A 56970-nucleotide genomic window follows, 5' to 3' on the forward strand; every position below is an offset into this window, starting at 1 on the left:
ACTAGGTGGCAGTTTCCTGCCAAATGTCCGTTTACACAAAATTCAGTACACGCCCTTTGGCACACACCATGCAGCTGGCCCCGTCCGGCCCGCTAGTGCAGGTACCTGTTCCCTTGCAATGCGCGCAGGCGTGCAAGGTGTAGTGGCTGCGGTCCAGTTCGTCCATTTTCATCCACATGGTCTGTTCAGGCTTTTTCAGTTGATGGCAATGTTATTGCAGTTCTTTCGCGGCTGCCAGAAGTACCTGACCGGAATCAGCTTGCTTCTATCCTATCCAGATGGTGATGCTGATGTTTTTGATAAATGCCAATGTCACCTCATTGCGATATGGTGATACTGTTTGCTTTTGCAGCGCCACCGCATGGTGGCTTCCTACCCTGAGACCGGACAACCAAATCATGACTACTTATACGGTCGAGCAGCTATCCGAGGAAGGCCCTCAGTACGCCATGGCTTTGCTGTTACAGGCACTATCCCGGCATGAACCTTTCGTCACCTATGGAGCGATCGGGCGTGAGCTGGAGTTCCAGCTGGGTGTGAAAAAGATCTTTCCGACGCAGATCGGTCATGTGGCGGGCAGCCTGATGAATCGTATCCTGGAGCTGGACTCGGATGCGCCATTGATCAACGTCATGATTACCCAGCCGAGCGGAATTCCTGGTTCTGGTGCTGGCGGGTACCTTGCGAACCGCTACAAGAAAAGAAAATACCGCGATTGGGAAAAGCTGACGCGTGAACAGAAGCTGGAGGCGGTAGCGCAGGAGCGTGCGCTGATCTATGCCTATCAGGCCGAGGGGCGTTGGGAAAAGATCAATGGGCTCCTGTTTGGGACCGATGTGCTGGTGCGCCTGAAGAAAGAGCAGAACCCGGACGACTATCCGGGGGGCTATGGTGGCGTTGCCGAAAGTGAAGAGCATCGCCGTCTGAAGCTGTGGGTTGCCGAAAATCCGGCGGCCATCGGTTTGCCGAAGCGCTTTATCCAGGGAGAGACAGAACATCTTTTGCTTTCGGGCGATGAGGTGGATGTGATGTTTTCCTGTGGCAACGAACATTACGCGGTGGAAGTGAAATCGCGCCGATCGAACGAGGCGGATTTACAGCGTGGCATTTATCAATGCGTGAAATACCGGGCCGTAAAAGAGGCGGAAAACCTACCTTACGAAACCAATGTGAAATGTATCCTGGTAACGGAGACGCCGCTGCCGCCGGAGCTGGCACAGCGTGCCAAAGAGCTGGGGGTGAGGTGTAAGGTAACTCAAGTGCAGTAATTTTTATCTATTGATATCAAAGGGACTTTCATATCTGCTTGTGTTCGTTATTGGCATGTTGAGCGACGCAGGGTTTTCCGTGGAGCTGTGATTGAATATTGAGTAAACCAGGGCGTTTCTGTCAGATTTTGTCGCGGGTAACCAGGCATTGTTTGGCGGCACACTGGCGCTGACGTTTGCCGATCCTTTGCGGGCGGCCAGTTTTCCGGATGAGCTGCACTGGCAGGGTGACCAGTGCAGCAGCCTGTATTGGTATGCCTTGATCTTCAACGCGATGGCACAATCGGATCTTCAGTAAGGGGGTATTCGCAATGGATGTTGATGTCGATTTCTACCGAGAAAATGCCGTCTACCGGAGTTGGGCCGATGGCAGGTTGAACTTCGCGGTCGAGAGTAATTTCAACAACTTCACAGGATTTCGAAAACCGCAGCGGGCAGCAGCATTTGCGGTATTCTCTCACCTCGATTCCGATCCCGCAGTCCCGGCAACAGTGGTCATGCCGACAGGTACCGGGAAAACGGATACTATCTTTTCGATCATCATTGCGGGCCTTTTTCCCCGCACTTTGCTGATTGTCCCCTCCGATGCACTGCGCACACAGATTGGCGACCGCCTTGCCACGCTAGCGCGACTTCGCGCGATAAACGCAATTTCCCCGGATATTCTCTCCCCTATTGTTCATCGCATCGATGGCCGTAATGCCACGCTGAACCTCGGTGCGATCGTTGGAGCTAACGTAACGATCGCAACGCCTGCTGCGCTCGCGCAGTTGAGCGATGATGAACTGAATGCATTCGCTGCTAACTACACGCATTTGATATTTGACGAGGCACATCATGTAGCGGCAGTGACTTGGGGCCGAATTCGTAAAGCGTTTGAGCCAAAGCCGACGGTGTGTTTCACTGCTACTCCCTTCCGGCTCGACCAGCAGCGTCTCAACGGCAAAATCATCTTCAACTACTCTTTGAGTCAGGCGCAACGAGACAACTACTTTCAGAGAATCGACTTTTTCCCTGTCCGAGAATATGTGACTAGCGAAATCGACCGAACGATCGCCGCCAAGGCAATCGAGCTCCTAGTCGCCGACGTCGAGGCAGGCTTCGACCACATCCTTATGGCCCGGTGTGCCAAGATCGCCAAGGCGAACCAGATTTTTAGGCTCTACTCCGAACTAGGTGCCGAGTTCGAACCGGTGGTCATCCACAGTAAAAGTAAGCACAAAGAGCGCGATTTCGAGCAAATCAGGGCGAGGAAAAGTCGGATTGTCGTTTGTGTCGACATGTTCGGAGAAGGATTCGATCTGCCTGAGCTCAAGATCGCCGCGATCCATGACCAACATCAGAGCCCAGCCGTCACTTTGCAGTTCATCGGTCGCCTCACTCGCACTGACTCTCGTCTGGGAACCGCGAAGTTTGTGGCAAACATTGCCAACCAGCGCGCTGACAGCCCGATGAAACGTCTATACGAGGAAAGTGCAGATTGGAGCCTGATAATTCGCGAAGTTAGTACTGATCGTATCAGTCGCGAGCTACAACGGCAGGAGTTTGAGGCGAGGTTCGAAGGCGACACGGATAGCGCCAAAATCGCGGCTCTCAACCCAGCCCCTAATATCAGTACTCTCGCGTACCGGCTTACCTCAGCAAATTGGCACCCCCAATCGGTCCGGCATCTGGGTAGTCCCAAAGAGGAGCTGGCGCTTCATTCAGTTAGCGATGATGGCACCATTGTCATGGCGGTCACCAACGAAGTTGCCCCTGTAGCGTGGGCGAAGAGCGACTCAATCTATGGCTCGACGTGGCACCTGTATCTCGCCTATTACCGTCAGAGTGATTCAACACTCTTTATCTCGTGTACGGGTGATGAGCGCCAAGCTGCGCGTTTTCAATCTCTTGTGGCCAAGACAGCGCGGCGAATTAACGGCGACGACGTTTTCAGAGTCATGCATGGCATCAACCGACTCAAGCTCCAAAACGTTGGGCTAAGTCGGTCCGGTCGAGATGTTCGCTTTACCATGCACGTCGGACAAGATGTTAACCGTGTCATGGATGACTTAGAGAATGGTCGCTCAATCAAGTCGAATATCTTTGGCGTTGGTCACGCAGCTGGCGAGAGTACAACGGCGGGGTGTTCGGCCAAGGGCAAGCTATGGAAGATGGACACTGGAGCCGTCAACGAGTGGGTGGAGTGGTGCGACATGGTTGCTTCGAAGATCAACGACTCCTCTATCGACACTGCGGCGATCCTTCGTAACGTCATGCGTGCAGAGAAATTGCAGGGGCACTGGCCAGATGGGATATTTTTTGCAGATTGGCCAGACTCACTGGGTGTCGAGACTGAGAGCCGATGCACGATCTCCGTCGGAGGAACATCCTACTCGCTGTTAGATACCAAGCTTGGCCTGCCCGTGAAGGAGAGCGCAAATACGCTTGCCATTCCACTTTCCGCAGTGACGCCTGCCGGCGAAGAGCTTGATTTACTGACAATCCGCGCCAGCCTTGAAGATGACGGATATCGGTACTCAACGGGGCAGGCAAGTATTCGCATCGGTAGCAAACAACACGACCTTCACGAGTACCTTGATCGCGAGCGTCTGCGCCTACTTCAAGCCGATGGCTCAATCGTCATCGGAAATTATCGCTATTACACCCACGCGTCACTGAATGTGACTCTGCCGAGCAGCCTGCTTTCTAGCTGGGACTGGGGTACGACGAACATCCACAAAGAGTCCATGACGCATGCCGCAGATTTTGACTCTGTGCAGGGCTTTACCTATCAGAAGATCTCTGAAGGCTACGACATTGTCTTCAACGATGACGGTGCCGGAGAAGTTGCTGACCTGGTTGCGGTTCGACATGCTGCAGATCACATCGTGGTGGATCTTTACCACTGCAAGTACTGTAGTAGCGGCCACCAGCCAGGTGCGCGTGTAAATGATGCATATGTCGTTGCAGGACAAGCAAGCCGCTCTGCGAAATGGCTACACAAGGGGCCTGAGCTCTTCCAACGCCTGCTCAATCGGTATAGCAATGGTCAAGAGGGAGGTATGCAACGCTTGCTTAAAGGCACACCCCAGCAAATTGACTTGCTGAGGCTTAAGTCGCGCGATGTGGAAATGCGCATGGGCTTTTTCATTGTGCAGCCGGCCATCTCTGTTCGCGAGGTTACCGATAGAGTGATGACAGTTCTTGGTACCAGCTATATGTATCTGAGGGACATTGCGAACGTGGACATTCGTGTGATTGCAAGCCCATGATTCGCCCCGAGATACCACACAGCATGCCCGCCTCCCGAAGGGCTGCTTTCCTGGAAATTGCTGACATCGCGGTCAAAAAACTGAGCGACCGCTCTGGCCGGCTTGCAGCCGAGCAGGCGGGAATGGAGGCAGATCGGCCTTAGTGGTCCTACACCCAGCCTGCCCTGAGCGTCCGTTCAGGGCACATACCGGCCAACTGCTGCCGGTCGCCATTTCCGCAGACCTGCCATTTGAGTAGCCGCTTCGATTGGTTACCTGACGGACAGCCTGAACGTACAACTCGGCCAAAGCTGGCTGTCGATAACATCGATGTCATTGGCAGCTAGTGGCAGTAAAGCCGACATTAGAACGACTGGCAGATGCCTGGACGGTTTGGCCAGAACAACTTCATCTAGCCAGGGCAAGCTCAGCATTAGTACATCACGATAAAGGAACAGAAGCGCAGACAATGCTTGATTTTGCGTGGATGCCGGCACCTGACCTTCAACGGCCAGATGGGTGAGAAAGCTACTGACCTCTGCCGCCCCCATCTCGCGAGGGTGCCGATGATGGTGAAAGCGCAAAAAGCGCCATCCCCAATTGACGTATTGCTGCTCGGTGCGCAGGCGGTAGTGCCTGACTCGCAGCGTCTGGCGCAACACATCGAGCAAGCGTGGCGCAGCAGTTCCATCTGGCTGTGTACTTTCAGGCATTGGCAACCCCAATAGCTTGCAAAGCAATGACAAATGCGCATGCCATACCTAGTTATACACTCAGATAAACCAAATACATCTGCATAGGCGTATATTTCACGTTAGAAGGTTGCTGTCAGGTGGGTTTCTTCGACTGGCGGCGACTTGCCAGCTTGGCGCTTCGTCATGCAACTTGGGTTGCCACCCGTAAAACTTGCCGCGTTGGACGCAAACAAGCTGGCTGACGGCATTACAGGTTTATGCGGCCAACTTCTGGCTGCTTCGTTGGTTGCTGTTGCAAGGTTTTTTGGTGGGCTGCGCGGGTGCGATTCTGCTTCGACGCAGCTCTAACATTTCATTCAACCGGACGCGCTGACGCGCGCCAGTTAATTCACACGTTAGGCCGTACACAAAGGAACGACTCAGATGGTCAATCTCTTGAACGATGGCACCGGGCAATTACGTCTAGTTAGTGAATCCTCATTTCCAGTCTGGTCAATCGTTCATTACTTGAATCGCTTGTCCACGACATATTTCAAGCTCCTAACTATTCAAAGGGTTTGTGAGGCATTGGCAGAAGGTTGCGCCGATGATGACCTGATTGTCGCCGAGGAATCGGCAAAGCTTGTCTCAAACGAAGCGTTTACATTTGATTATTCGACGCCCTACAGGACGCTTGCGAACAAAGGTGAAAACTATAAGCAATTCTGGGATGTAATAAAAACACATCATCGCCCCATTGTTTTTCGCCGAAGCCTTGACAGTTTTTCTCCGTTATTTGAAATAAGCCGCGATGATTTAATCATCACTCGCCTCACGGTTACCTCACCACCAGACATCACTGTAACAGGCATCAGCACGACAATAACTGACTTGTATTACGCTGCGGAGAGAGAAGAAAGGCAACGACAGGACCACAGAAATCGTCAAATTGGGCAGACAGCAAGAAACATTCGCGATTTAGCTTCGGCCCAAGCAATGTTGAACAATCCGAATATCTCCCCGGGGGCAAAAGCCTATCTTGAGACTCTCATGCTCGGATTGATCGAGCGTCAAGCCGAACTGACACAAGAAATGGGCATTCGGCCTCAAGGAATAAATACCCGTACCTAACATGGCGCTCAACCCGGACCGCAAAATGCGCAGCACTACAATCCTTCGACGACTCTTTTGCCGCTTAAAAATCTCGCTTGAGTGGACTGCATTCCCACCCAACTGTTTCTACCTTACAGCCTATCTCTGCAAGGTCAAGGTTGGGCACGCTACAGGTGACTTCGTAGCGGGAGGAGTCTTTCGAATTGTGACGATCGACATTTACCAAGGGTACCGATGCCATGGTTACGGTTCGAAAATAATTGATCAACTGATCCATGAAGCAATTCAAAAAAATTGCTCGCAACTCGTATTCGTTGGCGTATCGACATCGAATACAAAAGCAGCAAAGTTGTATAGCACACGCTATGGAGCAACGTTGAAGCATATTCCTAATTGCCCGAACAAAAATGACTATGTCCGAGTCCTACCTTAGCTTCAAAGCAAACCATAATTATCGACTCATTAGTTCTTGCTTTTTGGCGAACAGCCTAACTGGTCGTTCAAGCGGACGCCGATAAAGGCCATGCCTTCGGCATTATCATGGCCTGTATTGGTACCCTGCGCATCCTCGGTGCTCCGGCACCGCTTAACTCAGGCGTTAGGCATCGCTCAACTTTCACGACCATGTTTAGCAAGATTCTCAACATGCTTTCTCCGCCCCCCTTGTCTGACAAATGGCTATCCATTAATGCGACGCCGTATTCTCGCGCTAACTTTGAATCGGATACGAAACAGTCGAGGGCCTTACCGATTTATCATGTGTCTGACCACGAATCTGGCCAATCTATCTATGCCACAGGAAAGATTTTTGGTATTGGCGTTGTAAGTTCTGCACACTTTCATCACACGCCACAGGGTGCAAATCGGCAACCCGCTGCTGACGGAATCCTTCTTGGGTTCACTTGGCGTGGAGCTGTTGCAAACGTCGACTTGTCCAACGACGCTTCCTCCCATCGGGACTGCAGGCCAAACATCCTCTTTGATGTACCCATATTGGAATACAACAATCAAACATGGGAGCTACGGCTGCATCCGGGTACAGCAGGCTTACTACCTGGCTTTCTTGAAATATCCAATACTTGCTACTTGCTTCGAAGCCCAAGAGATATCTAAGTTGTCCCGGGCGGATGACGTGATGCCTAACCCTGCGGTCAACACGGACCTTGCGCATAAAGCCGCGCAAGGCCGGTTACTTCCATGTTATGAGTGTAAGGAGCACACGTGAATATTTCAGAAGAAATAGATAAAATTGCAATGCGTAATCTAGAACACAACAAGTCCAATCTTATTGACTTAAAGATTAAGCTGGAAAATTATTTAAACAATAAAAATACAGACCAATACCTTTACCACCTGTACAGTAGCGATATAGATCAAGACTGGTTTAACGCACAATGCAAATCAGCTTGTAATCAAATTGAGAAAGTTACTAACGAAGAGTCTAAGTTCAACGAATATTATCGAAATTTTCTAACTGAAAACGATTTAGTGTTACTTACCGAAGAATTAATTTGTGATATCTCATTGCTTGATCAAATTTCAGTCGGCAATTTAGCCTTGGAAAATCGAGTCATCCGTGATAACTGTCTATCAAGTCATCAATTCTTTCTACATGCGAAGTTTTCATACTTCACCCACAAAAACATAGCTGAAACAACTTGTAGAAACTTTAATTTCTCTACAATGCCAACCTTAATACGTCAATCTATAGAAATTAGGTTAAAGAACATGATTGGCTTGAAAAAAATCGAAAAAGTTGGTGGTGGGTTTAAGTTTGTTCCAATAAATTCTCTGCTAGACTTTTTTGCTGACAACCCTAATTTTATAAATTTCCCTGTATGTATAGACTTATTGAAATCAATAAATTCATGGACAAATACCTTTATTCACTCTGGTGTCGTTCCTTTTTGCTGGCAGAGCCTAGAAGCGATTGATTTAATAGAAGACTTATTCTCTATAAAGAATGATGTATCAGGTTCCTTGAGTTTGCACGGATTTACATACCTAAAGGGCAACGTAACTATTAATGATATTCAAAAGGCATTAAATGAACATTTTAAAGCTGAATTTACCTTGAATGAAAGGAGTGTAGAGGGCTGTGTAGTACACTCATAACAAGGCAAATGCACTCGGACGCCCAAAAGCGCTGCTTTTTGTCGCCTGTGATTTGCGGCGTTAGGCCGGACGTGTCCGGTATTCTGTGTAAACCTGTCGCTCCACACTTACCTGTTGAGTGACCGCTTAGGTCGAGCAACAGCCGGTGGCGAGGCCTGGTCGGCTGCCATTCGGCCTAAGCTAGCATTCAGCAGAACAGCGGCCAATGGCAGCTTTAAACAAAATTTCGGACACGGCCATGCATGGGCTGTTGTTGTCATGAGTAAATCTCATGGATGGCTTTTGTCTGCGAAATTTGGGAGAAATTTGGGAGAAAACCAGAACGGTTTGTGGCGACGTGAGACAGAAATGAAAAACGGCAGACAACTTGGAAAGTCGCACCACATATGGGTTTTGACTGTCTTTTGTTGTCTGCCGTTGCCTAGAGTTTGGTGGAGGCGGCGGGAATCGAACCCGCGTCCGAAAGTCCTCTACGGTGAGTTCTACATACTTAGCCGTGTCATTTGGATTTAACCAGTATCACGCCGACGGGCAGGCTGGATAATAGCGAGTCACCTTGGATTTAACCTAGAGTCAAGTAACCCGACTTCAGGCGAGCTGATGTAAAGTGACTCTGCGGGAGTTGCCTCCACGGCCCATCAGCGAACCGCTGCAGAGTCTGGCGGCGATTAAGCGGCCAGAGCGTAAGTTTCGTCGTTTGCGACTATATAAATTCAGCGTTTTACGGGGTGACTGAAATCCCGGTATGCCCTCATCCGCTTCGCAACCCCCGTCGAAACCAGGTCGCCCCCAGATAAGAGCTGCGATTGTACTGCAAACGGCGCGTTGTGGCTAGCCGGCGGCTGTGCTGGTTTTCTTCCTGGTTGGTTGGCTGCTGTGCCGCTAGACGCAGTGAAAACAGTCTTGACCCGTGGGCACTGAACGACTGGGCTGCAGGAGTGCTGAAAAGCAGGCGCAGCTTAGCTGGTTGATGTGTTTTCCTGCTGGGCCAGCACGGCCAGTTCGTCTTCGGCAAACAGCCTGGAGTGGGTGATGAAGCGCATGTCTTCCGTGGTTTCCAGGGAGAAGCCGCCGCCTCGGCCCGCTTCGGCGTCCAGCGTCAGTTGGCAGTTTTTCCAGTACTCGAATATTTCCGGGCTCATGTAGAAGGGCGTGCCCGTCATTTCACCAAGCAGGATGTCGTGGTCGCCAATGTGAAATTCATCTCGGCGGTAGCACAGCGGGACGCTGCCGTCGCAGCAGCCGCCTGACTGGATCAGCAGCAAGGGGCCGTGGCGTTGGCTCAGGCGTTGCAGCAAGGCCCTGGCTGCTGGGGTGGCGGTAATGCGGTCTGTCATGTCGGTCTCCGGGGCTTGGGGAGCGAGAGCGCTGCGTCCAAGTATATGATCCGGCTCGGATTTTGGGCGAAATGCTTGGGTGGGTGAATGCCACTGCAAATGAAAAACCCCCACTGGCTTGCCGGTGGGGGTTTTGCTTTGAGCGTCTGGGAAACGGATCAGAACGGAATGTCGTCGTCCATGTCGTCCAGTTTGGGCGCCGGTTTCGGCTCCATGCGGCGGGGGGCGGCGGGAGGGGCGGAGGGGCGGGCGGCGGCCGGGGCTTCATAGCCGTAGGCGTCGCCATTGTCCATGTTGGAGCCGCTGGATTCGTTGCGGCCGCCTTGCATGCTCAGCTCATTGACGCGCACGTCCGGCGACAGGCGCTTGTTGCCTTCCTTGTCTTGCCATTCGCGCAGGGTGAGTTGGCCGTACACGGTAACTTGCTGGCCCTTGGCCAGATAGTTCTTCAGGGATTCGCCGCGCTTGCCCCATACCTGGCAGCTGAACCAGTTGGTGGTTTTGCGCTCGCCGAAGCCGATGTCGCTGGCCACGCGGAAGCTCAGCACCGGTTCGCCGCTCGGGGTGTAGCGCAGTTCGGGGTCCGCCGCCAGGCGACCGTCAAAAGTGATGCTGTTCATGTGTTCTCCGAATCAATGATGCCGGCAGCGCGCTGGCTGCCGGTGTTGCTGTTGCCTGCGCCGCTCAGGCGGCGCTGTGCTGCGTTGTTGCGATCAGGGCTTTTACCTGGTCTTCATGCCACCCTTGCTGGGCCACTTTCAGGTAGGCAACGCGGTCTTCCAGCACCACGATAGCCTCGCTGACGCCGGCGACAGCGGCCAGCTGGCGGGACAGGGTCAGGGCGTCGCCCTGCCAGTGCTCGCCGATGTGGAACATGACGGACTTGACTGCCTTGGGGGCTTCCATGCTGAGCGAGGCGATGAGCCAGGCCAGCATCAGCAAGCTGGTGAAGCTGAACACGCCGGCTGGGCCGAAGTGAGTGTAAATCGAACCGCCAATTGCGGCGCCCAGGAAAAGGCCGAAAGACTGGGCGGTATTATACACACCAATGGCCGTGCCCTTGGCGTCGGCCGGTGCGATTTTGGAGATCAGCGAGGGCAGGGTGGCTTCCAGGATGTTGAAGGCGATGAAGTACAGGCCCAGCCAGATCACGATCTGCCAGAAGCTGTCCAGCGCCAGCGCCATGCCCAGCTGGGCGGCGGTCATCAGGGCGATGGCGCCGATGAATACCTGCTTCAGGCGGGCTTTTTTCTCGCCGTAGATGATGGCCGGCACCATCAGCAAGAAGCCGAGTACGGTCACGGGCAGGTACACCTCCCAGTGGTGGGCCTTGTCGAGTCCGGCGGTTTTGACAAGGGCGAAGGGGATGGTGACAAACATGGCCATCTGCGAGGCGTGCAAGGCGAAGATGCCGAAGTTGAAACGAAGCAGCTGGCTGTTCTTGAGCACGGCCGGCAGGTGCTTGGTTTTGGTGCCGGTGTCGGAGTGCGCCCGGGAGATGATTGGACTGGGAATGATGAATCGGACGCCGAAAATAGCGAGGATGGACAGCGCGCTGATGAGCAGGAAAATGCCATGCAAACCAATGTAGCGGTCAAGGATCGGGCTGATGACCAGACTGGCCGCAAAAGTGGTGCCGATGCTCATGCCGATCATGGCCATCGCCTTGGTGCGGTTTTCTTCTCGGGTCAGGTCCGCGAGAAGGGCCATGGTGGCGGCGGAAATGGCCCCCGCGCCTTGGATGCAGCGGCCTGCCAGCATGGTTTCGTAGTTGGTGGCAATGGCTGAGACGAGGCTGCCTGCCGCAAAAATCAGCAGGCCTGCGTAAATAACTTTCTTTCTGCCGATGCGATCGGAGAGCATGCCCAGTGGAAGCTGAAGAACAGTTTGCACCAGGGCGTAGGCCCCCATGACATAGCCAATCTTGGTGTGATCGCCATCGATGCCCGGCAAGTGCTGCAGGTAGAGCGCAAAGATGGGCATGATCAGGAACATGCCCAGCATGCGCAGGGCGTAAATGCCTGCCAGCCCGAGGCTGGCGCGTAGTTCTAGCGAATTCATCAGGTGGATTCTGGATTGGAAGGCGGAAATAAGCCTAATAACGTCGGGCATGGCTGGCGGTTTACCAGCGAACTTTCGCACGCGCTGGTGGAGCCTGCCTCATCAAGTCGGGTATATTATCAGGTTCCCCGACTGACTGAGTAACTTGGCTCTGGACATGGACACCATACGCATTCGCGGCGCACGGACGCACAACCTGAAAAACGTCAATCTGGACCTTCCGCGCCATCAGCTGATCGTCATCACCGGCTTGTCCGGCTCCGGCAAGTCTTCGCTGGCGTTCGACACCCTGTATGCCGAAGGCCAGCGCCGCTATGTGGAGAGTCTGTCCGCCTACGCCCGCCAGTTTTTGCAGCTGATGGAAAAGCCGGATGTGGATCTGATTGAAGGCCTGTCGCCGGCCATTTCCATCGAGCAGAAGGCCACCAGCCATAACCCGCGCTCCACGGTGGGCACCGTGACGGAAATTCACGACTACCTGCGCTTGCTGTTTGCCCGCGTGGGCGAGCCGCATTGCCCGGACCATCACGTGCCGCTGGCCTCGCAAACGGTTAGCCAGATGGTGGATCGCGTGCTGGCGCTGCCGGAAGAGAGCCGGGTGATGATCCTGGCCCCGGTAATCATGGGGCGCAAGGGCGAGAATCTGGACTTGTTCGATGATCTGCGCGCGCAGGGCTTTGTACGGGTGCGGGTGGATGGCGAGGTATGCGAAATCGACAGCCTGCCCAAGCTCGACAAGAACAAGAAGCACACCATCGAAGTGGTGATAGACCGCCTCAAGGTGCGCGCCGACATGCAGCAAAGGTTGGCCGAAAGCTTCGAAACCGCTTTGCGCCACGCCGATGGCCGCGCCATCGCGGTGGAAATGGATAACGGCCAAGAGCACTGGTTTTCCGCCAAGTTTGCCTGCCCGGTGTGCAGCTACAGCTTGCCGGAGCTGGAGCCGCGCCTGTTCTCGTTCAACAACCCGATGGGGGCTTGCCCCAAGTGCGACGGGCTGGGCGAAATCACCTTCTTCGATCCGCGCCGGGTTGTGGCGCATCCGGAGCTGACCCTTGCCGCGGGCGCCATCAAGGGCTGGGACAAGCGTAACCAGTTTTACTTCCAGATGCTGCAGGCGCTGGGCGAGCACTATGCTTTCTCCGCCGAGGACCTGGCCTTTGAGGACCTGCCGGAAAAAGTGCGCCATGTGGTGCTGTACGGATCTGGCCGCGACCAGATCGAATTCTCTTATCTGTCGGAAAAGGGCACCCGCTTCACGCGTGCTCACCCCTTCGAGGGCATCATTCCCAATCTGGAGCGCCGCTACCGCGAAACGGACTCCATGGCGGTACGCGAAGAGTTGGCCAAGTACCAGAATAATCAGCCATGCCCGCATTGCGCCGGTTCGCGGCTGCGACAGGAGGCCCGTCACGTATTCATCGGCGGCCATACCCTGCATCAAATCAACCAGATGCCGCTGAAAGAGACCGCGGGCTTCTTCGGCCAGCTGACCTTTGACGGTCACAAACAGCAGGTGGCGGAGAAAATCGTCAAGGAAATCAGCGAGCGGGTGTCCTTCCTCAATAATGTAGGTCTGGACTACCTCAATCTGTCCCGCTCCGCCGACACCCTGTCAGGCGGCGAGGCGCAGCGCATCCGTCTTGCCAGCCAGATAGGCTCTGGCCTGACCGGCGTGATGTATGTGCTGGACGAGCCGTCCATCGGCCTGCATCAGCGCGACAATGACCGCTTGCTGTCCACTCTGATGCGACTGCGCGATCTGGGCAACAGCGTCATCGTGGTGGAGCACGATGAAGACGCCATCCGCGCCGCCGATTATCTGGTGGACATGGGGCCGGGCGCGGGCGAGCACGGCGGCGAAGTGCTGGTGGCCGGCACCCCGGAAGAAGTGGCGGCGTGCGATGCCTCCGTCACCGGCGCTTTCCTGTCCGGCCGCCGCCGCATCACCTGGCCCAGCGCGCGGCGCGAGGTCAACGCGGAGCGCCTGCTCAAGCTGGAAGGCGCTACCGGTAACAACCTCAAGGACGTGACGCTGGAATTGCCGCTGGGCATGATGGTGTGCATTACCGGCGTATCCGGTTCAGGCAAGTCCACGCTGATCAACGACACCCTGTACAAGATTGCCGCGCGCGATCTGAACGGCGCCAGCGAAGAGCCGTCGCCGTATCGCCAGATCACCGGGCTGGACCAGCTGGACAAGGTCATCAATGTGGATCAGAGCCCCATTGGCCGCACGCCGCGTTCCAACCCCGCCACCTATACCGGGCTGTTTACGCCCATCCGCGAACTGTTTGCCGGCGTGCCGCTGTCGCGAGAGCGCGGTTACGGGCCGGGCCGTTTCAGTTTCAACGTCAAGGGCGGCCGCTGCGAGGCTTGCCAGGGCGACGGCGTCATCAAGGTGGAGATGCATTTTCTGCCGGACATCTACGTGCCCTGCGACGTTTGCCACGGCAAGCGCTACAACCGCGAAACGCTGGAAGTGCAATACAAGGGCCGCAATGTCTATGAAGTGCTGGACATGACCGTGGAGCAAGCGCTGGAGTTCTTCAGCGTGGTGCCGTCGGTGGCGCGCAAGCTGAAGACGCTGATGGACGTGGGGCTGGGCTACATCCGGCTGGGGCAAAGCGCCACCACGCTGTCTGGCGGCGAGGCGCAGCGGGTCAAACTGGCGCTGGAGCTGTCCAAGCGCGATACCGGCCGCACGCTTTACATTCTGGACGAACCCACCACCGGCCTGCATTTTCACGATATCGACCTCTTGCTGCAGGTGCTGCACAAGTTGCGTGAGAACGGCAATACCGTGGTGGTGATCGAGCACAATCTGGACGTGATCAAAACCGCCGACTGGTTGATCGATCTGGGGCCGGAAGGCGGGGCGGGCGGCGGACAGATCATCGCCAGCGGCACGCCGGAACAGGTGGCGGCCAATCCTGTCAGTCATACCGGCCGTTATCTGCGTCCTTTGCTGGAACGCACTGCGGACTAAGCTGCGGACAAGCCGGCGCCCGGTGCGGTTTGGTCGCTGGCGGCAATACCAGTAGAATGAGCCTCCTTCGGCCAACCTGTCGAACCAACACACGAGGAAGCGATGCTAACGCTTGGCAAGATCGACCACATTCATATCCGCGTCACCGACCTGCTGCAGGCGCAAGCCTGGTACCAACGGGTGCTCAATCTGGCGCCTGATGCGCGCTACAAGCATTTGCAAAGCGGCGACCACGGCGTGGTGATGCTGGCCAATAGCAGCGGCAGTGTGCGGCTGGCCATTTCACAGGAAAGCAAGCTTGTGTGCGAGCCGGGCTCGGTGGCGTTTGGCGTCAGCGGGCAGGATTTTCTCGAGTGGATCGATCAGCTGGCTGGCGAGCGGGTGATTACCCGCGATGGCCAGAGCGTGGCGCGCGACTCCGCCCGCGATCATCAGTTTTTCTTCTCCATCAGCTTTGTCGACCCCTTCGGCAATCCTTTCGAGATTGTCAGCTACGACCACACCTGGCTGGCTGGCAAACTGAAACTCAACGGTCGCCACGGCTGAATGCGCATGGCTTCAGTCAAAACCCGCCCGCCAGGCGGGTTTTTTCATGCCTGAAAGCCTGAGTAGCGCTCGTTCTGGGCAATGCGGCGATGAACCTGTCCCTTCTGCCATCTATGCCAGATTCTTCGTTGCCGGTACTAGGAAACTGCCTTTATTTTCCGATCTCTGGCTCAGATCATCCTGATCAAGTCGGATATGTGCCAAACGGCGGAGGGAGTGAGCGTGAAAGAATTGATTACCCAATTCGGATTCAATGAACTGCATGTGTTCATTCCTCTGTTTCTGATGCAGATGGGTGCCGCGCTGGGCGGCGTCGGCATGGTGCTGATCGTCAAGCAGTACCTTGGCATGCACGCGCGCTGGAATGGCGTGTTGATTCCGCTGGCTTTCGCCGTGGTCTACTTTATCAACTTCCAGTTACTGGTTTCCCTGCTGGAGGGTCTGCATCGTTATAACGAAACGGCCCAGGCTGGCGGGGGCGGGCTGGACCGGCAGTTGGCGCAGGCTGCTTTGCGCGTGAGCTTGGTAACCGATTTCATGGTGCTGGCGGCCTATCTGGGTGGTTGGCGCGGCAGCGCCTTGTTTTTGCTGGCGGTGCTGCCTGTCCGTTATGACTGGGTCAGTACGGAAAATTTCTGGGCTTCCACGGCGGATCTGCTGGTGCAGTGTGCTGCGGGTTTGCTGCTGCGGCGCTACGGCCAACGCCTGCACGAAGTGTTGTCCTTGCAGGTGCTTGCCGTGTGGACTGTGCGCATGCTGGCATCGCTGCTGGGCATCCTGCTGGCAATGCTTCTGCTGCCGGATGCGGCCATTCCCTTCAGCCATGTGGCGGTAGCCAGAGCCTATGTGTTTCCTTTCTCGCTGTTTCTCATCGCCGTCATCCTGGTGATGCTGCGGCTGGATGCCCGGGTATACGATCGGGTGCGGCTGCGCAACGGCGAACTGATGACGGATCTGGATACCGGCATCCCCAATCGGCGCGCGCTCAGTCTGTATCTGCAAAAAAAACAAAGCAGCCGCGACGGCAAGTTGCTGGTGTGGGAAGTAGCCAATACCGCTTACCTGTTGGAGTGCATGGGCGTGGAGGAGCTGAGTGTGTCCTGGAAGCGGGCCGTGCGGCTGATGGCCCGGCGCGCCAAACGGGAGTGGGGCGTCGATATTGCCAAGGTTTTCCTGTTTGGCGATTTCAGTATTGCGCTGTGGGCTTCCGGCGATGCGGGCAACAAGCGCGAGGAGGAGCTGGCTGGCTGGCTCACGCGTTGCGCCGATGAGGTGTTTGCCGGTTTGTACGTGGTGGGCAAGGCCGTGGTGTTCCAGCCGGCGGTGATCGAGCGCTTTTCCACCGGGCAGTTGCCCTACCGCGAGATTGCGCTGGCGCTCAATTCGATTCGCGGCGGGGTGGTGCACCTCGGCATGGACTTCTTCGAAGCGGGCGGCTTGCACCGGAATATCCATCAGCAGATTGAGCGCTGGAAGAGTGGCGAGGCGGTGAAAATGGCTTTCCAGCCCAAAATCCACCTGCGCACAGGCAAAATCATCGGCGCCGAAGCTTTGCTGCGGCCTAGCGATGGCGGCGGGCTGCCGCTTTCGCCGCTGGAAGTGGTGAATCATGCGCGGCGTACTGGTTGGCTGCCGGAGCTGGAGTGGCGCACGATCGAGCATGTGATCCGGTGGATCCAGTCCTGGCCGGATCGCCCCGAGCGCTTTGCCGTGGCGGTGAACCTGTCCGGTGACTCCCTGTGCGAACCGGGTTTCGGCCAACGTTTACTGACGCTGATGCAAAGCGAGCGGATCAGCCCGCAGGCCTTGAAGGTGGAGGTGCTGGAGTGGTCGGACCGGATACTTGAACCCACGGCCAGCGGCAATATCCGGTTGCTGATAGAGCATGGTGTGCGGATGTCGCTGGATGATCTGGGCGCGGGTTACTCCTCCCTGTCTTTATTGTCTCGCTACGACTTTTTCGAAGTGAAGATAGATATGTCGCTGGTAAAGGAAATCAGCAGCAATCGCTCGGCGGCCATTGTGGAAATGGCGGTGAAGGCGGCGCATGAGTGCGGTGCCAGCGTGGTGGCCGAAGGGGTGGAAACGCCGGAAATGGCGCGCCAGTTGCTGGATATGGGCGTGGACTGCGGTCAGGGATGGCTGTTTTCGCGCGCAGTGTCCTTCAGCGAGTTGCGGCAAATGGTATCGACAGAGCGAGTCAGCTTTGCCATGCCGGCGAGTGTCGTTGAGGGGTGACGAAAAAAAGGCTGATATATCAGCGGGTTGACGGTCTTATGCGAATGGTTGTCGCCCTTGGGCGACGGTTTTGGCGTGTTTTGACTAAGGCGATATTGAAAAGTCTTTATTTTTCAGTTGCTTAAAAGGCTGGCACGGTGATTGCAATACAGTCAGCGCTACTTGTTCAACCAAGCTATAAGGATGACTCAACAATGACCCATAACACGATGCTGATCGCTGCTGCTTTTGCCTCCATCACTGCTTTTGCCGCTGTTGCCGCTGAACCCGCTCCGGCCAGCGCGCCGCAGGTTGAAAGCAGTGCCCCGCAAATGGGCCAGGCCGCACAGACTGAAGAGGCCAGCGCGCCGCAGGTAGGTCAGGCCGCTCAGGCTGAGGAAGCCAGCGCGCCGCAGGTAGGTCAGGCTGCTCAGGCTCAGGAAGCCAGCGCGCCGACTACCGAGCAGAAGTAAGCGTGTGATATCAGGCGGGGCCGTCCGGCCTTGCCTGATTGCTGCGCAAAGACTTGCTACCAACCCCCTGATCCTGCGTTGCAACACCTTGTCGTACTCCGTGCGCTGCTTGCGTTTCAGGCTCACCAGGAGGTTTGGCAAGCGGCTCTAGTCAGTCTGTACGCATTCCTCATTCAAATGGCTGAGGAAACCCGCCACCAAGGGCGATATCTCGCCTTCTCGCGTGGCGATGCCCATCGCCAAGTAGGCCCCCTCGTCCATCAGGGGAATATATTTCACCCCCTCGATTTTCACGCACTCCAGCGGAGACGGCAGGATGGCGATGCCCAGTCCGGCCGCCACCAGTCCAATCTGGGTAATGGCCTCTCCCGCTTCCTGATTGATCTTCGGCTCAAAGCCGTTGTCGGCGCACAGCTGACGGATCACGCTGTGCAGCCCGGTGCCGGCGCTGCGCGGATAGCACACCAGACCTTCGTTCTTGAGCTGCCCCAGCGACAAGCTGCGCTCGCCGGCGAGCGGATGGCGCTGGTTGATCACCACTTGCAACGGATCGCGGCGCAATTCGCGCACCAGGATGTGCGCGGCGGGCGACAGGCCGTTGAAGCGCACAAAACCAACGTCGATTTCTTCTTGTTGCAGGGCAAGAAACTGATCGGTGGTGAACATCTCGCGCAGTATCAGCCGCACTGCCGGATAGTGCTGGCGATAGCGGTGCAGGGTACCGGGCAATACCGGGGTAAGCGGCAGGGAGGAGGTGAAACCGATGCGCAGCTCGCCCACTTCGCCGCGAGCGGCGCGGCGGGCCTGCTCCGCGGCCTCTTCGGTATCGGCGAGAATGCGGCGCGCGCGAATCAGAAACTGCTTGCCCGCTTCGGTCAGCAAAACCTTGCGGCGATGGCGCTCGAACAGGCGGACACCCAGCTCCGCCTCCAGCGCCTGTATCTGTTGCGACAGCGGCGGCTGGGCGATGTGCAGCCGCTCCGCCGCGCGGGTGAAGTGCAGTTCTTCGGCGACTGCAACGAAATAACGCAGATGACGCAGTTCCATTTGATATGTTTTTGATATTAATTCTTGCAGAAATATATATTGGACTGCTGTTTAGTCAAGTTCTATTCTCGAGTCCTGAATGATTGATGGACCATGCCATGCCCTCCGACTCCGCCTCAGTCGCCGCCCTGAACAGGCCTGCCGACATCGCTTCCACTGCTGCCCGTCTGGAAAGCGGCACGCCGGCATTCCGCGCTACCGCGCGCGCCATGTTTGTGGGGGGCTTCTCCACATTTGCCATGCTGTACAGCATGCAGCCGTTGATGCCGATGTTTGCGCAGGATTTTCATCTCTCGCCGGCGGCGGCCAGTAGCGTGCTGTCCATTCCTACAACCGGGTTGGCGCTGGCTTTGATTCCGGCCAGTTTTCTTGCCGACAAAGTTGGCCGAAAGCCGGTGATGAACGCCGCCTTGTCGCTGGCGGCGCTGTTGATGCTGCTGGGTGCGTTTGTCTCCAGCTTTGAGCAGTTTCTCTGGTTGCGGGCGGTGTTCGGCATCGTGCTGGCCGGCTTGCCGGCCGTGGCCATGGCCTACCTGAGCGAAGAGGTGGCGCCCTTGTCGCTGGGGCACTCGATTGGCCTCTACATTGCCGGCAACGCGTTGGGCGGGATGAGCGGGCGCTTCATCGCCGCCGTGGTGGCGGATCACTTCGGTTGGCGGGCAGCTGTGCTGACGCTGGGGGTCATCGGCGTGCTTGGCGCTTGGGAATTCTGGCGCAGCCTGCCGGCTTCGCGGCATTTCCGGCCAGTGCCGTTCAACGGCGCTGAGTTGAAACGCGATATCGGTGGCCATTTCGCCGATGGCGGCCTGCCGTGGCTTTATGTCTGCGCCTTCCTGTTCATGGGTTGTTTCGTCAGCTTGTACAACTATCTGGGCTTTCGCCTGCTGGGCGCGCCTTTCCATCTGAGTCACAGCGTGCTGGGTTTTGTGTTCTCGCTTTACATGGTGGGCATCTGGTCGTCGGCCTGGGTGGGCGGCATGGCCGACCGGTTTGGTCGCCGCAACATGCTGTGGTTGATGGTGCTGCTGATGGGGCTGGGGCTGGCATGCACCCTGTCCGATTCACTGTGGCTGATGGTGCCCGGCATCGCGCTGTTCACTTTCGGTTTTTTCGGCGGTCACTCTGTTGCCAGCAGTTGGGTTGGCCGAAGAGCCCAGCGCGGCAAGGCATTGGCGTCGGCTTTTTATCTGGCGGCCTATTATCTGGGCTCCAGCGCGGTGGGTTCTTTCTCCGGCTTGTTATGGGATCACGGGCAGTGGAACGGCGTGGCGGCCATGATCGGCCTTGGGCTGGCGCTGCTGATGGCCATTGCGTTGAAGTTGCGCAAGCTGGAACCGCTGGCGGTGTAGCGCGGCCGCCTGGCAATTGGCATGCCGCCTTTTCGCTTTCTTGTCGGAAAACGCGGCGATCTTGCAGAGCAAGGGCGCAGGTCGGGGAGCGCGCGGAATGGCTGCTGCAGCGATAGGTGAAATCAGGGGCCTGTTCTGTCCTGGCCGATGATTTTGTCGGCAACAACAAGGCCGCGGCGTATGCCGCGGCCTTGTTGTTTGGGGCTGATCCTGCCATCTTGCGTCGCCGGCGCGGCGCAAGGCTGGCTGGGTGGTCGCGATGGCGACTCAGCACTCGACAATGTTGACCGGCACTTCAATCACATTGATGGCCAAGCCGCCGCGCGCGGTTTCCTTGTACTTGGTGCTCATGTCGCGGCCGGTGTCGCGCATGGTCTTGATCACGCGGTCCAGCGACACGCAATGCTGGCCGTCGCCGCGCAGCGCCATGCGGGCGGCGTTGATGGCCTTGATGGAGGCCATGGCGTTGCGTTCGATGCAGGGCACTTGCACCAGGCCGCCCACCGGGTCGCAGGTCAGGCCCAGGTTGTGCTCCATGCCGATTTCCGCCGCGTTTTCCACTTGTTCCGGCGTGCCGCCCATTACCTCGGCCAGCGCGCCGGCCGCCATGGAGCAGGCCGAGCCCACCTCGCCCTGACAACCCACTTCAGCGCCCGAGATTGAGGCATTGAGCTTGAACAGGATGCCGATGGCGCCGGCAGTCAGCAGATAGCGCACGATGCCGTCTTCGTTTGCGCCCGGCACAAAACGGCTGTAGTAGTGCATCACGGCGGGAATGATGCCTGCCGCGCCGTTGGTAGGCGCAGTCACCACGCGGCCGCCGGCGGCGTTTTCTTCGTTGACCGCCAGTGCGTACAGGTTGACCCAGTCCATGACGGTGAGGGGGTCGCGCAGCGAGGCTTCCGGCGTGGCCAGCAGTTTCTTGTGCATGTCCGGCGCGCGGCGTTTTACCTTCATGCCGCCGGGCAGGATACCGTCGCGTTCGCAGCCGCGTTTCACGCAGCCTTGCATCACGTTCCAGATATTGAGCAGTTCACGGCGCACTTCTTCTTCGCTGCGCCAGGCCAGTTCGTTTTCCAGCATGATCTGGCTGATGCTCTTGCCTTGTTCCTTGCACAGGTTCAGCAGTTCGGCCGCGGTGTTGAAGGGGTGGCGCAGTTCGGTGACGCCTGGCGGCGCAAAACCTGCTTCAATGGCGGCTTCGTCCACCACAAAACCACCGCCCACCGAGTAGTAGGCGCGCTTGGACAGGCAGACGCCATTGGCGTCGTAAGCCTCGAAGATCATGCCGTTGGGGTGGTAGGGCAGGGTCTTGCGCTTGTGCAGGATCAGATCATCCGGCTCGTTGAAGGCAATGTCGTGACTGCCCAGCAGCTTGAGCCGGCGTTGCTGGCGGATGGCGTCCAGCAGGCCCGGCACGGCGTCGGTGTCCACCTGGTCGGGCAATTCGCCCGACAGGCCCAGCAGCACGGCCACGTCGGAACCGTGGCCCTTGCCGGTAGCGCCCAGCGAACCGTACATCTCGGAGCGGACGCGGCGGGTGCTGTCCAGCAGGCCGTCTTTTTCCAGGCGAGCGACAAACTGGCGCGCGGCGCGCATCGGGCCCACGGTGTGTGAGCTGGAAGGGCCAATGCCAATCTTGAACAAATCGAAAACGCTGATGGCCATAAGGTGTTGTCTCGTGGTGTGTGTCGTGTTGCAGGCGAGCATTCCATAGCGCGCCTGCGGCAGCTGTTCCCGTTGCGGCCATGACCGGCCACAATCCGTCATCAATCCCAAGGCCCACGCAAGGCTTGCGCCGTGGCGGCAGGCGCTGCCTGGGCGCGGTGCGAAGAATGGATGACGGAGCTGAACGGGCAGTCCGGGCGCCGATCGTCGTCGGCTTGCCCCCTCTGTCCGTTTGCCTGAGAGATTGGGGTGGCGGGGCCACCTTGTTTCCTTCGGCGAGGCCGTGCGGGCGGCGGCAGCGGTGAAGCTGCGTCCTGCCCGGGCCTGCTCTCCAGAGAGCCGTCGATGCACCGTCCTTTTGCCTGAGAGTTTCTGGGGCGATACCCCTTCGGCGCCATCCTTCAGGATAGTCTCTCCGGTGCGATCCCATGCGGCTGGCTGGCAATGTAGATAAGCCTTGCGCGGCTGTCAATGCCGATGCGCAAAGGGCCTTCGATGTGCATTTGCAGCATCGAAGGCCCTTGGTGAAGCAGGGGTTTGGCGGGGCGTCAGTCCACGCTGGCCACCGTGAAGCGGCGGCGCTGATGACGAGCCTGTTCCGCCTCGTCAACGATGGCCACGGCCAGGTCGGCCACGCTGATGCCGGCCGGTTGTTCGCCCGCCATCAGCAGATCATCAGCGCCCAGGCGGTAGCGCCCGCTGCGCTCGCCCGGGGCCAGCATGGCCGGCGGCGATACAAAGGCCCAGTCCAGTGCGGTTTCGCCTTGCAGGCGGCGCAGGGCCTCGCGCGCACCCAGCGCGCCTTCTTTCCATTCGGCCGGAAAGTGCGGCGTGTCGATCAGTTGCATGCCGGGAGCGACAAACAGACTGCCCGCGCCGCCCACCTCGATAAAGCGCGCCACGCCGGCCAGTTTGATGCCCGCGACGATGGCTTCATGACCGCGCAGGAACAAAGCCTGGATGTCGGCCTTGTCCCAGCCCGGGTTGAATGCGCTGATCACCACATCGTGTCCGGCAACGGCGGTGGCCACGCTGTTGGCGTCGTAAGCATCCACCTTGGTCACCGTAAGGCCGCTGGCCGGCGCGATGCGCTCCGGACGGGATACGAGGGCGCTGACGTCATGGCCGCGCGACAGCAGCTCTGCCAGTACTGCCGAACCGACAAAGCCGCTGGCGCCGATGAGTGCGATTTTCATGCTGATCTCCTTGCAATGCGTTAATTAAACAATGTTGGCAGTATATTGGCTTGCCAATCAGCTGATAATCGCTGGAAAATGGCATTGATAATGTAGTGGAGCTTAACTATATGGATGCGCTCAGACGCATGGCCATCTTTGCCATGGTGGTGGAAAAGGGCTCGATGAACGGCGCGGCGCGCGAGTTGGGCATGACGCCCTCGGCGGTAAGCCAGCACATCAGCAAGCTGGAGAAAGAGCATGAGGTGTCGCTGCTGCACCGCACCACGCGCAAGCTCACCCTGACCGAAGCCGGCAGCCTGTTCTATCAGGGCTGCGCCGACATGCTGGCGGCGGCAAGGTTGGCCGAACAGCGGCTGGCCGAACTGCGCGACGCGCCGGTGGGCGAGCTGCGCATCTCTGCGCCCACCGGCTTTGCCGGCCCCATGCTTACCCGTGCGCTGGCTCCCTTGCTTGCCGCTCACCCCAGGCTTAGTCTCAAGCTGTTTTTCCAGGACGAGCTGATTGATCTGGTGGAACATCGTATTGATCTCGCCCTGCGCGCCGGCGAGTTGAAGGATTCCAGCCTGGTGGCGCGGCATCTGGGGGATTGGGACAGCGTGTTGTGCGCCGCGCCGGCCTATCTTGCCCGCCATCCCGCCATTCAGCACCCTTCGCAGCTGCTGGAGCACCAGTGGGTGCTGCTGGGCGGTTCGCGCGGCTTCAATTGGCTGACTTTGACCGGGCCCGCCGGCGAGGTGGTGCAGCCGGAAGTCAGCGCGCGGGTGGTCAGCAATAATATCGTGGCGGCGCGCCAGTTTGTGCTGGCCGGCATGGGCCTTTCGGTGCAACCCTTGCCGGAGGTGCAGGACGATCTGGATCGCGGCCGCTTGTTGCAGGTATTGCCTGAATGGCGTTTGCCGGCCATCGCCGTGCACGCCGTCACCCCCAGGCGCGACGCCCAGCCGGCCAAGGTGCGTTATGCCATCGAAGCCCTGCGTCAGCACATGCGTCCGCGCATGCAGCCCAAAGCCGGCCAACAGGAGAAAAACCATGCCGTTTCATGACCCGCTGAAGGCATTGCTGGCGCGGCAGCCATTTGCATTGCTGGACGGCGCCATGGCCACCGAGCTGGAAAAGCGCGGTTGCAATCTCAACGACCCGCTGTGGTCCGCCAAAGTGCTGCTGGAAGCGCCGGAGCTGATCCGCGACGTGCATCTGGATTACCTGCGCGCTGGCGCGGACATCATCACCACCGCCAGCTATCAGGCCACCTTTGAGGGCTTGGCTGGTCGAGGCCTGGAGCGGAGCGAGGCCGCGGCGTTGATGCGCTTGTCCGTGCAACTGGCGCTGGAGGCGCGCGCGCAATGGTTGGCCGAAGCACCGCAAGCTGCGCCTCCGCTGGTGGCGGCATCGGTGGGTCCTTACGGCGCCATGCTGGCCGATGGCTCGGAATATCGCGGCGGCTATGGTATGAGCGTGGGGCAGTTGATGGACTTTCACCGACCCCGCCTGGCGGTGCTGGCTGCGGCCGGCGCGGATCTGTTGGCCTGCGAAACCCTGCCGTGCCCCGAGGAGGCGGTGGCGCTGGCGCGACTATTGGCCGAAGAGCTGCCGCAGACGGCGGCCTGGCTGGCATTCTCTTGCAAGGATGGCGAGCATGTGTCGCAGGGTGAGCGGCTGGCGGCCTGTCTAGCCTTGCTGGAAGGCACGCCGCAGATTGTCGCGGTCGGCATCAACTGTACCGATCCTGCGCTGTTGCCGGCGCTACTGGCAAGCGTGCGCGGCGCCACCGGTAAGCCCTTGCTGGTGTATCCCAATTCCGGCGAGCACTACGACCCCGCCGGCAAATGCTGGCATGGACAGGCGGATGCGGAGAGGTTTGCCGAAGACGCCGGACGCTGGCGAGAGGGCGGCGCCAGGCTGATAGGCGGCTGCTGCCGCACCGGGCCGGCACAGATAAACGCCTTGCGCGCTCTGAGAGCGGCGGCGCAAGGCGGGTTTGCGTCGGGCGGATGAGCGGAGGAGCGGTCGGGCGGCGACTGTTGCGCCCGCCGGCCCGATCAGTGGTTCAGGCCCGCACCTTGTTGCAAGGCTCTTGTTCCAGGCCGGTAAGCAGGTCCATCACCTGCTCGGAAGCCTCTTCCATGCGTTGCAGCGATTGCCGAGCCCGCTTGAAGTCGCGGGCGTGGAAGGCGTCCAGCGCATCTTTGCCGAAGGCGTGCACATTGGCGTGCGGCCCTTCCAGCAGGGTAAAGTGGCTGTTGCCCTTGCACTCGCGCGCGCCGCGTCCCTCGTAATACCACTTGCCCAGCCGGCAGTGATGATGGTCGGCCAGTTTGTCGGCGGTCAGCTGGTGGTAGCCGATGAAGGTCTTGTACACCTCCAGCTTGAACACAATGTGGTCCAGCTTCACCACTTCCATGAAGCTGGTGTTGGTGCCCTGGGCAATGACATTGGCCATTTGCTGGCTGATGTCCACCATGTCGCGGATGGTGTTGGCGGTTTGCATGCCGGTTTCGCGGTAGCCCGCCACTTGCTCGGCGGCCTCGGTTACCTGCTGTTTGGTGCTTTGCGAGGCGTGTTCCACTTCGCCCACCAGCGTGGCGATTTCGCTGGTGGCGTTGGCCGTGCGTTCGGCCAGCTTGCGCACTTCATCGGCCACCACGGCAAAGCCGCGGCCCTGCTCGCCGGCGCGCGCGGCTTCAATGGCGGCGTTCAAGGCCAGCAGGTTGGTCTGGTCGGCCACGTCCTTGATCAGCTGCACAAACTGGCGAATCTGGCCGGTCTTGCTATTGAGCGAATCCATGGATTCCGCCGTGCGGCCCTGTGCTTCGGCGATCTCGTCAAAACTGTTGGCCAGCTTGTCTACCGCGCCGCGCGTGCCGTGCAGGGTGGTGACCGCATTGGCGGCGGAGTCGAAATTCTGCTCCATCAGCGTGGCTAGTTCGGCGAAAGAAGCGCGAATACCGCCCATGCTGTTGCAGAAGTCGCCAAACGGGGCGGTGTAAGCCTCGTTCAGCAGGTCTTGCGCCTGTTTGCCGCGCAGTTGGTTTTCCAGCTCACTACAGCGGGCGTTGGCGGTGTCCAGTTGTTGCTGAGCGCCTTTGAGTTGGCTCTCCAGCGCCGCAACCTGTTGTTCCAGATCGCGAATCCTTGTCTTGCTTGCTCCAAACATGCATCCGTCTCCATTCTGGTTGTTCTGGCACTGGTGGTGTTTTTAAGTAATTATGCTGAAACGTTAAAGCCTGTCTTTCAAGTGAGTCAAGCAAAAACCGGGGTCTATTTGATGTGAAACACGCATTTTGCAGCGTGGGGCATGGATATGAAAAAAGCCCGGCAGGGCCGGGCCATCCATGCATTTCGCAAAAGGTATATCAGCGTTGCTTGCTTGGCTTGGATGCCAGGCGGCAGCGGCAAGACCCGCACACAAAACCCCTGATCCGGGGTGGTGCTCCGCTGTTGTTCAACGGGTACTGCCTGCGTCGAAGCGCCTTGGCGCAAGGGCCCGCGATGTTTTCTTCGCAGCGCCTAGGCGATTAGGCGCATTTTGAACAGGCGGTTCTTGATGCGGCATTGGCTCAGTTTGGGCAGGGCCGCTTCGGCGATATCGCGCTCCAGCGCCACAAAGCTGGCGAATTCCAGAATGGCGATTTTGCCGATTTGCGCGCCGGCCAGGCCGCCGTCGCCGGTAAGCGCGCCAAGGATGTCGCCCGGGCGCAGCTTGTCGCGCTTGCCGCCGGCAATCTCGAGCGTCACCATCGGCGGCAGCAGCGGGCCGCCCGGCGCCGGCGTCAGGCTGTCCGCCTCTGCCCAGATGATGTCGGCCTGCTGGTATTTCTCGATCATGCCCAAGCGTTTTTCGTCGCGCTCGGTGGCCAGCGTCAGCGCCAGACCGCGCTCGCCGCTGCGGCCGGTACGACCAATGCGGTGAATGTGCACTTCCGGGTCGTGCGTCACATCCACATTGATCACCAGATCCAGATCCTTGATGTCCAGCCCGCGCGCCGCCACATCGGTGGCCACCAGCACGCTGGTGCTCTTGTTGGCGAAGCGCAGCAGAATCTGGTCGCGGTCGCGCTGTTCCAGATCGCCGTACAGCGCCAGCGCCGAGAATCCGCGGTCTTGCAGGTCGCGCGCCAGGTTGCGGCAGGCTTCCTTGGTGTTGCAGAAGGCCAGCGTGGACGACGGTCGCACGTGCTGCAGGATGCGGGTCACCATGTCAGCCTTGTCATCCTGACGGGTTTTGTAGCACCACTGTTCGATGTGGTCCGCGCTGTGCAGCGACTCTACCTTCACCTCTACCGGCTGGCGCAGAAAACGCGCGCTGGCTTCACGGATGGAGTCGGGATACGTGGCGGAGAACATCAGCGTCTGTCTTGAACGGGGGCAGGCGCGCACAATGCCGACAATCTCTTCAATAAAGCCCATGTCTATCATGCGGTCCGCCTCGTCCAGCACCAGCGTTTGCACGCCGGTCAGATTCAGCGTTTCGCGGAACAGATGGTCCTGCAGCCGGCCCGGCGTACCCACCACGATATGCGCGCCATGTTCCAGCGAGGCAATTTGCGGTCCCATCGGCGAACCTCCGGTCAGCGTCACCACCTTGAGGTTGTCGATACAGCGCGCCAGCCGGCGAATCTCCTGCGCCACCTGCTCAGCCAGTTCGCGAGTAGGGCACAGCACCAGCCCCTGCACGCCGAACCAGCGCGGATTCACGGCGGCCAGCATGCCCAGCGCAAAGGCGGCGGTCTTGCCGCTGCCGGTCTTGGCCTGAGCGATCAGATCGCGGCCTTCCAGAATCACGGGCAGGCTGGCCGCCTGGATTGGCGTCATGCTGGTGTAACCTAGGCTGTCCAGGTTGGCGATGAAGGCGTCCGGCAGGGACAAAGAAGAGAAAGCGGCTTTTTTCACAATGACTTGGCGTACGCGGAGGAATCAGGCTGCGAAGTGTACCAGCAGCCCGGCGCAGGACCAAACGCCATGACGGCTTGGGGCTGGATTGTGTGGGGAGCTTGGCTGCAGGGGATGAATCTTGGTGTGATGCGGGTGTGATATGGTGGTGAATCGGTTTGGACTGTAGTCATGCAGCTTTTAACGGAGAGGGCGCTTGTCAGCCAAGAGCTGACTGTTACGATTACGCGCTTGCAAGTGCTATTTAAGTAATGTTATGGAAATAATTCGAAAACAAATTATGAAATGCATTAATAATGAATATTAAAAATTTTTCAATGGTGTTTATTAAAATATGCGCCGGAAGTGCGCTGTTGGGAATTCCGTTTGCATATATTGTGGCTATTGGCTTTGGGGTGGATCCAAGCAACTTGCTTTCCTGCTCAAATCAGGGTCGGGGAATGTTTTTCTGGCAAGTTATTTCTCGATATGCATTAACTGCATTATCTGTTGTGATGTGTGTTTGTTTTTTTATAGACAAGTCAAACATGAGCAGAAGAGCAGTTTTCTTTAAGGCTGGGACGGATTCATTAATTATTGGTTTGTTGGTTTTTTTGGTTGCCTTTGTCTATCTTTTTGATGGTGTTGTACATTATAAATATTTTTGCGGGCATCCTAGGACGGGCTGGGTGGTTGCATACGTGGTCTCATTTGCTGAAGCAGCCATGCTGCACTTTGATTTATTTTTTATAATATTTATTATTATTTCCATAAAGAAAAGAATGGCAGGGCAGTGATGGACATGCTCAAACGCATCCTCTCCGCCCTGAGCGGCAAAAAAAAAACCATCCACATCCTCGTCTCTGGTAGTGCCTATTGCCTCAACTATTGAGACTAACGAGGGGCTCATTACGGTTTATGACGCCTACGGTCGCGAGATCAAGATCACGCGCAACGAGTGGCGCGACAAAGTTTTCCTGCCGAATTTGCAACAGAAGTGGAATGAAGCAGGCGAGCTCTATAACCTCATCATCTCGGGCCTCAACGATGGTTTCGCACCAGACCTGTTGTCAGCGACAGAACGTTTGCTGGAGATCGACGACATCCCCGAGCGTAGTCACACGATCCGTAGCATCGTATTAATGAAAAACGGTCTGTTAGACGCTGCAGAAGATGTGTTGCATGCAGGAATGGTTAAGGCTGGAGAAACAGCTACTCTGCTGACTAATCAGGCCAAAATATTTGCTGAACGTGGCAATCAAGCCCTTGCAGATGAAACTCTCTGGAGAGCGATACAAGCCGATCCGAACATGGACAATGGTCTGCTCTGGTGGGTCGCTATTCAGCGAGAGCGTGGCGGTGAGGCCGGTTATCTGCAAGCACTGCACACTGCAGCAGCACTGCCTGGCAGTTGGCGCGCGAAGCTGTGGTTGGCACGCCATCATATAGAACACAAAGAGGTCGAAGCGGCCCGTGCACTGTATGTTGAGGTGCTGGCAGGTGGCTTATACGACGGCAATTCGCTGATGATGATCTCTGGCGACTTGGGTAACAATGGCCAGGTTCAGCTGATATTGGAGCTGATTGGCCCGATCTTCGATGAGCATAAGCACGATCCGATGGCAGGTCTCAACCTGCTGAGAGCGTGTCAGGAGCTCGGTAATGCGGATGAAGGAGAGGCGCTACTAAATCGCATGTACGCGCTGGGTTTGGTGCCTTTCAAGCAGCACCTCGACCAATTCGCACAAGCCTTTCAAGAAATGCGCAAGCAGGCTGCACAAGGCGTGCCAGTCGATCCGAATAATCTGAAAGTCACCACCCTTGCCCTGAGTCAGCCGATATGGCACTACGGTCTGTGCAATGCGGACTGGCTCTTCGCGCAGAAGCCTGAAAATGCGCCGAAAGTGGGCTTCTTCGCACTTTCAAAAATCATGGATGGCAACGAGCGCGTCGAATCTCAACGCGAAGACGATCTTGGCCGCCTCACCCGGGCCATTCCGCTCTATCTGGCCGAGGCTGCGCATTACTGGAGCGACTACGCGACTAGTTGCTACATCATGATCGTTGAAGGGGGTGGCCCGGTTGTATCGGGAGGTGAAACCGATGGCAATGCACTCTTCGATATAGTGCCGTACGAGATGAAGTATTTCGTAACCGGGGAAATTGGCAGTTACGGTGAGGGCGATGCCATTCAGTGGCAGATTTCCCTGAGCCTCTGGGACTGCAGTACCCACACCAAACAAGCCAGCGAAAGTGGCACCGCAACTCAGGCAGAGTTAGGAGCCATGGTACTCACACTGGAGAAGCGCCTATTGACCCGTATCGGCCTCAGGCGCGAGCAACCATTGGACTCCTTCTATCAGCATCCTACCGCAGGGGTTATGTCGGTTTATCTGACCGAGCTCGGGCAAGCTTTCATGCTGACGTTGCTTGCTAACGAGCACATATCAAAGTCTAGTTTATGGGGAGAGCGAGCCATGCTTGACTGGCCTCTCAATATGACCCTTCATTGGCCCGCAGTAGAAGTACCGAAGTTGATGTATTTTTCCGGGCTGGGTAAAGCATATGATTACAATTCCGATGTTCTTCAGGAATACAAGGAATGCAGCCTGCAGTTGCTACGTGAGGCCGAGCAGTCGAACAGCCCCGCTGCGCGACTAGCGCCTATGGTGTGGAAAGTCTTCGGTATGGCTGAGGAGTTTCAATCCCACATAAAGAGTCAGCCTTCTGATGTAAACCCGGGGTATCAGGCGTGGCTGCGAAGAGTTTCTGAGCGATAGAGTCGCGCTACCGCACAGGGTCGGCCAGCTACGCTTCACGTCGTACTCGGAATGACTGCTTCCCGAAAATCCAACGGTCTTCAGCGGATCGAAAGCCGCTGAAGACGGCTTTTTTCTCTTTAAACCCAGAATCCCATCTCGTAAAGCCATTACGGGTGATGGTCTCATGCACCAAGGGTTGCCGAAGGCTCAGGCTGCTTGGGCACCCATTCAGTCCTCATCGCCGTCACCCCAATCCCAACCCGAAGCCGCAAACAAAACGGCGCGCTGTAGCGCGCCGTTTGATGGCGTGGGCTCACACGCGGAAGCGTGACACGGAATCGTTGAGCTGGCGGGCCAGTTGTTCCAGTTCTTCGGCCGCCTGCACGGTGTGCTGGATGCCCTGGTCGTTGTCGCGCGCCAGCGTGGCGATGCTGTCGATATTGTCGCTGACGGTGAGGCTGGTGCTGCGCTGCTGTTCAGTTACTTGCACGATTTGCTGCAGTCCATCGCGCACAGCTTCGGCGCTGTCGCTGGCGGCTTCCAGTACGTTGGCTACTTGCGCGGCGGACTGATGGCTGGCTTCCAGCGAGCTGAGGCCGGCGGCCACGGCGTTGCGCACGGCTTCGGTCTTGTTGTTGAGCGCGGCGGTAACGGTGTCGATCTGGTGGGCGGAGGCGGCGGATTTTTCCGCCAGTTTGCGTACCTCATCGGCCACCACGGCAAAGCCGCGGCCCATTTCGCCGGCCCGGGCGGCTTCGATGGCGGCATTGAGCGCCAGCAGATTGGTTTGCTCGGCAATGTCGCGCACTTGCTGGGTCATGCCAGTGATGGCGGTGGTGGATTGCACCAGTTCGGTTTCCGCTTCGCTCATCATTTCCACAGCGCTTTGCACCTGATTCACCTGCTGCTGCAGACGGGCCAGGCTTTGCTGGCCTTCCTGCGAGCGTTGCAGGCTTTGGTCGGATAGGTTCAGCACCTTGCCGGTATGGCTGGCGATGTCGGCGATGTGTTCGGCCAGTTGTTCCACGGCGCCGGCGGCGGTTTGCGACTGCCGGGTTTGCAGGCGAGAGCCTTCGGCCAACTTTTCGGCTCCGCCGGCCAGGCTGGCTGAGGAGGATGCCACGGAGCGGGCGGCGGTGCTGACTTGTCGCACCAGGTCTGCTATGGAGCCCAGCATCTGGTTGAACAGGCTGGCTGTCTGGCCGATTTCATCCTGATGGCGCACTTCCAGTCGGCGGGTGAGGTCGCCTTCCCCCTTGGCCAGCTCGGACAGGCCGTGCGACATGCCGCCCAGCGGCCGGGTGACGAAGCGGCGGATGAAGAAGTACACCACGGCCATCAGCGGCAGCGAGGCGATGATGGCGAACAGGATGCTCTGGTTGCGGAAGCTGGCGACGGAGGCGTAGGGCTTTTCCAGTGAGATGCGCATGCTGACCGCGCCCAGCGGGGTGCCCTGGCTGACGATGTGGCAGCTCATGCAGTTTTTGCCAAGGTATTTGGGAGAGGCGAGGGCGGGATAGATCACGCGCAGGTGTTCGCCCAGCTCCGGCGTGCTTTCAATGGCGAGATAGGGCTTGCCGCTGGCCAGCGCGTTTTTTTCCGCGTCGTCGGCGGCGCGAGCCTTGTCGCCTTCGTTGCCGGGGCCGAACTGCTTGCTGACGGCGTCGCCGCGAATCACGCGCAGGTCGCGCACGGAAGAGAGTTCGCGGATTTGGTCAAGAAACACATCGCGCTGACCCACGGTGCCGGTGATCATCATGCCGGTGAGGCCGGCCAGCGTCATTTCATTCATGCTGTGGGCCAGGTCTTGCGCCTGGGAGACGGCGATATCGCGGCTGACGTTGGTTTCCCAGACGATCATGGCGCTCCAGGCTACTACCAGACAGCACCAGATGGCGCTGGTAAGTCGCAGCCAGATCGGCCATTCGGAAAATTTGCGCATGTTGTTACGGGCTTCCCCGCCTCCTGATCATGATGTTTTGTTGTTTGCTTATAGTTATATGCCGCGTGCATTGATAATGCTTGCCGCAGGCGGTCTGGCGTTGCTGCAGCAGGCTAGCGCACGCCAAGATGATGCTGTTTGGCTTATGTCAAAGTTTACCTGTCTTGGCCACTTTGTTTGCAAGCTTTGCTTTAAAAAAGCAATAAATTACGCCAGTGGTGCATGGATTCCGTTTGAAAACCAACAGAGTGCAAAAACCTCGCCGTGGCGGTCGCTCTGCATGAAGCTGGCGCGTGGCGCTTGGGTTGCGCGGGGTTTTCTGCAACAATCCGCCCCCGTGCCGCGCCAGCGGCGCGCCAGTATTGAAACAAAGGAAAGCAGGCATGAGCGGAATCTCACAATGTAGCGTCGCTGTCATCGGCGGCGGCCCGGCGGGCTTGATGGCGGCGGAGCAGCTGTCGCGGCGGGGCGTGGCGGTAACGGTGTTCGATGCCATGCCGTCGGTGGGGCGCAAGTTCTTGCTGGCCGGCGTGGGGGGGATGAACATCACCCATGCGGAAGAAAAAAGCCTGTTCCTGTCGCGTTACGGCGCGCGCGAGGCGCAGCTGGCGCCTTTGCTGAAGGATTTTGCCGCCGACGAGTTGCGGCAGTGGGCGCTGGAACTGGGGGTGGAAACCTTTGTCGGCAGTTCCGGCAAAGTCTTCCCGCGTGAGATGAAGGCTGCGCCCTTGCTGCGCGCCTGGCTGTCACGGCTGCGCGAGGCCGGGGTGTGCTTCATGGTGCGCCACCGTTGGCTGGGTTGGGACGAGCAGGGCGGCTTGCGTTTTGCTACTCCCGAAGGCGAGATGGTATGCCGGGCGGACGCCGTGCTGCTGGCGCTGGGCGGCGGCAGTTGGAAAAAACTGGGTTCCGACGGCGCTTGGCTGCCCTTGTTGGCGCAGCGCGGCGTGGGGACTGCGCCGCTAAAGCCGTCCAATTGCGGTTTTGAGGCCAATTGGAGCCAGCACTTTGTCGACAAGTTTGCCGGCCAGCCTTTGAAGTCGGTCACTCTGGATTTTACCGACTTGCAGGGTAATCGCGTCAGCCGCACCGGCGAGTGCGTGGCTACCGCGTATGGCGTGGAAGGCAATTTGGTTTATGCCTTCTCCGCCGCCTTGCGCGACGTTATCGATGCGCGCGGCTCCGCTACCTTTCATCTGGATTTGATGCCGCAGAAAAGCGCCGAGCAGGTGCTGGCCGAAGTGGCGCACCCGCGCGGCTCGCGCTCGCTCTCCAGCCACTTGCAAAGCCGGCTCAATCTCAAGGGCGTGAAGGCGGGATTGCTGCGTGAATGTTTGCCGAAGGAGGTTTTCGCCGACATGCCGGCTCTGGCTGCCGCCATCAAGCGCTTGCCGGTAACGGTGTATGCCGCGCGCCCTATCGACGAGGCCATCAGTACCGCGGGCGGGGTAGCCTTCGACGCCATGGACGAGCATTTGATGCTGCGGGCCTTGCCTGGCGTGTTCTGCGCGGGAGAGATGCTGGACTGGGAAGCGCCTACCGGGGGGTATTTGCTGACCGCCTGTCTGGCCAGCGGCCGGGCGGCGGGCTTGGGCATGTTGCGCTGGCTTGAAAACCACAAGGGCTGAGTTTTTTGCGGGTGACTGAGGGGTTGATTTGCATCAAGTAGTGCATTTTTTTGGCAAGTAACTATGCTGAAAGGACAGGTAAAACTGCCTGTCTGCATTCAGGGTCTGCAGGCTGCCGCACCCCCGGCGGCCGAGCAAAGTCGATATTGAGCGATGCCGGAGTCTGAGACATGAAAATTGATGATTTCAACCAGGTGGCCGATCTGATCGGCCTGAAAAAACGTTCACGCGAAGCAGTTTGGCTGATGGAAGTCGAGGGCATGACGGGTTATTTCGCCGCCCAGCAGATGGATATCAGCGAGTCCACCGTATCGCGGGCACACACCCGTTTTCGCCGCGCGCTGCGTCAGATCAATTCGCTGGCCACCCACTTGCCGCTGTAGTCCGGCCATCTACTGATTTCCCTCTGTACTTGGCGGTATGTCCACGTTGGCCCGGCGCGAAAGCCCGGGCCTTTTGTCTTTGAGCTCTCCGGCACGGCGGGCGACATCATGCATAGGCGCTTAGTCAGACTGCGACCGGGCTTCGGCCAACAGCCATTCCCGCAGCGCCTGCAAGGCCGGGTTCTCGGCATACTCTTCCGGATAGACCAGGTAGTAGCCGGCCCCGGTGCGCAGCACGTGCTCAAAGGGCTGCACCAGCCGTCCGGCGCGTAATTCTTCCTTGAGGATTTCCATGTCGCCAATGGCGACGCCCAAGCCTTCCGCCGCCGCTGTCCATGCCAGATGGTGCAGATCCACCATCTGGTGCTGATAGGACGCCAGCGAGCGGATGTTCTGCGTGGCCAGCCAGCTGCCCCATTCCTCGTAATCCTTGGTGGTGTGAAACAGGGTGCGGCCTGCCAGATCGTCCAGCGTTTTCAGCGGGCGATCGCCCTTGAGCAGGGCTGGCGCGCATACCGGGCTGAGTTTCTCCGGCACCAGCAGCTCGGACGCCATGTCCGGCCATTGCCCGGCGCCAAACAGGATGTAGGCCTGGTTGGCCGAAGGATCGATGTCTTCCGGCTCGTACACCATGCTTTCCATGCGCAGTTGCGTCAGCGGATTGCGCGCGTAAAAGCCGCCCAGCCTCGGCATCAACCAGCGCACAGCAAAACTCACATACACCTGCAGGGTAAGGATGTCCGACTGGGTTTTCAGCCGCCGTTCCACTTCGCGCAGCCGCTCCACCACGTCTTGCGCCACCGGCAACAGTTGCTTGCCGGCTGGCGTGGTGGTGATCAGCCGGTTCTGCCTTTGCAGCAAGGGCATGCCGTAGTGCTCTTCCAGCAGGCGGATCTGCTTGCTGATGGCGCCCTGCGTCAGGTATAGCCGGCGCGCCGCTTCGGTAAAGCTGCCGGTTTGCGCCACCTGCACGAAGGCGCGCAGCGCGTTGAGTGAGGGTAGGTGATGGCTGATCATGACAATGCGGAATAGGCCCATGCCAATAATTCGTTCGTGAAAAGTAGGTGATTTCTTTACTTTGGTAAAGCAACAACACCCACCACGGAGCAGACATGCACGGCCACTTTGATTCCCAAAGGAAATACACGCTTGCGCACGATCGGCGCTTTGCCGCCTCGGCGGATCATCTGCTGTTCGAAGGGGTGGATCTCACTCTGCTGCCGGCACGGTTCGGCTCGCCGCTCTATGTGTATTCCGCGCCGGAAATCCGTCGCAACATCGCGGAAATCCGCGACGCCTTTGCCGAGCACCCGGCCACCCGTATTTGCTACGCCTCCAAAGCCTGTTCCTTGCTGGCGGTGCTGCAGGTGGTGCGGGAAACCGGCATCAGCATCGAAGCCAACTCCGCCAATGAAATTCGCCGCTGCCTGGCCGCCGGGTTTCGCGGGGACCAGATCGTCTACAACGGCGTGGTGAAGCGCGAGGAAGAGTTGGAGTTCGCCATCGCCCAGCAATTGCACGCCATCAATGTGGACAGCGAAGAGGAACTGGCGGCCATCGATCGCATCAGCCGCCGGCTGGGGCAGACGGCTCGGGTGTGCATCCGTGTGGAGCCCAACGTCAAGGCCGATACCCACGAGGGGCTGATGACGGCCTATCGGGCCAAATCCGGCATCGATCTGGCCGACGCCGAGCGCGTGTGCCGCGCGGTGCTGGATATGCCCAGGGTGACGTTGTGCGGTTTGCACATGCATGTGGGCGATCAGGTGCCGGACGCCCAGCCCTTTGGCTTGGCCACCCGCGTGCTGGTCAATGCCGCGCGCGATCTGGAAACCGCGCTGGGCATCCGTTTCAGCATGATCAACGTGGGCGGCGGCATTCCCACGCCGTATCGCTACGCCACCGATCAGGGCGGCGGCGGGCCGGAGAACATGCAGCCACAGATCGGCGCAGCGGAATTCGCCCGCGCGGTGTTGGCCGAAGTGCGCGCCTGGCGCACCGATATCGAGGTGTGCATCGAACCTGGGCGCAAGGTGGTAGGCAGCGCGGCAGTGCTGCTCACTACGCTGGTCAACGGCAAAAGCAAAACCTTGCACGCAGAAGACGGCTCGGTGGAAGGACAGGTTCTCTGGCGTATGCTGGACGCCGGCTTCAATGCCGTGCCGGATTACAAAGACTGGTATTTCTATGTGTACAACGCCAGCCGCGCCACGCAGGTTCACGATCTGGCGGTGAAGCTGGGCGGCCCCTTGTGTGACGGCGGCGACTGGTTCCGCCATGGCCCGCTGGGCGAGCAATTCTTGTTGCCGGCAGACAGCGCGCCCGGCGATGTGGTCGTCTTCCTCGATGTGGGCGCCTACCAGTTGGAAAACCAGACCAATTACAACGCGCAGCCGCGTTCGGCCGCCGTGCTGATCGACCGTGCCGGGCAGTACCGGCTGGTGCGCCGGCAGGAGCGCTTCGACGACATGCTGAGGCTGGAGCGCGATCTGTCCTGACGCCCTGCGCCGTCAGACAAACCGGCCGGAACGGCCCCGACCGGTCATGGCGCGCGCAGCATGGCGCGCCGCATACCAAGGCCGATTCTGTCACACCGGAGAAATCGAGATGAAGAAAACCCAGACCCTGTTGTCCGTTTTGCTGTCTCTTGCCGCGCTGCAGGCCGGCGCGGTTGATCTGAACAACCTGCGCATCGGCATGGACGCCACCTATCCCCCGTTTGAATCGCTGAACCCCTCCGGTCAGATCGTCGGCTTTGAAGCCGACCTTGCCCAGGCGCTGTGCAAGGAAATGAAGGCCCGCTGCAGCATGATCAATCAGGACTGGGACGGCATCATTCCCGGCCTTGTCGCCAAAAAATACGACTTCATTCTGTCTTCCATGACCATCACCGCCGAGCGCGCCAAGGCGGTCAATTTCACCGAGCGCTATTTTCGCACCCCGCAACGGCTGATCGCGCCGAGGGGCAGCGCGCTCAAGTTCACGGCTGACGGTATGAAAGGCAAGCGGGTGGGCGTGCAGCGCGGCACCACGGCGGACATGTACCTGAGCAAGTTCTGGGCGCCGCGCGGCATGGAGGTTGTGCGCTATGAGGATCAGGACAAGGCCTATGCGGATCTGGTCAACAGCAGGCTGGACGCCACTTTCCAGGATGAGCTGCAGGTAGAGGCCGGTTTTCTCAAGAGCGAGCAGGGCAAGCAGTTTGCGTTTGTCGGCCCGTCCATCAACGGCGACAACGCCGCCGAGCGCGAGGTATTGGGCGCCGGCGCCGGCATGGCAGTGCGCAAGGAGGACAAGGAATTGCTGGTGCGGCTCAACAAGGCCATTGCAGCGGTCCGCGCCAACGGTACTTTCCACAAGCTGAGCCTGCAGTATTTTGGCCGGGATATTTACTGAAGCGATTTGTCAGCCAAGAGTGAGACAGACAACAAAGCCCCGCAAGTCGGGGCTTTGTTGTTGTCGCGCCTGCGCACGCCTGCTGGCGCTGCCAGAGCGAAAGCAGGCCGGCTTCAGCCCAAGCGAGCGGCCCAGGCCCGGAGCGCAGCCAGCTGCTGCGTCAGCATGTCTTGCAGTTTGGGGTCGATCAGATTGCCGTCCGCGTCAAAGCCGCCGGCAAAGGCGTTGGCGAAGAATTCCGGTTTTTGCAGCGGATGCAGGTCCAGATACACGCAGGTTTGCCGCAGATGGTACTGGGCGCGCGAGGTGCCCATGCCGCCGCCGGCGCCGACAATGGCGACTGGTTTGCCGGCCAGCAGATGGTTGTCCGGTTCGCGCGAGGCCCAGTCCAGCGCGTTTTTCAGCGCCGGAGCCATCGAGTAGTTGTATTCCGGACAGGCCAGCAGCAGGGCGTCGGCTTCGGCCAACTGTGCGAACAGTTGCGTGGCCGCGGCCGGCTTGGCGCTGAGGTCGGCATTGAAGAAGGGCAGTGCGCCGATATCGGCGATGGTGATGCTCATGCCTTCCGGCGCATGTGCCTGGGCGTAGCGCAGCAAGCCCATATTGGTGGAAGCGCGGCGCAGGCTGCCGCAAATGGCCAGAACTTTCAGCGTGCTCATCAGAACTCTCCTTGAATGTTGCTAATGGTCGCCCCTGACGGGGCAGCGAACCGTCTGATTGTAGATGGCCTTGGCGCGGCTGTCGGCTTGCGGCGGTGTTTTTGGCAGGCGGAGGCGCGGCGGGTATAATGTGCGGCTGTCTTGATGGGATGAATCTCACGTGTCCGAACGATTTTCCGTAATGCTGCAATACCTGCTGCCCAAGCAGGCGCTCACTGAACTGCTTGGCAAACTGGCCAGTGCCCGGGGCGGCGCGCTGACCACCTCGGTCATCCGCTGGTTTGTGGGCCGCTACAAGGTCAATATGGCCGAGGCGGCCAATCCGGACATCGCCGCCTATCCCACCTTCAATGAATTCTTCACCCGCCCTCTGAAACCGGGTGCTCGCCCGCTGTCCAAGGCCGATTTCATCTGCCCAGTGGACGGCGCGATCAGCCAATTCGGCCCCATCGAACGCGACCAGATCTTCCAGGCCAAGGGACACAGTTACAGCACGCGCGCGCTGGTGGGCGGGGATGCCGACATGGCGGCTCGCTACCAGGACGGCCACTTCGCCACCATCTACCTGAGCCCGCGCGATTATCACCGCATTCATATGCCCAATGCCGGCCGGCTGCGTCGCATGATCCACGTGCCGGGCGATCTGTTTTCTGTCAATCCGGCCACGGCGCGCGGGGTGCCGGGTCTGTTTGCCCGCAACGAGCGCGTGGTGTGCGAGTTTGACGGCGAGCACGGTCCTTTCGTACTGGTGCTGGTGGGCGCCACCATTGTCGGCAGCATGGCTACGGTATGGCATGGTGTTGTCAATCCGCCGCGTCCGGGCAAGGTCCGGGAATGGCGCTATGACGATCAGGACATTCGTCTGGAGAAGGGGGCGGAAATGGGCCGTTTTCTGCTGGGCTCCACCGTGGTGCTGCTATACCCCAAGGACACTTTGACGTTTGCCGAAGGCTGGGAGCCGGCTCGCCCGGTGCGTCTGGGCGAGGCGATGGCCTACAGGCCCTGAACCCGCCGGATTGTTGCCGAAGGCCGTCATGGACGGCCTTTTTTGCGTCTTGCCTTCATGACGTTCACATCGATTTACTTCCGGTTGTGATATTGTCCAATGAAACAAATCCAGTGGTCAGCGCAAGGATCGGACGGCGGCGGGAGCCAGTCGCTGCCTGGTAATCAATTGTCTTTCAGGGGCCCGCACACTATGCCGGATGCGCCAGTAACGCAGATTCCGCTCAGCCAGCGCGCTCGCTTGCATCAGGCTGCGGTGTCGCCTGTGCGTTTGTGGCGGCATGGATCGCGCAGAGAAAAAACCTTCATTTTCGCCGGCTGGTTGCTGTCGCTTGTGCTCAGCGTGCTGCTGGGTATGCTGTCGGTGCTGGATAACTGGTCCGGCCTGTCCCTGACTCTGGGCGGCGTGGACATCTACATTACGGTGTATCCGCCGCTGCTCGTTGCCGTGTTCTGGGCCTTGTGCTTTGGCTGGTGGTGGGGCGCAGTGCCTGCCTGGATATCCACCATGACGCTGGCGCTGTATGCCGGGATGTCGCCCGGCTGGGCAGCGCTGTTCGCCTGTGCCGACCCCTTGGGTATAGGCGTCATGGTGATGGGGTACCGGGCCATCACCACCTTGCGGCACTTGCGTGGATTCGACTCCCTGCTGTACTTCACCATGCTGTCCTTTGTCAGCAGTATTTTCGGCTCCAGCGGCGCTCTGATCTGGTGTTACAACCAGCACCTGGCTGCCGCGCAGTCCTTGCCGATCTGGCAAGGGTGGTGGGTGGGCTTTTTCCTGCAGAACCTGTTGCTGGCAGGGCCGTTGATCTGGCTGGTATGGCCCCGGCTGGAGCGCTGGTACCGACACCGTCCTGCGCTGATGCGGCCGGATGAGCGCGATTCGCGCCGGCTGATGCTGCTTTTGCTGGCGCTGGTGACGTTGGGCGTGCTGGTGTACGGTTTCGCCACTTTGTATCTGGGTAGCGGCAAGCTTTCCGCCATATCGCTTTCAGCCTTGCCCGCGGCATTGGCCAATGCGGTGATGGTGATGAACCAGACTGCCTGGGTGTTTTTCTGGGTATTCGGTTTGCTGGTGGTGTTCAACGCGTTGTTTGGCTATCGGCTGTTCTTGCACTGGCAAGGCATCAACGACCGCCTGATGGCCGAGCTGAAGTCAGCCAACGCCAGCCTGGAAGCGTTGGCGCGGCTGGATGGACTCACCGGCTTGCTCAACCGTCGAGCGGGCGATGCGGAAATCAATCTGGCCTGGCAACGCAGTCGTCGCTACAGGCAGTCTGCCTCCGTGATCATGCTGGATATCGATCACTTCAAACGGGTGAACGATCGCTACGGGCATGATGCTGGCGACGCGGTAATCATGATGGTGGCCCGCGTTATTCAGTCCACACTGCGGGTGGGCGACGTAGCCATCCGCTATGGGGGTGAAGAGTTCTTACTGGTATTGCCGCAAACCGGCGGCGATGGCGCAGCGCAGTTGGCGGAACGCTTGCGCCAATTGATAGCGCAGGGGCCGACGGTTTATTGCGGCTTGACCATTCCGGTAACAATCAGCCTGGGCGTGGCCGAGTTGACCGGAGGCGATGTCAGTCGCGAAGACTGGGTGCGCCGGGCCGACAAGGCCTTGTATCTGGCCAAGCGGGGCGGCAGGGACCGGGTGGAGTTGCACCGTTAAGCCAGACTCGGCAGAGCCGGCGTTCGGCAAGGCAGGGTGGTTGCAGTTGTTCCGCCGGGTCAGGCTTTCGTGTGTTCTGACCGGTGCGGGGGCAGTAAGAAAAACAAAAACGGCCGTCCTTTTGCAAGGGGCGGCCGTTTGATTTTTTGGTACTGGCCAAGCGTCAGAAAGTATCGCCCGGCACCCGCACCCAGCCTTCCATCAGCACGCGGGCACTGCGGCTCATGATGGCTTTGGTGACTGTCCACTCGCCGTTCTGCTGCGAGGCTTGCGCGCCCACGCGCAGCGTGCCGGAAGGATGACCGAAGCGCACGGCTTCGCGCTCCCCGCCGCCGGCCGCCAGATTCACCAGTGTGCCGGGTATGGCGGCCGCCGTGCCAATGGCTACCGCCGCCGTGCCCATCATGGCGTGGTGCAGCTTGCCCATGGACAGTGCCCTTACCAGCAGGTCGATCTCGCTTGCGGCGATGGCCTTGCCGCTGGAGGCGGTATACGCAGCCGGCGGCGCGACAAACGCCACTTTGGGCGTGTGCTGGCGGGTGGCGGCTTCGTCGATATGTTTGATCAGGCCCATGCGCACCGCGCCGTGGGCGCGGATGGTTTCAAACATTGCCAGCGCCTTGGCGTCGCCGTTGATGGCGTCTTGCAGCTCCGTGCCGCTATAGCCGACATCGGCGGCGCGGATGAAGATGGTGGGAATGCCGGCGTTGATCAGCGTGGCCTGGAGCGTGCCCACGCCGGGTACGTCCAGGTCATCCACCAGTTTGCCGGTGGGAAACATGCTGCCGCCGCCTTCGCTATCGCCTTCATCGGCGGGGTCGAGGAACTCCAACTGGATTTCCGCCGCCGGGAAGGTGACGCCGTCCAGTTCGAAATCGCCGGTTTCCTGCACGTTGCCGTCCACGATGGGTACGCGCGCGACGATGGTCTTGCCGATGTTGGCTTGCCAGATGCGGATGGTGGCCATGCCGTCCTTCGGCAAACCTGCCGGGTCGATCAGCCCGCTTATGATGGCGAAGGGACCGACGGCGGCGGACAGGTTGCCGCAGTTGCCGCTCCAGTCCACAAATGCCTTGTCGATGGATACCTGGCCGAACAGGTAATCCACATCATGGCCGGGGCGCTGGCTTTTGCCGACGATCACCGTTTTGCTGGTGCTGGAGGTGGCGCCGCCCATGCCGTCGATCTGCTTGCCGTAAGGGTCGGGGCTGCCGATGACGCGCATCAGGAGGGCATCGCGGGCACGACCCGGTACTCGGGCAGCAGCGGGCAGGTCTTCCAGATTGAAAAAGACGCCCTTGCTGGTGCCGCCGCGGATGTAGGTGGCGGGGATGCGGATTTGTGGCGCGTGTGCCATGCGGTTTACCTCATACGATCAGCGTCTACGGCCAAGCTTGCCCGCAGACGCTGCGGCGGCCCTCAGGCCGTGGCGGATTCGAGAAAGTCCTGGGCGAAGCGTTGCAGCACGCCCCCCGCCTTGTACACGCGCACTTCGGCGGCAGTGTCCAGGCGGCAGGTTACCGGGGTTTCCACGGTGTCGCCGTTGCGGCGGTGGATCACCAGCGTCAGGTCGCAGCGCGGAGAAATCTCGCCCTTCACGTCGTAGGTTTCGCTGCCGTCCAGCGCCAGTGTCTTGCGGTTGACGCCCGGCTTGAACTCCAGCGGCAGTACACCCATGCCCACCAGATTGGTACGGTGGATGCGTTCGAAGCCTTCGGCGGCGATGGCTTCCACGCCGGCCAGACGCACGCCCTTGGCGGCCCAGTCGCGCGAAGAGCCCTGGCCGTAGTCGGCGCCGGCCACGATGATCAGGTTCTGCTTGCGATCCATATAGGTTTCGATGGCTTCCCACATGCGCAACACCTTGCCGTCCGGCTCCACGCGCGTCAGCGAGCCTTGCTTCACCTCGCCGTCGATCACGGCCATTTCGTTCACCAGCTTGGGGTTGGCGAAGGTGGCGCGCTGGGCGGTGAGGTGGTCGCCGCGGTGGGTGGCGTAAGAGTTGAAGTCCTCTTCCGGCAGGCCCATCTTGGCCAGGTACTCGCCGGCGGCGCTGTCCGGCAGGATGGCGTTGGAGGGCGACAGGTGGTCGGTAGTGATGTTGTCCGGCAGTACGGCCAGCGGGCGCATGCCCTTCAGCGTGCGTTCGCCGGCCAGCGCGCCTTCCCAGTAGGGCGGACGGCGGATATAGGTGGACATCGGTCGCCAGTCGTAGAGCGGGCTTTCGGCTTGCTCGGCCACGCCCAGATCGAACATGGGGATGTAGATCTGCTTGAATTGCTCCGGCTTGACGCTGGCGGCCACGATGGCGTCGATTTCCTCGTCGCTGGGCCACAGGTCCTTCAGGCGGATTTCCTTGCCGTCCACCACGCCCAGCACATCCTGTTCGATGTCGAAGCGCATGGTGCCGGCGATGGCGTAGGCCACCACCAAGGGCGGCGAGGCCAGGAAGGCCTGTTTGGCGTAGGGGTGGATGCGACCGTCAAAATTGCGGTTGCCGGACAGGACGGCGGTGGCGTAGAGATCGCGATCGATGATTTCCTGCTGTATTTTCGGGTCCAGTGCACCGGACATGCCGTTACAGGTGGTGCAGGCATAGGCCACGATGCCAAAGCCCAGCGCTTCCAGATCGCCCAGCAGGCCGGCTTCTTCCAGATACAGCTTGGCCACTTTGGAGCCGGGCGCGAAGGAGGTCTTCACCCAGGGTTTGCGGCTGAGGCCCAGTTGCTTGGCTTTGCGCGCCAGCAGGCCGGCGGCTACCACGTTGCGCGGGTTGGAGGTGTTGGTGCAGCTGGTGATGGCTGCGATGATCACCGCGCCGTCCGGCAGCAGGCCCTGTGCCTCTTCGGCGCGGGCGGCGTCTAGCAGAGCGGCGTCGGCGATGCCCCGCTCCTGCAGGGCGGTGGTAGGCAGGCGCTTGTGCGGGTTGGACGGGCCGGCCATATTGCGCACCACAGTCGACAAATCAAAGCTCAGCACGCGTTCGTATTCGGCGCCGGATAGCGCGTCGGCCCACAGGCCGGTGGTCTTGGCATAGTTTTCCACCAATGCCACTTGCTCCGGCTCGCGGCCGGTCAGCTTCAGGTAATCGATGGTCTGGCCGTCGATGTAGAACATGGCGGCGGTAGCGCCGTATTCCGGGCACATATTGGAGATGGTGGCGCGATCGCCGATGGACAGGCTGTCCGCGCCTTCGCCGAAGAATTCCACATAAGCGCCCACTACGCGCTCCTTGCGCAGAAACTCGGTCAGCGCCAGGACGATATCGGTGGCGGTGATGCCGGGCTGGCGTTTGCCGGCGAGCTTGACGCCGACGATGTCCGGCAGACGCATCATGGACGGGTGGCCCAGCATGACGGTTTCCGCCTCCAGGCCACCCACGCCGATGGCGATCACGCCCAGCGCGTCCACGTGCGGCGTGTGGCTATCGGTGCCGACACAGGTATCGGGGAAGGCCACGCCGTCGCGCGACTGGATCACCGGCGACATTTTTTCCAGATTGATCTGGTGCATGATGCCGTTGCCCGCCGGAATCACGTCTACGTTCTTGAAGGCAGTACGCGTCCAGTTGATGAAGTGGAAACGGTCCTCGTTGCGGCGATCTTCAATCGCGCGATTTTTCTCGAAAGCCTGCGGGTCGAAACCACCGCATTCCACTGCTAGGGAGTGGTCGACGATCAGCTGCGTCGGCACCACTGGGTTCACCAGCGATGGGTCGCCGCCCTGATCCGCAATCGCATCGCGCAGGCCTGCCAGATCCACCAGCGCGGTTTGCCCCAGAATGTCGTGGCACACCACGCGCGCCGGATACCAGGGGAAATCCAGATCGCGCTTGCGGTCGATCAGCTGGCGCAGCGAGGCGGTCAGCGCTTCCGGTTCGCAGCGGCGCACCAGATTCTCGGCCAGCACGCGCGAGGTGTAAGGCAGCTTGTCGTAAGCGCCAGGCTGAATGGCGTTGACGGCTTCGCGGGCGTCGAAATAATCCAGCTGTGCGCCGGGCAGGGGTTTGCGGTGTGCTTTGTTCATGGCGTTGACTTGTCGGCTAGTGGGGCGGGGCAATCGAATCGGTAAGGGTGCGGCTGGCGATGTTCGGCCTGACGCACCGGGAGCGGCCTGCGCCCCCGGTGCGCTTAATCTTAACGCTGATCGATCGGTACGAAACGGCAATCCTCAGGGCCGGTGTAGTTGGCCGAAGGACGGATAATCTTGCCGTCGATGCGTTGCTCGATCACATGCGCGCTCCAGCCGCTGGTGCGGGCGATCACGAACAGGGGCGTGAACATGGCGGTAGGCACGCCCATCATGTGGTAAGACACGGCGGAGAACCAGTCGAGGTTGGGGAACATCTTCTTGATGTCCCACATCACGCTTTCCAGGCGCTCGGCGATGTCGTACATGCGGGTATCGTTGGCGGCCTGGGACAGTTCCAGCGCCACCTCCTTGATCACCTTGTTGCGCGGATCGGAGATGGTGTACACCGGGTGGCCGAAGCCGATGACCACTTCCTTGCGTTCAACGCGGGCCTTGATGTCGGCCTCGGCTTCATCCGGATTGTCATAGCGCTTCTGAATTTCAAACGCCACTTCGTTGGCGCCGCCGTGCTTCGGCCCGCGCAGCGCGCCGATGGCGCCGGTGATGCTGGAGTACATGTCCGACCCGGTGCCGGCGATCACGCGGCTGGTGAAGGTCGAGGCGTTGAATTCATGCTCTGCGTAGAGAATCAGCGAGGTGTGCATCGCCTTCACCCACAACTCGGATGGCTTTTCGCCGTGCAGCAAGTGCAGGAAATGGCCGCCGATGGAATCGTCGTCGGTTTCCACTTCGATGCGCTTGCCGTTATGGCTGAAGTGATACCAGTACAGCAACATGGAGCCCAGCGATGCCATCAGGCGATCGGCGATGTCGCGCGCGCCGGCCACATTGTGATCGTCTTTTTCCGGCAGCGCGCAGCCCAGCGCGGAGACGGCGCTGCGCATCACATCCATCGGGTGAGAGGCGGCGGGCAGGGCTTCCAGAACGGCTTTCACCGAAGCCGGCAAACCGCGCAGGGCCTTCAGCTTCTTCTTGTAGCCCACCAGCTCGGCGCGGTTCGGCAGCTTGCCGTGCACCAGCAGGTAGGCCACTTCTTCGAATTCGCACTTGTCGGCGATGTCCAGGATGTCGTAGCCGCGGTAGTGCAGGTCGTTGCCGCTGCGGCCGACGGTGCAGAGGGCAGTATTGCCGGCGGCCACGCCGGACAGGGCTACCGACTTCTTCGGCTTGCCGGTGATAACCACTTCAGTCATGCCATTTCTCCTTGGTAAACCGTGTGTTTGCAGCCGCTCCGGGTATCGCCTCTAACGGGTGGAATGTCCGGAGCCAGCCTGTCGGATGGAAAGCCTTACTTGTTCTTGCCTTCGGCAAACAGCGCGTCCAGCTTCTGCTCGTAGTTGTGGTAGCCCAGGTGGTCGTAGAGTTCCATGCGGGTTTGCATGGTATCCAGCACGCCTTTCTGGGTGCCGTCGCGACGCAGGGTTTCATAGACGTTCAGCGCCGCCTTGCTCATGGCGCGGAAGGCGGAAAGCGGGTAGAGCACCAGTGATACGCCGTTTTCGCCCAGCTCTTCTGTGGTGAACAGCGGGGTGGAGCCAAACTCGGTGATGTTGGCCAGTACCGGCACCTTCACCGCTTCGGCAAACCGGCGGTACATCGCCAGATCGGTCATGGCTTCAGGGAAAATCATGTCGGCGCCGGCCTCTACGCAGGCCACGGCGCGCTCGATGGCGGCGTCCAGCCCTTCCACGGCCAGCGCGTCGGTACGCGCCATGATGACGAAGCTATCGTCGCGGCGGGCGTCGGTGGCGGCTTTCACCCGGTCAACCATTTCTTCCTGACTGACGATGGCTTTGTTGGGACGATGGCCACAGCGCTTTTGCTGCACCTGGTCTTCAATATGCACGGCGGCGGCGCCGGCTTTTTCCAGATTGCGGATGGCGCGGGCAATATTGAAAGCGCCCCCCCAGCCGGTGTCGATGTCCACCAGAAGCGGCAGCTCGGTCACGTCGGTGATGCGGCGCACATCGATCAGCACGTCTTCAAGGGTAGTGATGCCAAGGTCGGGAATGCCGCAAGAACATGCCGCCACGCCGCCGCCGGACAAGTACAGGGACTTGAATCCGCTATGTTCGGCCAAACGTGCAGTATAGGCATTGACGGCACCCACAACCTGCAGCGGTTTTTCCTGTTCTACGGCGAGGCGGAATCGTTGTCCGGGAGTGCTCATGGCGTCGTCCTTGGCTGTCTGGTAAATTTTGGAATCATTCAAGCAAGTGCTTGGTTGGAGTGTAATCACTCTACTGACCCAGCGCAAGCAGGCTGTGCGTGAATGTTCAAGTTTTGGCCCGGCTCTGGTATGGTTCGCACCAGAAATAATGCTCGGGGAACTTCAAGACACGCGCCATGGTCTAGTGTTGAGTCCATAGCATCACCACAACACTAAACCCGTGGACACATCAGGGAGCATTACAACGACATGAGTGATCGTGAGATCGATCAACAGTTGGTGGAGCGTGCCCAGCGAGGTGAAAAAAGAGCTTTCGATCTGCTTGTTGCTAAATATCAGCGACGTCTGGCCAGGTTGTTGTCACGTTTCATTCGCGACGGTTCGGACATCGAAGATGTAACGCAAGAGGCGTTTGTCAAAGCGTATCGTGCCTTGCCGTCCTTTCGCGGCGAGAGTGCTTTTTACACATGGCTTTACAGGATTGGCATCAATACCGCCAAGAATTTCCTGAGTTCATCGGGGCGTCGCCCCGTCGTTCACAGCGAGTTCGAAGACGAGGATGGCGAAAGTTTCGACCTGGCTTCCCAGGTGCCGGACTTCAACACCCCCGAAACCGAAATGATGAACAAGGAAATCGTGGCGACGGTCAATGCGGCCGTGGAGGCTTTGCCGGAGGAGCTACGTACCGCCATCACGCTGCGCGAGATGGATGGACTGTCCTACGATGAAATCGCCAAGGTCATGAACTGTCCGATAGGCACCGTGCGTTCCCGTATTTTCCGGGCGCGCGAGGCTATTGCTGCTGAACTGAGGCCATTGCTGGATACGGCCAAAAACAGAAGGTGGTAGGTATGAAAGAGACGATATCCGCGCTGATGGACAGCGAGCTGGATGGGCAGCAGTCGCAAAAGGCGATCGGCGCAATTTGCGCAGACGAAGGCCTGAAGCGCGCTTGGGATGAATACCATCTGATCGGCGAGGCCATGCGGTCGGGCAGCCATCTGTCCGTAAACGTAAGTCGGCAAGTTGCCGACAGGTTGGCGGAAGAGCCTACCGTGCTGGCTCCGCGTCGCTGGTTTGCTCCGATACGCACCCGCAGGGCGGGCGCGGTGGCGCTGGCCGCCAGTGTCAGCTTTGCCGCGGTCGTGGGGTGGCAGCAGCTTTCCCATAACGGTTCGCCGGCGGGCATGATGGCCGACAGGGGCGTGCCTGTCGCCGCGCAAGCAATGCAGGATCGCGATGATCTCTATCTTTCCGCTCACCAGGAAATGACGGCGGATCAGAGCGTGTACAAGGTATCCTACGGCAACGGAGCACGTCGTTGATGCGATTGTTTTTATTGTCCGGAATCGTGATGATGGGGGCGGCTGTGGCCGCCCAGGCGGATGATGATTGGCAGGTAGTGCGCAAGGCGGCGGTGGCTGCAAGGCAGCAACCGTTGTCCGGTACCTACTTGCATCAGATGAACAACTCGCTTGAGACTTTCCGCATGGTGCGTTCGGGCGCTGGCGACGCCGTGCAGGAAAAGCGCGCCTCGCTGGATGGCCCTTCCCGCGAGATTGTGCGCAATGGTCTGGAGCTGACCTGTTACGCGCCGGACAAAAAGTCGCTGGCTGCGGCGAAGATCAGCGCCATGCGACTCTTTCCTGCGTTGCTGCCGGATGATATAGGCAACATCGCACAGTCTTATTCCGTGAAAAAATCCGGCAAGGACCGGGTGGCGCAAAAAGACTGCAATTGGGTTGATCTCAAGCCCAAGGATAAACAGCGCTTTGTGCAGCGCATGTGCCTTGAGTCCGCCACGCTGCTTCCCTTGAAGATTGTCACGCAGAATGGCACCGGCGATGTCATAGAGCAGTTCACTTTTACCGATATCGATCTGCAGTCTCCCAAAGACAAAAACCTGTTCAAGCCGCAATACAAGCTGAGTTACGTCTTGCGCAGCGCCAGTGCGCCGCCGTTGACCATTGATCCCGACGCGCAAAATGAAGTGACTGGGATGCCGGCTGGTTTCAAGTTGCTGCGCGCGGTGCAGCGGAGTTTGCCGGGGCAGCCTGATCGTCAGGTACGGCACATGGTGTATAGCGACGGGCTGGTGATGCTGTCCTTGTTCATCGAGCCTCAAGGCGAGGCCAAGTCAGAGCGCGTGGTGAACCTGCATGGCGCGGTCAATATGGCAACGGCGGAGCAAGGTGACTATCAGGTAACACTGGTGGGTGACATGCCTGAGCCGGTGATGCTGGGCATGATCAAGAATCTCAAGATAGCGCTCAAACCATAGCCGGCGAGAGGCCGGGCCCGGGAGGGCCTGGTCTCAGTGTTGTTGCAGAACAATACGACGATATTTTCCAAGCGGCGCTTAAGTTGGTCGCTACCTGCGCCATGGTTTGTGGCGCAGTGTCTTTCAGGCCTGAGATGATTGTCGAGTCAGGCTGTATGCCTAAATTCAAGATGGAGCGAACATGCCAATCAAGAAGCTGATTGTGTCCGCCATGTTGGCGGTGTCTGTGTTGACAATTGCAGCGCCGGCGGCAATGGCCGCCGATTTGCCGGACTTTACACGGATTGTGGAGAGTGAAGGGCGGGCAGTGGTGAACGTCAGTACGACAGCAACTGTGCGTGAAAATGTCAGCATGGTGCCGCAAGGCATGGAGGGCGACCCGTTCTTTGAATTCTTCCGCCGTTTTGCGCCGCAGCAACAGCAGGAGCGCAAAGAAAGCTCGCTGGGTTCCGGTTTCATTATCTCCAAAGATGGCTATGTCTTGACCAATGCGCATGTGGTGGCGCGCGCCGATGAGATTACTGTCAAGCTGACCGACAAGCGCGAGTTCAAGGCCAAGGTGATTGGTTCGGATGCGCGGACTGATGTGGCGCTGTTGAAGATAGACGCCAACGATTTGCCGGTGGTGCGTATGGCCGACGTGGCCAACCTCAAGGTTGGCGAGTGGGTGCTGGCGATCGGCTCACCGTTTGGCTTTGACAATACGGTGACCTCCGGCATCGTGTCCGCCAAGAATCGGATGCTGCCTGACGAGAATTTCGTTCCCTTCATTCAGACCGACGCTGCGGTGAATCCGGGCAATTCCGGCGGCCCTTTGTTCAACCTGCGCGGCGAAGTGGTGGGCATCAACTCCCAAATCTACAGCCGCTCCGGCGGTTTCATGGGCATTTCCTTTTCCATTCCGATTGATGTCGCCATGAATGTGGCCGACCAGTTGAAGGCCAAGGGCAAGGTGAGTCGTGGCCGTATTGGCGTGGCCATTCAAGAGTTGAGCAAGGATTTGGCTGCTTCGTTTGGTCTGGGCAAGCCGAATGGCGCTCTGATCAATGATGTGGAAAAGAAAAGTCCTGCGGAGAAAGCAGGCTTGCGTACTGGCGATATCGTCTTGTCGGTGGGTGGTCAGCCGGTGGAGTCGTCCTCGGATCTGCCTCGCCTGATCGGCAACATTCAGCCGGGCAAGCCGGTGGCGATGGAAGTCTGGCGCAATCGCGCTCGCACCACGGTGACCGTCGTGCCTGAAGAGCTGAAGAACGAAGACCCGCGCATAGCGCAGCGTGAATACAAAGGTCAGCAGCAGGCTCCCGAGTCCCGCAGCATGAATCAGGTGGGTCTGGCCCTGGCTGAACTCACCCCGCAGCAATTGTCGAAATTGGGCGTCAAGTATGCATTGCTTGTGCAGCGTGCCAGCGGCGCTGCCGCGCGTGCGGGCCTTCTGCCGGGTGATGTGATTCTTGGTGTCGGCGGCGAGGCAATCAGCAGTTTTGCCCAGTTCAAGTCTGTGATTGCCGGCGCGGCCAAGGGTAGCACCTTGGCTTTGCAGATCAATCGCCGCGGCATGATCGTGTTTGTGCCCCTGACCGTGGGGGCGGCGGAATGAGGCTGACGCTGTATTTTCGGGAGTACTGCAGTTTGTGCCACCAGATGTTGGCCGAACTCAAGCCCTGGCAAGCCAGATACGGGTTTGAGCTTGATGTGGTGGATGTGGACGCAGACCCGGAGCTGGAAGCCCGCTTCAATGAATTGGTGCCGGTGTTGATGGATGGCGACAAGGAAATCTGTCACTGGCATCTCGACGTCACTGCGCTGGCTGCACATTTGGGCGAAATCGGCTAAAATCCGCGCCAGTGTGAGTGATCTCAAGGGCACGCGAGCGTGCCCTTCTCTTTTGCTGGATATCGATGAAACACATCAGAAACTTTTCGATCATTGCCCATATTGACCATGGCAAGTCGACCCTGGCCGACCGCTTCATTCAGTATTGCGGCGGCCTCGAATTGCGTGAAATGAGTGCTCAGGTGCTCGACTCGATGGATATCGAGAAAGAACGCGGCATTACCATCAAGGCGCAGACGGCCGCCCTGCAGTACAAGGCGCGCGACGGCCAGATCTACAACCTCAACCTGATCGATACCCCGGGGCATGTGGACTTCTCCTACGAAGTGTCCCGTTCCCTGTCCGCGTGCGAAGGCGCGCTGCTGGTGGTGGATGCTTCTCAGGGCGTTGAGGCGCAAACCGTGGCTAACTGCTACACCGCCATTGATCTTGGCGTTGAAGTGGTGCCGGTGCTGAACAAGATTGACCTGCCTGCCGCCGAACCCGAGCGCGTGAGCCAGGAAATCGAAGACATCATCGGCATCGAGGCCATCGACGCCGTGCGAGCTTCGGCCAAGTCCGGCATCGGCATAGAAGATATCCTCGAGACCGTGGTCAGCAAGATCCCGCCGCCGAAGGGCAATCCGGACGGCCCGCTCAAGGCGCTGATCGTTGATTCGTGGTTTGACAACTACGTTGGCGTGGTGATGCTGGTGCGCGTGGTGGACGGCGAAGTAAAGCCCAAGGACAAGATCAAGTTCATGGCTACCGGCGCAGAGCATCTGGTGGAGCAGGTGGGCGTGTTCTCGCCCAAGTCCGTGCAACGCGATGCCTTGAAAGCGGGCGAGGTGGGTTTCATCATCGCCGGTATCAAGGAGCTGAAGTCGGCCAAGGTGGGCGATACCATAACCTTGCTGAAAGAGCCGGCCGCAGAGGCCTTGCCGGGCTTCAAGGAAGTTCAGTCTCAGGTATTCGCCGGTCTGTACCCGGTGGAAAGCCATGACTACGAAGCGCTGCGCGATGCGCTGGAAAAGCTGCAACTGAATGATGCTTCGCTGAAGTTTGAGCCGGAAGTGTCGCAGGCGCTGGGCTTCGGCTTCCGTTGCGGTTTCCTGGGCCTGTTGCACCTGGAAATCGTGCAAGAGCGTCTTGAGCGCGAATTCGACATGGACCTCATCACCACCGCGCCGACCGTGGTGTACGAAGTGGTGATGAAAGATGGCAGCATCATCGAAGTGGAAAACCCGTCTCGCCTGCCGGACGTCGGTCGCATCGAGGAAATTCGCGAGCCCATCATCACGGCACACATTCTGGTGCCGCAGGATTATGTTGGCGCAGTGATTACGCTGTGTACGCAAAAACGCGGCGTCCAGAAGAACATGCAGTACCTGGGCCGCCAGGTAATGCTCACCTACGACATGCCGATGAACGAAGTGGTGATGGACTTCTTTGACAAGCTCAAATCCACCAGCCGCGGCTATGCTTCGCTGGACTACGAGTTCAAGGAATTCCAGTGCGCCGATCTGGTGAAGCTGGATGTGCTGGTCAATAGCGAGAAGGTGGATGCCTTGTCGCTGATCGTGCATCGCGCCTCCAGCCAGTATCGCGGTCGCGAACTGGTGGCGAAGATGCGAGAGCTGATCCCGCGGCAGATGTTCGACATCGCAGTGCAGGCCGCCATCGGTGGTCATATTGTCGCGCGCGAAACCGTGAAGGCATTGCGCAAAAACGTTTTGGCCAAGTGTTACGGCGGCGATATCACGCGTAAGAAAAAGCTGCTGGAAAAGCAAAAAGCCGGCAAGAAGCGCATGAAACAAGTCGGCAATGTGGAAATTCCGCAAGAAGCATTCCTTGCGATCCTTCAAGTAGGGGACAAATAAGTGGGCGAGAACCTGTTCTGGGTATCTGTGGTAGCAGTAGTCATCGGCATGTTGCTGGTGGCGTTCGGCGGCCAGCGCGAGCCGGGGGCCAAGGATTGGCCCGCTTCGGTGCAGTGGGGGTACTTGGCGCTGGTGATCGGCGGCTTCGGCGTGCTGGCCAACTACATGAGCTTCACCGCCGTCATGCTGGTGTTCGTGCTGATCACCGGGGCGGTATGGGCCTTGGACAAGTGGTTGCTGGCAAAGAAGCGCGATGCTTCCGGTGCGCCGACCACCCATTTTGTCGAGTACTCCAGCGGCTTCTTTCCGGTCATTCTGGTGGTGTTCCTGCTGCGCTCCTTCCTGGTGGAGCCGTTCCAGATTCCTTCCAGCTCCATGCGCCCGGGTCTGGTGGTGGGCGACTTCATCCTGGTGAACAAGTTCACCTACGGCATCCGTGTGCCGGTGCTCAACAATGTGGTGGTGCCGGTCAATAAAGTGGAGCGCGGCGATGTGGTGGTGTTCAACTATCCGCCCAACCCGAAGGTGAATTACATCAAGCGCGTTATCGGTCTGTCCGGCGACGTTGTGGAGTACCGCAACAAGCGGCTGACCATCAACGGAAAACCGCTGAAGGACGAGAACGACGGCACCTACGATTACCTTGAACAGGGCATGGCCATGATTCACAACGATCAGTTCAAGGAAACGCTGGACGGCAAGACCTTCAAGACCCTGAACATTCCGGACACGCCTGTGGTGGCGCTGGGACAAGTGTCGGACTTTCCCTACCGCGATCAGTGCCAGTATGATGACAACGGTTTCATCTGCAAGGTGCCTGCCGGCCACTATTTCATGCTGGGCGACAACCGCGACAACAGCCTGGACGGCCGTTACTGGGGTTTTGTCGACGACAAGCTGATGGTGGGCAAGGCCTTCCTGATCTGGATGAACTTCAGCGCGCCGTCCCGTATCGGCACCATGATCCGCTAAGCTGCGGCCTTTCCGTCACAGGGGGACACATGAAGCATAAACAAGGTGGTTTGACGGCGATTTCCGTTATCGTGCTGGTGGCGATTTTCGGCATGATCCTGCTGCTGGCAGGCAAGGTGATTCCGGTTTACAACGAGTACTCGCAAGTGCGCCGGCTGATCACCAAGCTGGCGGAGACGGGTGGCCAGAGCGAGGCGGATATCCGCAAGAATTTTTCGCTGCAGTCTTCCGTCGCGGATATTTCCTCCATCAAGGCGGACAATCTGGTGGTGGTGATCAATGGCAGCGCTGCCTATATCCGGGCTACCTACCGTCGTGAGGTCCCCCTGTTCGCCAATGTTGGCCTGGTGTTCGACTTCGACACCCAGGCTGGTCAGACCCCTCAGTAAGCAAACAGTGACACAGACTGATACCCGTTTCCGGCGCCTGAGCCAGGCGCTGGATTATGCTTTCGGCAAACCCGACTTGCTGCGCCAGGCGCTGACGCACCGCAGCTATGGCGCGTCCAACAACGAGCGCTTCGAGTTTATTGGCGATAGCATTCTCAATTACACCGTTGCCCGCATGCTGTACGACCAGTTCCCAAAGCTGAGCGAGGGCGAGCTGTCGCGTTTGCGCGCCAACCTGGTGAACCAGAATACGCTGGCTGAAATCGCGCACGAACTCAAACTGGGCGACTACCTGTATCTAGGAGAAGGCGAGCTGAAAAGCGGCGGTTTCAACCGGCCGTCCATTCTGGCCGACGCACTGGAAGCCACCTTTGCCGCAGTCAGCTTTGACGCGGACTTCGCGCGGGCGGAAGAGGTGGTGCGTCGTTTGTACCAGCATCGGGTCACCGCAATCGACCCCACCAAACACGCCAAGGACGCCAAAACCCGTTTGCAGGAAGCCCTGCAGGCGCGCAAGTGGTCCTTGCCCAAATACCGTATCCAGTCGCAAACCGGCGAGGCCCACGAGCAGTGGTTCAAGGTGGCCTGCGATCTGGGTGACATCATGATTGAAACCAGCGGGGAGGGCGGCAGCCGTCGCGCCGCCGAGCAGCAGGCCGCCGAGGCGGCGCTGGCCTTGCTGGAACAGAAGCTTGCCCAGAGCAAGAAAAGCGCATGACAGACATCGATTATCACTGTGGCTTCGTGGCCATTGTCGGCCGACCCAATGTGGGAAAGTCGACCCTGATGAACCATCTCATCGGCCAGAAAGTCAGCATCACCTCCAAGAAGGCGCAAACCACGCGCCACCGCGTCAACGGCATTCATACCGAACCGACGGCGCAGTTCATTTTTGTGGATACGCCCGGGTTCCAGACCTTCCACAAAGGCGCGCTGAACGAAACGCTCAACCGCAGTGTGAAAGACACGCTGGGCAGCGTGGACTGCGTGCTGTTTGTGCTGGAAGCGGGTCGCCTGACCGGCGCCGACCGCGAAGTGATGGCCTTGCTGCCCACCAATACCCCGGTGGTGCTGGTGGTGAACAAGCTGGACAAAGTGAAGGACAAGCAGGTGCTGGCCGAATTCATCGATAGCGTCCGCGCCGAATTCTCCTTCACCGATTGCGAAGTGGTCAGCGCCAAGCACGGTCAACGTCTGTCCGAGCTGCTGGATCGCGTGCGTCCGCATCTGCCCAACTCGGTGCCGCTGTATCCGGAAGACATGGTCACCGACAAGAGCGAACGCTTCCTGGCGGCCGAAATCGTGCGCGAGAAACTGTTCCGCTATCTGGGCGAAGAGCTGCCGTACGAGATGAATGTGGAAGTCGAGCAGTTTGAGCTGGATGGCGAGCTGCGCCGCATTCACATCGCCGTGCTGGTGGACAAGGAAAACCAGAAGCCCATCGTCATCGGCAAGGGTGGCGAAAAATTGAAGAAAATCTCTACCGAAGCACGTCTGGACATGGAAAAGCTGTTCGACGGCAAGGTCTTCCTGCAAGTGTGGGTCAAGGTCAAGTCCGGCTGGGCCGACGATGTCCGCTTCCTGCGCGAATTCGGCCTCAACTGATCCCATGCCCAACGCCATGCCGCGCCCGCCTTACTGGGCGGTGATTTTCTCCTCGCTACGCCGTGACGGCGATAACGGTTACGCCGAAATGGCCGACCGCATGGTGAGGTTGGCCGAAGTGCAACCCGGCTTTCTCGGCGCTGAAAGCAGTCGGGATG

Annotated in this window: 49 protein-coding genes, 1 other RNA gene and 1 riboswitch (1 of these 51 only partly in view); of the genes, 33 read left to right on the forward strand and 17 right to left on the reverse strand. The window is 59.0% G+C overall.

Annotated elements, in window-relative coordinates:
• The 3 genes from Q0P52_RS15215 to Q0P52_RS15225 form a co-directional block, all read left to right on the forward strand.
• The coding region (locus tag Q0P52_RS15215; RefSeq protein WP_293764853.1) for a hypothetical protein at positions 1 to 334 on the forward strand (334 nt) is incomplete at its 5' end.
• Between the two features lie 64 nt (positions 335 to 398).
• On the forward strand, positions 399 to 1268 hold the full coding sequence (locus tag Q0P52_RS15220) for a hypothetical protein (RefSeq protein WP_293764852.1): 870 nt from the start codon (positions 399 to 401) through the stop codon (positions 1266 to 1268).
• Positions 1269 to 1579: 311 nt separating this feature from the next.
• Positions 1580 to 4522 carry a DEAD/DEAH box helicase family protein gene (locus Q0P52_RS15225; RefSeq protein ID WP_293764851.1) on the forward strand — a complete coding sequence of 981 codons (2943 nt, stop codon included), beginning with the start codon at positions 1580 to 1582 and terminating at the stop codon, positions 4520 to 4522.
• A gap of 251 nt (positions 4523 to 4773) precedes the next feature.
• Here Q0P52_RS15225 and Q0P52_RS15230 read toward each other — a convergent pair whose 3' ends face one another.
• Entirely contained in the window at positions 4774 to 5214 is a 441-nt protein-coding gene (locus tag Q0P52_RS15230) for a phage integrase N-terminal SAM-like domain-containing protein (RefSeq protein ID WP_293764850.1), read from the reverse strand.
• Between the two features lie 405 nt (positions 5215 to 5619).
• On the opposite strand from Q0P52_RS15230, the gene Q0P52_RS15235 reads away from it, so the two are divergent.
• From Q0P52_RS15235 to Q0P52_RS15240, 3 genes are all read left to right on the forward strand, one after another.
• The gene (locus Q0P52_RS15235; RefSeq protein ID WP_293764849.1) at positions 5620 to 6306 is read left to right on the forward strand and encodes a hypothetical protein; all 687 of its coding nucleotides are present in this window, start codon (positions 5620 to 5622) and stop codon (positions 6304 to 6306) included.
• A 25-nt stretch (positions 6307 to 6331) separates the two neighbouring features.
• Positions 6332 to 6721 carry a GNAT family N-acetyltransferase gene (locus Q0P52_RS19350; protein ID WP_366062530.1) on the forward strand — a complete coding sequence of 130 codons (390 nt, stop codon included), beginning with the start codon at positions 6332 to 6334 and terminating at the stop codon, positions 6719 to 6721.
• A 788-nt stretch (positions 6722 to 7509) separates the two neighbouring features.
• Positions 7510 to 8403 (forward strand): hypothetical protein, encoded by an 894-nt coding sequence (locus Q0P52_RS15240; RefSeq protein ID WP_293764848.1) that lies wholly within the window; start codon positions 7510 to 7512, stop codon positions 8401 to 8403.
• A 429-nt stretch (positions 8404 to 8832) separates the two neighbouring features.
• Here the strand turns inward: Q0P52_RS15240 and ssrA are convergent.
• The 4 genes from ssrA to Q0P52_RS15260 all read right to left on the reverse strand — a co-directional run bounded on the left by ssrA (position 8833) and on the right by Q0P52_RS15260 (position 11801).
• Positions 8833 to 9194: a transfer-messenger RNA gene (ssrA, locus tag Q0P52_RS15245) on the reverse strand.
• Between the two features lie 168 nt (positions 9195 to 9362).
• A complete protein-coding gene (locus Q0P52_RS15250; RefSeq protein ID WP_293764847.1) occupies positions 9363 to 9740 on the reverse strand; it encodes a DUF779 domain-containing protein in 378 nt (125 codons plus the stop codon).
• A 158-nt stretch (positions 9741 to 9898) separates the two neighbouring features.
• Complete coding sequence (locus Q0P52_RS15255; RefSeq protein ID WP_293764846.1) at positions 9899 to 10360, reverse strand: single-stranded DNA-binding protein; 462 nt, start codon at positions 10358 to 10360, stop codon at positions 9899 to 9901.
• A 64-nt stretch (positions 10361 to 10424) separates the two neighbouring features.
• Complete coding sequence (locus tag Q0P52_RS15260) at positions 10425 to 11801, reverse strand: MFS transporter (protein WP_293764845.1); 1377 nt, start codon at positions 11799 to 11801, stop codon at positions 10425 to 10427.
• Between the two features lie 157 nt (positions 11802 to 11958).
• Here Q0P52_RS15260 and uvrA point away from each other — a divergent pair, with 157 nt between their 5' ends.
• From uvrA to Q0P52_RS15280, 4 genes are all read left to right on the forward strand, one after another.
• Positions 11959 to 14790, forward strand: coding sequence for an excinuclease ABC subunit UvrA (uvrA, locus tag Q0P52_RS15265; protein ID WP_293764844.1), 2832 nt, complete (start codon positions 11959 to 11961; stop codon positions 14788 to 14790).
• 102 nt (positions 14791 to 14892) lie between these two features.
• On the forward strand, positions 14893 to 15336 hold the full coding sequence (locus Q0P52_RS15270; protein ID WP_293764843.1) for a VOC family protein: 444 nt from the start codon (positions 14893 to 14895) through the stop codon (positions 15334 to 15336).
• A 222-nt stretch (positions 15337 to 15558) separates the two neighbouring features.
• Positions 15559 to 17574 (forward strand): EAL domain-containing protein, encoded by a 2016-nt coding sequence (locus Q0P52_RS15275; RefSeq protein WP_293764842.1) that lies wholly within the window; start codon positions 15559 to 15561, stop codon positions 17572 to 17574.
• 194 nt (positions 17575 to 17768) lie between these two features.
• Positions 17769 to 18026 carry a hypothetical protein gene (locus Q0P52_RS15280; protein ID WP_293764841.1) on the forward strand — a complete coding sequence of 86 codons (258 nt, stop codon included), beginning with the start codon at positions 17769 to 17771 and terminating at the stop codon, positions 18024 to 18026.
• 147 nt (positions 18027 to 18173) lie between these two features.
• Here Q0P52_RS15280 and Q0P52_RS15285 read toward each other — a convergent pair whose 3' ends face one another.
• On the reverse strand, positions 18174 to 19073 hold the full coding sequence (locus Q0P52_RS15285) for a LysR family transcriptional regulator (protein ID WP_293764840.1): 900 nt from the start codon (positions 19071 to 19073) through the stop codon (positions 18174 to 18176).
• 98 nt (positions 19074 to 19171) lie between these two features.
• On the opposite strand from Q0P52_RS15285, the gene Q0P52_RS15290 reads away from it, so the two are divergent.
• Positions 19172 to 20422 (forward strand): MFS transporter, encoded by a 1251-nt coding sequence (locus Q0P52_RS15290; protein ID WP_293764839.1) that lies wholly within the window; start codon positions 19172 to 19174, stop codon positions 20420 to 20422.
• 267 nt (positions 20423 to 20689) lie between these two features.
• Here Q0P52_RS15290 and Q0P52_RS15295 read toward each other — a convergent pair whose 3' ends face one another.
• Complete coding sequence (locus Q0P52_RS15295) at positions 20690 to 22090, reverse strand: L-serine ammonia-lyase (protein ID WP_293764838.1); 1401 nt, start codon at positions 22088 to 22090, stop codon at positions 20690 to 20692.
• 340 nt (positions 22091 to 22430) lie between these two features.
• A riboswitch (glycine riboswitch) is annotated at positions 22431 to 22519 on the reverse strand.
• 119 nt (positions 22520 to 22638) lie between these two features.
• Positions 22639 to 23286: an NAD(P)-dependent oxidoreductase gene (locus Q0P52_RS15300; protein ID WP_293764837.1), complete on the reverse strand. Its 648-nt coding sequence runs from the start codon at positions 23284 to 23286 to the stop codon at positions 22639 to 22641.
• Between the two features lie 110 nt (positions 23287 to 23396).
• Here Q0P52_RS15300 and Q0P52_RS15305 point away from each other — a divergent pair, with 110 nt between their 5' ends.
• Together Q0P52_RS15305 and mmuM are read left to right on the forward strand one after the other, a co-directional pair.
• Positions 23397 to 24332 carry a LysR family transcriptional regulator gene (locus Q0P52_RS15305; protein WP_293764836.1) on the forward strand — a complete coding sequence of 312 codons (936 nt, stop codon included), beginning with the start codon at positions 23397 to 23399 and terminating at the stop codon, positions 24330 to 24332.
• Entirely contained in the window at positions 24319 to 25284 is a 966-nt protein-coding gene (mmuM, locus tag Q0P52_RS15310) for a homocysteine S-methyltransferase (RefSeq protein WP_293764835.1), read from the forward strand. Before Q0P52_RS15305 ends, mmuM begins: the two co-directional genes overlap by 14 nt.
• Before the next feature lie 52 nt (positions 25285 to 25336).
• Here the strand turns inward: mmuM and Q0P52_RS15315 are convergent, their stop codons facing one another.
• Both Q0P52_RS15315 and dbpA read right to left on the reverse strand, forming a co-directional pair.
• A complete protein-coding gene (locus tag Q0P52_RS15315; protein ID WP_293764834.1) occupies positions 25337 to 26443 on the reverse strand; it encodes a methyl-accepting chemotaxis protein in 1107 nt (368 codons plus the stop codon).
• Positions 26444 to 26796: 353 nt separating this feature from the next.
• The gene (gene dbpA / locus Q0P52_RS15320; RefSeq protein WP_293764833.1) at positions 26797 to 28179 is read right to left on the reverse strand and encodes an ATP-dependent RNA helicase DbpA; all 1383 of its coding nucleotides are present in this window, start codon (positions 28177 to 28179) and stop codon (positions 26797 to 26799) included.
• A gap of 296 nt (positions 28180 to 28475) precedes the next feature.
• Here dbpA and Q0P52_RS15325 point away from each other — a divergent pair, with 296 nt between their 5' ends.
• Positions 28476 to 28955 carry a hypothetical protein gene (locus tag Q0P52_RS15325; RefSeq protein WP_293764832.1) on the forward strand — a complete coding sequence of 160 codons (480 nt, stop codon included), beginning with the start codon at positions 28476 to 28478 and terminating at the stop codon, positions 28953 to 28955.
• 72 nt (positions 28956 to 29027) lie between these two features.
• Positions 29028 to 30938: a hypothetical protein gene (locus Q0P52_RS15330; RefSeq protein ID WP_293764831.1), complete on the forward strand. Its 1911-nt coding sequence runs from the start codon at positions 29028 to 29030 to the stop codon at positions 30936 to 30938.
• A gap of 295 nt (positions 30939 to 31233) precedes the next feature.
• Here Q0P52_RS15330 and Q0P52_RS15335 read toward each other — a convergent pair whose 3' ends face one another.
• Complete coding sequence (locus tag Q0P52_RS15335; protein WP_293764830.1) at positions 31234 to 32862, reverse strand: methyl-accepting chemotaxis protein; 1629 nt, start codon at positions 32860 to 32862, stop codon at positions 31234 to 31236.
• Between Q0P52_RS15335 and Q0P52_RS15340 the strand changes: the two genes are divergently transcribed.
• The 3 genes from Q0P52_RS15340 (at position 32861) to Q0P52_RS15350 (ending at position 34873) form a co-directional block, all read left to right on the forward strand.
• Positions 32861 to 33268: a hypothetical protein gene (locus Q0P52_RS15340; protein ID WP_293764829.1), complete on the forward strand. Its 408-nt coding sequence runs from the start codon at positions 32861 to 32863 to the stop codon at positions 33266 to 33268. The two genes, Q0P52_RS15335 and Q0P52_RS15340, sit on opposite strands and share 2 nt — an antisense overlap.
• Complete coding sequence (locus Q0P52_RS15345; RefSeq protein WP_293764828.1) at positions 33246 to 34490, forward strand: TIGR03862 family flavoprotein; 1245 nt, start codon at positions 33246 to 33248, stop codon at positions 34488 to 34490. The genes Q0P52_RS15340 and Q0P52_RS15345 overlap by 23 nt, the downstream gene beginning before the upstream one ends.
• Before the next feature lie 170 nt (positions 34491 to 34660).
• Entirely contained in the window at positions 34661 to 34873 is a 213-nt protein-coding gene (locus Q0P52_RS15350) for a sigma factor-like helix-turn-helix DNA-binding protein (protein WP_293764827.1), read from the forward strand.
• Between the two features lie 120 nt (positions 34874 to 34993).
• Here the strand turns inward: Q0P52_RS15350 and Q0P52_RS15355 are convergent, their stop codons facing one another.
• Positions 34994 to 35911, reverse strand: a complete 918-nt coding sequence (locus Q0P52_RS15355) for a LysR substrate-binding domain-containing protein (RefSeq protein ID WP_293764826.1) — start codon at positions 35909 to 35911, stop codon at positions 34994 to 34996.
• Between the two features lie 74 nt (positions 35912 to 35985).
• Between Q0P52_RS15355 and lysA the strand changes: the two genes are divergently transcribed.
• Both lysA and Q0P52_RS15365 read left to right on the forward strand, forming a co-directional pair.
• The gene (gene lysA, locus Q0P52_RS15360) at positions 35986 to 37371 is read left to right on the forward strand and encodes a diaminopimelate decarboxylase (RefSeq protein WP_293764825.1); all 1386 of its coding nucleotides are present in this window, start codon (positions 35986 to 35988) and stop codon (positions 37369 to 37371) included.
• Between the two features lie 109 nt (positions 37372 to 37480).
• Positions 37481 to 38269 carry an ABC transporter substrate-binding protein gene (locus Q0P52_RS15365; RefSeq protein WP_293764824.1) on the forward strand — a complete coding sequence of 263 codons (789 nt, stop codon included), beginning with the start codon at positions 37481 to 37483 and terminating at the stop codon, positions 38267 to 38269.
• A 113-nt stretch (positions 38270 to 38382) separates the two neighbouring features.
• Here the strand turns inward: Q0P52_RS15365 and Q0P52_RS15370 are convergent, their stop codons facing one another.
• Positions 38383 to 38928 carry an NADPH-dependent FMN reductase gene (locus Q0P52_RS15370; protein WP_293764823.1) on the reverse strand — a complete coding sequence of 182 codons (546 nt, stop codon included), beginning with the start codon at positions 38926 to 38928 and terminating at the stop codon, positions 38383 to 38385.
• A gap of 160 nt (positions 38929 to 39088) precedes the next feature.
• Here Q0P52_RS15370 and asd point away from each other — a divergent pair, with 160 nt between their 5' ends.
• Positions 39089 to 39934, forward strand: coding sequence for an archaetidylserine decarboxylase (asd, locus tag Q0P52_RS15375; protein WP_293764822.1), 846 nt, complete (start codon positions 39089 to 39091; stop codon positions 39932 to 39934).
• A 192-nt stretch (positions 39935 to 40126) separates the two neighbouring features.
• A complete protein-coding gene (locus Q0P52_RS15380; RefSeq protein WP_293764821.1) occupies positions 40127 to 41611 on the forward strand; it encodes a GGDEF domain-containing protein in 1485 nt (494 codons plus the stop codon).
• Positions 41612 to 41774: 163 nt separating this feature from the next.
• On the opposite strand, the gene prpF is transcribed toward Q0P52_RS15380, so the two are convergent.
• From prpF to prpB, 4 genes are all read right to left on the reverse strand, one after another.
• Positions 41775 to 42968 carry a 2-methylaconitate cis-trans isomerase PrpF gene (prpF, locus tag Q0P52_RS15385; RefSeq protein ID WP_293764820.1) on the reverse strand — a complete coding sequence of 398 codons (1194 nt, stop codon included), beginning with the start codon at positions 42966 to 42968 and terminating at the stop codon, positions 41775 to 41777.
• A gap of 62 nt (positions 42969 to 43030) precedes the next feature.
• Complete coding sequence (gene acnD / locus Q0P52_RS15390) at positions 43031 to 45637, reverse strand: Fe/S-dependent 2-methylisocitrate dehydratase AcnD (protein WP_293764819.1); 2607 nt, start codon at positions 45635 to 45637, stop codon at positions 43031 to 43033.
• Positions 45638 to 45747: 110 nt separating this feature from the next.
• Complete coding sequence (prpC, locus tag Q0P52_RS15395) at positions 45748 to 46896, reverse strand: 2-methylcitrate synthase (RefSeq protein WP_293764818.1); 1149 nt, start codon at positions 46894 to 46896, stop codon at positions 45748 to 45750.
• Positions 46897 to 46991: 95 nt separating this feature from the next.
• The gene (gene prpB / locus Q0P52_RS15400) at positions 46992 to 47873 is read right to left on the reverse strand and encodes a methylisocitrate lyase (RefSeq protein ID WP_293764817.1); all 882 of its coding nucleotides are present in this window, start codon (positions 47871 to 47873) and stop codon (positions 46992 to 46994) included.
• Positions 47874 to 48122: 249 nt separating this feature from the next.
• On the opposite strand from prpB, the gene rpoE reads away from it, so the two are divergent.
• The 11 genes from rpoE to Q0P52_RS15455 all read left to right on the forward strand — a co-directional run.
• The gene (gene rpoE / locus Q0P52_RS15405; protein WP_293764816.1) at positions 48123 to 48722 is read left to right on the forward strand and encodes an RNA polymerase sigma factor RpoE; all 600 of its coding nucleotides are present in this window, start codon (positions 48123 to 48125) and stop codon (positions 48720 to 48722) included.
• 2 nt (positions 48723 to 48724) lie between these two features.
• The gene (locus Q0P52_RS15410) at positions 48725 to 49198 is read left to right on the forward strand and encodes an RseA family anti-sigma factor (protein WP_293764815.1); all 474 of its coding nucleotides are present in this window, start codon (positions 48725 to 48727) and stop codon (positions 49196 to 49198) included.
• A 29-nt stretch (positions 49199 to 49227) separates the two neighbouring features.
• Positions 49228 to 50154: a MucB/RseB C-terminal domain-containing protein gene (locus Q0P52_RS15415; protein WP_293764814.1), complete on the forward strand. Its 927-nt coding sequence runs from the start codon at positions 49228 to 49230 to the stop codon at positions 50152 to 50154.
• Positions 50155 to 50335: 181 nt separating this feature from the next.
• Complete coding sequence (locus tag Q0P52_RS15420; RefSeq protein WP_293764813.1) at positions 50336 to 51751, forward strand: DegQ family serine endoprotease; 1416 nt, start codon at positions 50336 to 50338, stop codon at positions 51749 to 51751.
• Positions 51748 to 51987 carry a glutaredoxin family protein gene (locus Q0P52_RS15425; protein ID WP_293764812.1) on the forward strand — a complete coding sequence of 80 codons (240 nt, stop codon included), beginning with the start codon at positions 51748 to 51750 and terminating at the stop codon, positions 51985 to 51987. Before Q0P52_RS15420 ends, Q0P52_RS15425 begins: the two co-directional genes overlap by 4 nt.
• A gap of 65 nt (positions 51988 to 52052) precedes the next feature.
• Entirely contained in the window at positions 52053 to 53846 is a 1794-nt protein-coding gene (lepA, locus tag Q0P52_RS15430; protein WP_293764811.1) for a translation elongation factor 4, read from the forward strand.
• On the forward strand, positions 53847 to 54818 hold the full coding sequence (gene lepB / locus Q0P52_RS15435; protein ID WP_293764810.1) for a signal peptidase I: 972 nt from the start codon (positions 53847 to 53849) through the stop codon (positions 54816 to 54818).
• 29 nt (positions 54819 to 54847) lie between these two features.
• Positions 54848 to 55207, forward strand: coding sequence for a DUF4845 domain-containing protein (locus Q0P52_RS15440; protein ID WP_293764809.1), 360 nt, complete (start codon positions 54848 to 54850; stop codon positions 55205 to 55207).
• A 7-nt stretch (positions 55208 to 55214) separates the two neighbouring features.
• Positions 55215 to 55925, forward strand: coding sequence for a ribonuclease III (gene rnc / locus Q0P52_RS15445; protein WP_293764808.1), 711 nt, complete (start codon positions 55215 to 55217; stop codon positions 55923 to 55925).
• Positions 55922 to 56812 (forward strand): GTPase Era, encoded by an 891-nt coding sequence (era, locus tag Q0P52_RS15450; RefSeq protein ID WP_293764807.1) that lies wholly within the window; start codon positions 55922 to 55924, stop codon positions 56810 to 56812. Before rnc ends, era begins: the two co-directional genes overlap by 4 nt.
• A gap of 4 nt (positions 56813 to 56816) precedes the next feature.
• On the forward strand, positions 56817 to 56970 hold the beginning of the coding sequence (locus Q0P52_RS15455; RefSeq protein WP_293764806.1) for an antibiotic biosynthesis monooxygenase. It continues 182 nt past the right edge of the window; 154 of the gene's 336 nt are visible here — the first part of the coding sequence; the start codon lies at positions 56817 to 56819; the stop codon falls past the right edge of the window.

Source organism: uncultured Aquitalea sp., assembly GCF_945957525.1.
GTDB lineage: Bacteria > Pseudomonadota > Gammaproteobacteria > Burkholderiales > Chromobacteriaceae > Aquitalea.

What these genes read in the sequence shown, in the direction of transcription:
- prpB (WP_293764817.1), bottom strand. Translation starts at nt 47,873, where the DNA reads ATGAGCACTCCCGGACAACGATTCCGCCTCGCCGTAGAACAGGAAAAA.
- Q0P52_RS15230 (WP_293764850.1), bottom strand. Translation starts at nt 5,214, where the DNA reads ATGCCTGAAAGTACACAGCCAGATGGAACTGCTGCGCCACGCTTGCTC.
- prpF (WP_293764820.1), bottom strand. Translation starts at nt 42,968, where the DNA reads ATGGCACACGCGCCACAAATCCGCATCCCCGCCACCTACATCCGCGGC.
- Q0P52_RS15315 (WP_293764834.1), bottom strand. Translation starts at nt 26,443, where the DNA reads ATGTTTGGAGCAAGCAAGACAAGGATTCGCGATCTGGAACAACAGGTT.
- rpoE (WP_293764816.1), top strand. Translation starts at nt 48,123, where the DNA reads ATGAGTGATCGTGAGATCGATCAACAGTTGGTGGAGCGTGCCCAGCGA.
- Q0P52_RS15420 (WP_293764813.1), top strand. Translation starts at nt 50,336, where the DNA reads ATGCCAATCAAGAAGCTGATTGTGTCCGCCATGTTGGCGGTGTCTGTG.
- Q0P52_RS15270 (WP_293764843.1), top strand. Translation starts at nt 14,893, where the DNA reads ATGCTAACGCTTGGCAAGATCGACCACATTCATATCCGCGTCACCGAC.
- Q0P52_RS15380 (WP_293764821.1), top strand. Translation starts at nt 40,127, where the DNA reads ATGCCGGATGCGCCAGTAACGCAGATTCCGCTCAGCCAGCGCGCTCGC.
- Q0P52_RS15255 (WP_293764846.1), bottom strand. Translation starts at nt 10,360, where the DNA reads ATGAACAGCATCACTTTTGACGGTCGCCTGGCGGCGGACCCCGAACTG.
- acnD (WP_293764819.1), bottom strand. Translation starts at nt 45,637, where the DNA reads ATGAACAAAGCACACCGCAAACCCCTGCCCGGCGCACAGCTGGATTAT.
- Q0P52_RS15370 (WP_293764823.1), bottom strand. Translation starts at nt 38,928, where the DNA reads ATGAGCACGCTGAAAGTTCTGGCCATTTGCGGCAGCCTGCGCCGCGCT.
- Q0P52_RS15440 (WP_293764809.1), top strand. Translation starts at nt 54,848, where the DNA reads ATGAAGCATAAACAAGGTGGTTTGACGGCGATTTCCGTTATCGTGCTG.
- Q0P52_RS15250 (WP_293764847.1), bottom strand. Translation starts at nt 9,740, where the DNA reads ATGACAGACCGCATTACCGCCACCCCAGCAGCCAGGGCCTTGCTGCAA.
- Q0P52_RS15305 (WP_293764836.1), top strand. Translation starts at nt 23,397, where the DNA reads ATGGATGCGCTCAGACGCATGGCCATCTTTGCCATGGTGGTGGAAAAG.
- lysA (WP_293764825.1), top strand. Translation starts at nt 35,986, where the DNA reads ATGCACGGCCACTTTGATTCCCAAAGGAAATACACGCTTGCGCACGAT.
- Q0P52_RS19350 (WP_366062530.1), top strand. Translation starts at nt 6,332, where the DNA reads ATGCGCAGCACTACAATCCTTCGACGACTCTTTTGCCGCTTAAAAATC.
- Q0P52_RS15260 (WP_293764845.1), bottom strand. Translation starts at nt 11,801, where the DNA reads ATGAATTCGCTAGAACTACGCGCCAGCCTCGGGCTGGCAGGCATTTAC.
- lepA (WP_293764811.1), top strand. Translation starts at nt 52,053, where the DNA reads ATGAAACACATCAGAAACTTTTCGATCATTGCCCATATTGACCATGGC.
- Q0P52_RS15280 (WP_293764841.1), top strand. Translation starts at nt 17,769, where the DNA reads ATGACCCATAACACGATGCTGATCGCTGCTGCTTTTGCCTCCATCACT.
- Q0P52_RS15410 (WP_293764815.1), top strand. Translation starts at nt 48,725, where the DNA reads ATGAAAGAGACGATATCCGCGCTGATGGACAGCGAGCTGGATGGGCAG.
- Q0P52_RS15425 (WP_293764812.1), top strand. Translation starts at nt 51,748, where the DNA reads ATGAGGCTGACGCTGTATTTTCGGGAGTACTGCAGTTTGTGCCACCAG.
- Q0P52_RS15415 (WP_293764814.1), top strand. Translation starts at nt 49,228, where the DNA reads ATGATGGGGGCGGCTGTGGCCGCCCAGGCGGATGATGATTGGCAGGTA.
- Q0P52_RS15345 (WP_293764828.1), top strand. Translation starts at nt 33,246, where the DNA reads ATGAGCGGAATCTCACAATGTAGCGTCGCTGTCATCGGCGGCGGCCCG.
- prpC (WP_293764818.1), bottom strand. Translation starts at nt 46,896, where the DNA reads ATGACTGAAGTGGTTATCACCGGCAAGCCGAAGAAGTCGGTAGCCCTG.
- Q0P52_RS15340 (WP_293764829.1), top strand. Translation starts at nt 32,861, where the DNA reads ATGTTGTTACGGGCTTCCCCGCCTCCTGATCATGATGTTTTGTTGTTT.
- uvrA (WP_293764844.1), top strand. Translation starts at nt 11,959, where the DNA reads ATGGACACCATACGCATTCGCGGCGCACGGACGCACAACCTGAAAAAC.
- Q0P52_RS15350 (WP_293764827.1), top strand. Translation starts at nt 34,661, where the DNA reads ATGAAAATTGATGATTTCAACCAGGTGGCCGATCTGATCGGCCTGAAA.
- Q0P52_RS15335 (WP_293764830.1), bottom strand. Translation starts at nt 32,862, where the DNA reads ATGCGCAAATTTTCCGAATGGCCGATCTGGCTGCGACTTACCAGCGCC.
- Q0P52_RS15220 (WP_293764852.1), top strand. Translation starts at nt 399, where the DNA reads ATGACTACTTATACGGTCGAGCAGCTATCCGAGGAAGGCCCTCAGTAC.
- Q0P52_RS15285 (WP_293764840.1), bottom strand. Translation starts at nt 19,073, where the DNA reads ATGGAACTGCGTCATCTGCGTTATTTCGTTGCAGTCGCCGAAGAACTG.
- Q0P52_RS15295 (WP_293764838.1), bottom strand. Translation starts at nt 22,090, where the DNA reads ATGGCCATCAGCGTTTTCGATTTGTTCAAGATTGGCATTGGCCCTTCC.
- era (WP_293764807.1), top strand. Translation starts at nt 55,922, where the DNA reads ATGACAGACATCGATTATCACTGTGGCTTCGTGGCCATTGTCGGCCGA.
- Q0P52_RS15355 (WP_293764826.1), bottom strand. Translation starts at nt 35,911, where the DNA reads ATGGGCCTATTCCGCATTGTCATGATCAGCCATCACCTACCCTCACTC.
- mmuM (WP_293764835.1), top strand. Translation starts at nt 24,319, where the DNA reads ATGCCGTTTCATGACCCGCTGAAGGCATTGCTGGCGCGGCAGCCATTT.
- Q0P52_RS15235 (WP_293764849.1), top strand. Translation starts at nt 5,620, where the DNA reads ATGGTCAATCTCTTGAACGATGGCACCGGGCAATTACGTCTAGTTAGT.
- Q0P52_RS15225 (WP_293764851.1), top strand. Translation starts at nt 1,580, where the DNA reads ATGGATGTTGATGTCGATTTCTACCGAGAAAATGCCGTCTACCGGAGT.
- Q0P52_RS15290 (WP_293764839.1), top strand. Translation starts at nt 19,172, where the DNA reads ATGCCCTCCGACTCCGCCTCAGTCGCCGCCCTGAACAGGCCTGCCGAC.
- Q0P52_RS15365 (WP_293764824.1), top strand. Translation starts at nt 37,481, where the DNA reads ATGAAGAAAACCCAGACCCTGTTGTCCGTTTTGCTGTCTCTTGCCGCG.
- Q0P52_RS15300 (WP_293764837.1), bottom strand. Translation starts at nt 23,286, where the DNA reads ATGAAAATCGCACTCATCGGCGCCAGCGGCTTTGTCGGTTCGGCAGTA.
- Q0P52_RS15325 (WP_293764832.1), top strand. Translation starts at nt 28,476, where the DNA reads ATGAATATTAAAAATTTTTCAATGGTGTTTATTAAAATATGCGCCGGA.